The sequence below is a fragment of the Candidatus Methylacidiphilales bacterium genome, from assembly GCA_025056655.1.
Taxonomy (GTDB): domain Bacteria; phylum Verrucomicrobiota; class Verrucomicrobiia; order Methylacidiphilales; family JANWVL01; genus JANWVL01.
In genome coordinates this window covers 1-44,005 of sequence record JANWVL010000079.1, presented here as the reverse complement: position 1 = coordinate 44,005, position 44,005 = coordinate 1, and the positions used below count along the sequence as shown (strand labels likewise).

The 44,005-nt window shown below is 52.4% G+C and carries 29 protein-coding genes and 1 tRNA gene; 14 read left to right on the top strand and 16 right to left on the bottom strand.

Annotated elements, in window-relative coordinates; all coding sequences use genetic code 11:
* The 3 genes from NZM04_04885 to NZM04_04875 all read left to right on the top strand — a co-directional run.
* On the top strand, positions 1–576 hold a 576-nt coding region (locus tag NZM04_04885), incomplete at its 5' end, for a DUF2059 domain-containing protein (GenBank protein ID MCS7063370.1).
* A 10-nt stretch (positions 577–586) separates the two neighbouring features.
* Positions 587–1,603 carry an aspartate-semialdehyde dehydrogenase gene (locus tag NZM04_04880; protein ID MCS7063369.1) on the top strand — a complete coding sequence of 339 codons (1,017 nt, stop codon included), beginning with the start codon at positions 587–589 and terminating at the stop codon, positions 1,601–1,603.
* Between the two features lie 48 nt (positions 1,604–1,651).
* Entirely contained in the window at positions 1,652–3,043 is a 1,392-nt protein-coding gene (locus NZM04_04875) for a right-handed parallel beta-helix repeat-containing protein (protein MCS7063368.1), read from the top strand.
* A gap of 40 nt (positions 3,044–3,083) precedes the next feature.
* Here the strand turns inward: NZM04_04875 and coaD are convergent, their stop codons facing one another.
* From coaD to NZM04_04855, 4 genes are read right to left on the bottom strand one after another with little or no spacing between them, the layout of a single operon-like run.
* Complete coding sequence (gene coaD, locus NZM04_04870; GenBank protein ID MCS7063367.1) at positions 3,084–3,572, bottom strand: pantetheine-phosphate adenylyltransferase; 489 nt, start codon at positions 3,570–3,572, stop codon at positions 3,084–3,086.
* Positions 3,573–3,585: 13 nt separating this feature from the next.
* Complete coding sequence (gene murA / locus NZM04_04865) at positions 3,586–4,845, bottom strand: UDP-N-acetylglucosamine 1-carboxyvinyltransferase (GenBank protein ID MCS7063366.1); 1,260 nt, start codon at positions 4,843–4,845, stop codon at positions 3,586–3,588.
* Positions 4,838–5,713 carry a peptide chain release factor N(5)-glutamine methyltransferase gene (gene prmC, locus NZM04_04860; GenBank protein ID MCS7063365.1) on the bottom strand — a complete coding sequence of 292 codons (876 nt, stop codon included), beginning with the start codon at positions 5,711–5,713 and terminating at the stop codon, positions 4,838–4,840. Before prmC ends, murA begins: the two co-directional genes overlap by 8 nt.
* 45 nt (positions 5,714–5,758) lie before the next feature.
* Positions 5,759–9,277, bottom strand: coding sequence for a hypothetical protein (locus tag NZM04_04855; GenBank protein MCS7063364.1), 3,519 nt, complete (start codon positions 9,275–9,277; stop codon positions 5,759–5,761).
* Between the two features lie 185 nt (positions 9,278–9,462).
* Between NZM04_04855 and NZM04_04850 the strand changes: the two genes are divergently transcribed.
* The 6 genes from NZM04_04850 to hisF all read left to right on the top strand — a co-directional run bounded on the left by NZM04_04850 (position 9,463) and on the right by hisF (position 17,501).
* Positions 9,463–9,807 (top strand): DUF971 domain-containing protein, encoded by a 345-nt coding sequence (locus tag NZM04_04850; protein MCS7063363.1) that lies wholly within the window; start codon positions 9,463–9,465, stop codon positions 9,805–9,807.
* Entirely contained in the window at positions 9,804–11,030 is a 1,227-nt protein-coding gene (locus NZM04_04845; protein ID MCS7063362.1) for an MFS transporter, read from the top strand. Before NZM04_04850 ends, NZM04_04845 begins: the two co-directional genes overlap by 4 nt.
* 76 nt (positions 11,031–11,106) lie before the next feature.
* Positions 11,107–13,407 carry a protein translocase subunit SecD gene (gene secD, locus NZM04_04840; protein MCS7063361.1) on the top strand — a complete coding sequence of 767 codons (2,301 nt, stop codon included), beginning with the start codon at positions 11,107–11,109 and terminating at the stop codon, positions 13,405–13,407.
* A 30-nt stretch (positions 13,408–13,437) separates the two neighbouring features.
* Entirely contained in the window at positions 13,438–15,195 is a 1,758-nt protein-coding gene (gene recJ, locus NZM04_04835) for a single-stranded-DNA-specific exonuclease RecJ (GenBank protein MCS7063360.1), read from the top strand.
* Positions 15,183–16,721, top strand: a complete 1,539-nt coding sequence (gene purH, locus NZM04_04830; GenBank protein MCS7063359.1) for a bifunctional phosphoribosylaminoimidazolecarboxamide formyltransferase/IMP cyclohydrolase — start codon at positions 15,183–15,185, stop codon at positions 16,719–16,721. The genes recJ and purH overlap by 13 nt, the downstream gene beginning before the upstream one ends.
* Before the next feature lie 3 nt (positions 16,722–16,724).
* The gene (gene hisF / locus NZM04_04825; GenBank protein ID MCS7063358.1) at positions 16,725–17,501 is read left to right on the top strand and encodes an imidazole glycerol phosphate synthase subunit HisF; all 777 of its coding nucleotides are present in this window, start codon (positions 16,725–16,727) and stop codon (positions 17,499–17,501) included.
* A gap of 7 nt (positions 17,502–17,508) precedes the next feature.
* Here the strand turns inward: hisF and rpmI are convergent, their stop codons facing one another.
* Both rpmI and infC read right to left on the bottom strand, forming a co-directional pair.
* The gene (gene rpmI, locus NZM04_04820; GenBank protein MCS7063357.1) at positions 17,509–17,724 is read right to left on the bottom strand and encodes a 50S ribosomal protein L35; all 216 of its coding nucleotides are present in this window, start codon (positions 17,722–17,724) and stop codon (positions 17,509–17,511) included.
* Positions 17,717–18,394 carry a translation initiation factor IF-3 gene (infC, locus tag NZM04_04815; protein MCS7063356.1) on the bottom strand — a complete coding sequence of 226 codons (678 nt, stop codon included), beginning with the start codon at positions 18,392–18,394 and terminating at the stop codon, positions 17,717–17,719. Before infC ends, rpmI begins: the two co-directional genes overlap by 8 nt.
* Before the next feature lie 261 nt (positions 18,395–18,655).
* Between infC and NZM04_04810 the strand changes: the two genes are divergently transcribed.
* Positions 18,656–19,942 (top strand): N-acetylmuramoyl-L-alanine amidase, encoded by a 1,287-nt coding sequence (locus NZM04_04810; GenBank protein ID MCS7063355.1) that lies wholly within the window; start codon positions 18,656–18,658, stop codon positions 19,940–19,942.
* A 1-nt stretch (position 19,943) separates the two neighbouring features.
* Here the strand turns inward: NZM04_04810 and lpxB are convergent, their stop codons facing one another.
* From lpxB to NZM04_04790, 4 genes are read right to left on the bottom strand one after another with little or no spacing between them, the layout of a single operon-like run.
* Positions 19,944–21,107, bottom strand: a complete 1,164-nt coding sequence (gene lpxB / locus NZM04_04805) for a lipid-A-disaccharide synthase (GenBank protein MCS7063354.1) — start codon at positions 21,105–21,107, stop codon at positions 19,944–19,946.
* Positions 21,104–22,021 carry a Gfo/Idh/MocA family oxidoreductase gene (locus NZM04_04800; protein MCS7063353.1) on the bottom strand — a complete coding sequence of 306 codons (918 nt, stop codon included), beginning with the start codon at positions 22,019–22,021 and terminating at the stop codon, positions 21,104–21,106. Before NZM04_04800 ends, lpxB begins: the two co-directional genes overlap by 4 nt.
* A 16-nt stretch (positions 22,022–22,037) precedes the next feature.
* Positions 22,038–22,784 carry a hypothetical protein gene (locus NZM04_04795; protein ID MCS7063352.1) on the bottom strand — a complete coding sequence of 249 codons (747 nt, stop codon included), beginning with the start codon at positions 22,782–22,784 and terminating at the stop codon, positions 22,038–22,040.
* Between the two features lie 12 nt (positions 22,785–22,796).
* Complete coding sequence (locus NZM04_04790; protein ID MCS7063351.1) at positions 22,797–23,735, bottom strand: hypothetical protein; 939 nt, start codon at positions 23,733–23,735, stop codon at positions 22,797–22,799.
* 41 nt (positions 23,736–23,776) lie between these two features.
* On the opposite strand from NZM04_04790, the gene NZM04_04785 reads away from it, so the two are divergent.
* Both NZM04_04785 and ligA read left to right on the top strand, forming a co-directional pair.
* Complete coding sequence (locus NZM04_04785; protein MCS7063350.1) at positions 23,777–24,127, top strand: VanZ family protein; 351 nt, start codon at positions 23,777–23,779, stop codon at positions 24,125–24,127.
* Positions 24,099–26,126, top strand: a complete 2,028-nt coding sequence (gene ligA / locus NZM04_04780; protein ID MCS7063349.1) for an NAD-dependent DNA ligase LigA — start codon at positions 24,099–24,101, stop codon at positions 26,124–26,126. The genes NZM04_04785 and ligA overlap by 29 nt, the downstream gene beginning before the upstream one ends.
* An 84-nt stretch (positions 26,127–26,210) precedes the next feature.
* On the opposite strand, the gene NZM04_04775 is transcribed toward ligA, so the two are convergent.
* The 6 genes from NZM04_04775 to NZM04_04750 all read right to left on the bottom strand — a co-directional run bounded on the left by NZM04_04775 (position 26,211) and on the right by NZM04_04750 (position 40,921).
* A tRNA-Arg gene (locus tag NZM04_04775) sits at positions 26,211–26,284 on the bottom strand.
* Positions 26,285–26,337: 53 nt separating this feature from the next.
* A complete protein-coding gene (locus NZM04_04770; GenBank protein MCS7063348.1) occupies positions 26,338–27,555 on the bottom strand; it encodes a DUF1343 domain-containing protein in 1,218 nt (405 codons plus the stop codon).
* Positions 27,555–28,922, bottom strand: coding sequence for an aconitase family protein (locus NZM04_04765; protein MCS7063347.1), 1,368 nt, complete (start codon positions 28,920–28,922; stop codon positions 27,555–27,557). Before NZM04_04765 ends, NZM04_04770 begins: the two co-directional genes overlap by 1 nt.
* Before the next feature lie 45 nt (positions 28,923–28,967).
* Positions 28,968–29,801 (bottom strand): prolipoprotein diacylglyceryl transferase, encoded by an 834-nt coding sequence (gene lgt, locus NZM04_04760; GenBank protein ID MCS7063346.1) that lies wholly within the window; start codon positions 29,799–29,801, stop codon positions 28,968–28,970.
* 314 nt (positions 29,802–30,115) lie between these two features.
* Positions 30,116–33,439 carry a putative Ig domain-containing protein gene (locus NZM04_04755; protein ID MCS7063345.1) on the bottom strand — a complete coding sequence of 1,108 codons (3,324 nt, stop codon included), beginning with the start codon at positions 33,437–33,439 and terminating at the stop codon, positions 30,116–30,118.
* 627 nt (positions 33,440–34,066) lie between these two features.
* Positions 34,067–40,921, bottom strand: coding sequence for an Ig domain-containing protein (locus tag NZM04_04750; protein ID MCS7063344.1), 6,855 nt, complete (start codon positions 40,919–40,921; stop codon positions 34,067–34,069).
* A gap of 209 nt (positions 40,922–41,130) precedes the next feature.
* Here NZM04_04750 and NZM04_04745 point away from each other — a divergent pair, with 209 nt between their 5' ends.
* Positions 41,131–42,882, top strand: coding sequence for a PKD domain-containing protein (locus NZM04_04745; protein MCS7063343.1), 1,752 nt, complete (start codon positions 41,131–41,133; stop codon positions 42,880–42,882).
* Positions 42,872–44,005 (top strand): aminotransferase class V-fold PLP-dependent enzyme (locus NZM04_04740; protein ID MCS7063342.1); only part of this gene is annotated, 1,134 nt, incomplete at its 3' end. The genes NZM04_04745 and NZM04_04740, both read left to right, overlap by 11 nt.

Genomic DNA, 44,005 nt, shown 5'->3' with positions numbered 1-44,005 from the left:
GATGAAACCTCATCAAAACAGCAACTCATCCGCCAGCTCCTTTCCCTCACCAAAGCGAATGACCCACAAACCATCGCAGATCAATTCTCAGCATCTGCCTCTGCGCAACTCGCACTCCTCGCTCAACAATTTACTGACGGTCAAGCGACTCTTAAGAAATCACTCGCAGAAGCTGCACAAAAATTCTCCATTGCCATAATTCCACGGATCGAAAAAATTTACATGGACACTTTTTCATCCTTCTCCATCCAAGATCTCCAAACAATCGTAAACTTCTATTCGACCGAGGCAGGCCAAAAATTCAATAACACCCTACTCAGCATCTCTCCACAATTAATCTCCGCTTCCACCGATCCTTCCGTGATACAACCGCTCACACAAGAAATTATCCGGGCTTTTACACTTGCCTCTCCTTTTCCGAGCTCTCTGTCTCCTTCATCACAGGAAAACACCGCGATGACCCCTGAACCCCCCCCTGCACCCTCATCGCCTCCCACATCTACTCCTGAGGAAGAATCCGCCCCAGATAAAAAATCTAGTTCACCAGATAAAGATCCATCTCAGGCCAATCCCTGATCCTCATCTCATGCTTAAGCCGCCAATTCACCTAGCTATCTTAGGCGCAACGGGAGCCGTCGGCCAAGAAGTTATTCGCACTCTTGAACGACGCAATTTCCCAATCCGCCAACTCACACTCCTCGCCTCGGAGCGTTCTGCAGGAAAAACTCTGTCCTTTCGAGGCGAGTCCATTCCGGTTCAGCCTGTAAAGACCGAATCCTTTCGCGGCGTAGATATCGCCATCTTCAGCGCTGGCGCTTCGCGTTCACGCGAATTCGCCCCGCACGCACAAGCCGCGGGCGCCATCGTAATTGACAACTCCTCAGCTTTTCGGATGGATCCTGCGATCCCACTTGTTGTGCCTGAAGTCAACCCTCAAGACCTCTCCACCCATCGAGGGCTCATCGCGAATCCAAACTGCACTGCTGCAATCCTTGCAGTAGCCTTATGGCCGCTCCACCAGGCTGCTACCATCCAGCGCATAATCGTTTCCACCTATCAGTCCGTGAGTGGCGCGGGGGCACAAGCAATGGTTGAGCTTGAAAAGCAAGTTGCTCAATATCTGCGAAATGAACCTCTCACATGCAGCGTCTTCCCTCATCCGATCGCGTTCAACCTCTTTTCTCACAACACCCCCATCGCCGACAACGGCTACAACGACGAAGAAAACAAAGTCCGCCAAGAAATTCGTAAGATCTTTCATCTCCCCGATCTTCCCATATGCGCCACTTGCATTCGCGTCCCGGTTTTCCGCGCCCATTCTGAATCCGTCGTCATTGAGACAGCACGTAAACTCAGCCCTGCAGAAGCTCGTGAAATTCTCTCTCGCGCCCCAGGCATCCGCCTCGTAGATGATCCCGCTACGAATCATTTCCCAATGCCGATTGAAGCTTCAGGCCAACTTGAGATTCTTGTCGGACGCATTCGTGAAGATCTTTCTCACCCACGAGGGCTCGCCCTCTTTATCTCTGGCGATCAACTCCTCAAAGGAGCAGCCTGGAACGCCGTTCAAATCGCTGAACTGCTTCTTGATAAAGCGTCTTGACTCGTCTAGACTACAGATTGCCTTAAGGAGGAAGTAGCCAGTATTTGAATGGAACGCCCCGAAGCCTTCTCATCCCACGGCGAAGAACTACACTTCCCCTACAAGCATGCTCTAGTCGCTTTTATTTCCCTCACACTCCTAATTATCACCCTATATGGGATCTGGGTCTTAAAAACCACAGGAGACTATATCCTAAGCCCGATCAAAACTACCCACCATTTCACCTACCAAAAACCGGTCCAGAGCGGCCTTCAAACTGTCCCGTTTCTCGTCAACCTCTCGCGTCCAGCATTGCCAGTCGATGAGGATAATGTCTCACAAGATGACCCACCTAGCTCCATATCTACCACAGAAGCTCCTACCGAAATAATCCAAGAATACCCATGGGAACACGACAAAAGCCTCGAATGGCTTCGTCCAGAACGAAAACGCACCATTTTACGCGTTCCAGACCAATACCCTACCATCCAGCAAGCAATTGAAGCTGCAGTCCCTGGCAATCAAATCATCATTGCACCCGGCACCTACGAAGAAAGCTTCGTCATAGACAAAACGATTGAAATCGGAGCCACCGAGCCAGGCACCGTCACCCTTCGCACTGATGCAGACTCGCCTGTCATTCAAGTCCGCAACGGTGCTGTTCCGCGCATAAGCTTTCTCACATTCGAACACCTTCCTGATTACAAATCCGACGAGCCAGCCGCTCTCCTATTCATCGCTGATGCAAGCCCCACTATTGAACGCTGCATTTTCCAATTTTCACAAGGCTCCGGGATTGAAATTACCGGAGACACCACTACGCGAATCATTCAATCCCACATACAACGAAATCGAGGATTTGGAGTTCACGTTGTAGGCAAGAAAGCGCAAGTCGTCTTAATTGAAAACCAAATCCAAAGCAATGAGCTTACAGGTGTTGTTATCGCCGAAGGAGCGCGTGCCGCTATTCGCAAAAACATCATAATCGCAAACGGATGGGATGGCGTTGGCGTTTTCGACCCAGAAACCAACCCTCTCATTTACTCCAACACCATCTCAGATAACGGTCGCCGCGGTCTCGCCTTCAGCCGCGGAGCCAAAGGTCTGGCACAAAGCAACACGATCGAGTCCAACGCATGGGACGGCATCGTCGTCCTTGATCCCGACACCGCTCCAATCCTGAATTACAATATCATCCGTCGCAACAACGCCCGCGGAATCCATTTCATGGACGGAGCAAAAGGCGTGGCCAACGCCAACCTTGTCGAGAACAATTTCGAAACAGGCATCATGATCTCTGGAGCCGATACCCAACCAGAACTCAATTTCAACCGATCGAACAAAAACGGTCTCTGGGGATACGACTATGACCAAGGAGCCCAGATTGTCCGCGGCCGCGGAAACAGCGCCCACGGCAACTCCGCTGGACCTATTCGTAATCCGCCTCATCATGGCTTTTAAACTCCCCTCCCCCCACCTACACTTATAGTAAATAAGAGGCCTAACTGAACCGGCGCTTAAAAGCCTCCACCACGGGCATCGGGACAAACGACTCGACGTTGCCGCCCAATCGTGCGATTTCCTTCACTAGTGTTGAACTGATGAATGAATTTTTAGCCCGAGGCATGAGAAAGAGTGTCTCTATCTCTGGAGCCAACTCTCGGTTCATTAGCGCTAGTTGAAATTCATATTCAAAATCGGACACTGCTCGTAAGCCGCGCAATATCGCTACGGCTTGCTGTTTTCGTACGTAATCGATCAAGAGGCCTTCAAAAGCGGCGACTGTGATCGGGGTCGAGGTCTGAATCTCCTTTAAGCTGGCCGCGATCAAAGCGCATCGTTCTTCTGTATTGAAGAGCGTCGTCTTAGGCGTGTGGATTGCTACGGCGATGTGGACGTGATCGAAGAGTTGTGCCGCTCGCTCGATGACGTCGAGATGCCCGTAAGTAATCGGATCGAAGGTCCCTGGGTAGATGACAGTGCGTGGCATATGGTCTAGAAATTTATTGAGGGACACGCTTAATGACGGCTCCGACCGCTCGCAATTTTTCATCGATCCGTTCATAGCCTCGATCGATGTGATAGACCCGCAACACTTCTGTATTGCCTTTGGCTGCAAGCCCAGCGAGAACCAGTGCAGCCGAGGCACGCAGATCCGATGCCATCACTGGCGCTCCGGAAAGGTAGGGAACGCCTTTGATGATCACTGTGTTGCCTTGTAGATCGGCTTGTGCGCCCATGCGTTTGAGCTCGCTGATGTGCATGAAGCGGTTAGGGAAGATTTTGTCTGTGACGACGCTGATCCCTGAAGTGATCGAGAGAAGGGCACAAAACTGCGCTTGCATGTCGGTTGGGAAGCCTGGATAGGTGTCTGTAGCAATTTCGAGCGCATTAAGTTTCTCAGGGACGGAGAGGCTCAGAGTCTGTCCTTCCGCACTAAATCGGACTCCACAGGCTTCAAGTTGTGAGAGGATGGCTTGCATGTGACTGCGGCAGACGCCGCGGATTTGGATAGCGGAGCGCGTAATGGCGGCGGCTACCATAAATGTGCCAGCTTCGATTCGATCTGGGATGATGGTGTGTTCAAAGCCGTGTAGTTCGCGAGCGCCTTGGATTTCGATTCGGCGTGTGCCTGCTCCTTGTATGGATGCGCCCATTTTGCAGAGGACTTGTGCAAGATCGACTACTTCGGGTTCGCAAGCTGCGTTTTCGATGATCGTCGTCCCATCGGCTCGCGTGGCCGCCATCATGACGTTGTCCGTGCCGAGGACTGTGGAGCCAAACTTTCCTCCCATAAAGATTTCTTGCCCTACAAGCCGCGTAGCTGATGCATGGATATTGCCCGATTCTGTGGTGATTGTAGCGCCAAGCGCTCTCAGCCCATGAAGATGGATATCAATCGGTCGGTCTCCGATCACGCATCCGCCAGGAAGCGAGACTTGGGCGTATCCACAGCGCGCAAGAAGTGGGCCCAGAATACAAATCGAAGCGCGCATTTTTCGGACGAGATCGTAAGGTGCTTGTGCATGGATTGTCTCAGCGCGGACGATGACGGTGCCCTGTTCGTAATAGACTTCAGCGCCGAGATAACGAAGTAACTCGAGCATGTGGCGGGTGTCCGAGAGATTGGGCACGCGGTGGATCACGCAACGTTCTCGAGTCAGAAGTGTCGCGGCTAGGATTGGTAGAGCAGAGTTTTTCGATCCACTTACGGTGAGAGAACCTTGAAGTCTGTGGCCACCTTCGATGATAAATTTATCCATGGATAGAAATTGAGGAGCTGTGGGCTGCCGTAATTACGCGAGTCGGACCGACGAGGAAACTGAGTCTGTGGATTGGTTGATAGTTGTGGGTCTGCATGAGTGCCAACACGGGCTCATCCTGCCCGTCACCAATTTCTAATGCAAGCACGGGAATGGCTACTGTAGAGGCTTGTGATATGAAGCGGCGGATGATCTCTAGGCCATCGTGTCCTCCGTCGAGTGCCAGTCGGGGTTCTCGCTGCACATGTGGGGCGAGGCGCGATAAATCTTCACTTGGAAGGTAAGGAAGATTGGCGGTAACAAGATAAGGTTTCCACTCGGTGAGGGGAAGGCCTTGGAGTAAATCAGCCTGAAAAAAGGTGATCTGTGGGTAGTTGCAGGCGTTGCGATGAGCGACGGAAAGTGCTGCTGCAGAGATGTCTGTGGCATAGATTTTAGCATTTGGGAAACGGTCTGCCGCGGCTATGGCAATGGCACCTGAGCCCGTGCCTACATCTAGCCATGAGCCTTGATTTGGATCGAAGAGTGATGCGGCTGTCTCAAAGAGTAACTCTGTGTCCGGCCGAGGAATCAGAACGGCTGGATCGACGTAAAGTGTGTGATGGAGAAACTGAGCTTGCTGTGTGATGTAAGCGATCGGTTCTCCTGCGGCGCGCTTCTCGATGAATTGAAGAAAACGTTCTTGGTCTGAATCGGAAATTGCAAGATGACAGAGCTGCGCAAGCAGAGTCATGCGTGATATGCCGAGGATATGGGCTGCGAGGGTCTCTGCTTCGAGTCGTGGGTTTTCTATGCCCTGGACAGAGCTTAATCTTTCAGCTCCTTCTTGAATAAGACTCGCAAGAGTCGGCTTATGGGGCACGCTCATGCAAGCGCAGTTTTTTTGAAGCGGCAAGGGTGTTGCTGTGAAGGCTTATGGGTTGAGGCGTATGCGGTAGAAGCTTCGTTGATGGTTGTTGACGGCAGCGGTGTGGGTGAAGGTTTTTGTGATTTCTCCGGGGCCTGCTGTGATGGGGGTGCCTATGTCGGTCCAGGTTGTTAGATTTAGGGAGTGTTGGACTTGGTAGGTGCGACCGGGGAATGTGTTGAAGGTGAGCTGGAGGTTTCCGGATGCGGTGATCGTGTGTTGGATCACGAAATCGCGCTCTGGATCGAGGCGATCAAAGATGAAATCTGCATTTTCGTCGCGTAAGGCTACTGTGGGCATGTGGAGCCATTCGTTTGGCTCGAGGTTGTTGTTGCCGTTTCCTGCTGGGACTTGGGCTGCGATGCCGGCACCGTCGGGGTTGCCGTATGCAACGGCTGCAAAGTAAAGGTTTTGCGGGACTTGACCGAAGGCCTCCACCAGATCGATGACTCCCTCTAGAGCTTGTGGGCCAGTGCCTTCAGCGCTTTGGTGTGTGGTGCCAGCATTGAACCATGCACGGTAGTTGTTCGTGCCCTCGCCGGCGAGGTAAGGCTTGTTGGGTGGAATGGCAATTTGTCCTGCTTTAGCCCAGACTGCGGGTGTGGTGGCTGAAGAGAGTAGGGAGTCGGAGATATAGATGAAGTGATCGTTTGAGCTTGGAGAGGCTCCTGTGGCCCAAGTGGCGACGTAAAGTTTGGTGCCACGGACGGCGGCATAGAGGCGCATGCCGTTATCGGCGATGAGGTAGTTTGGGTGTTCGAATTGGCCATCCATGTTGAAGTTGATGGGGGCTGAGGGAGTTGTGACGGTGACGGGAGCCGTTTGAGCAGAGTTGCCGTAGATGTTGTGTGCTTGGAGGGTGTATGAGTAGGTTGTGAGGGGTGAGAGACCGGTGTCGGTGAAGGTTGTGTTTGTGAGGTTGCTGGCGATGATGTTGCCGTTGCGGCGTAGGGTGTAGTGAGCGGCGCCTGGAGTGGCTGTCCATGTGATGATGACAGTTGTGTGATTTTGTGCTGTAGCCGTGAGACCCGTGGGCGTGGGGGGTGGAACGGCTGCGGGTGTGGTGACGCAGTGTGGTGCAGAGTCGGGGGAGGTGCCGGCCGTATTTTTTGCGGCGACGGTGTAGCAGTATTGGGTTTGTGGGATGAGGTTGGTGTCGTTGTAGCTGTTGGTTGTGACTGTGGCGACGAGGACGTTGTTGCGTTTGACTTCGTATTGTGTGGCGCCGGGGACAGCGTTCCAGGTGAGATTGACTTGTGTGGCAGAGGGGGTTGTGGATTGGAGGTTGGTGGGTGTGGCGGGGATTGTGGGGGTGTTGCCATCGTCTTCGACGAAGACGTGTTGGATGTCGGTGCGGGCTATGTTGCCTTTGGTGTCGGTGGCTTCGATGTAGTAGTCGAAGAGTTTGCCTCGGAAGTTGGGGACGTTTCCGTCGTGGATTTTGGCGTAGTAGTAGTCGGCGAGTTTGCCGGGGGGGAGTTCGATGAAGTAGTTGATTTGTGCGTTGTTGGCGGCAGCGTTGAGCTCAGCTCGTGTGCGAGGCAGTGTGCGTTTGGTCATGGGGATGGTTATCCAGGGGCCGACGTCAGGGCCGCCGGCATAGGTCTCGTTTTGGTTGTTGGCGAGGGTGTTGACGCCATCATTGTCCATGCGGATTTTGAGGTTGACGGATTGGACTCCGGAGACGTCGTAAACATGCGTCCAGATGTAGAACTCGGAGTTCATTTTTTTGAGGTAGTTGCTGTTGCCGGGAACGGGGTTAAACCATCCAAAAGTCCAGCCACCGGGATTCCATGGGAATCGTTGAGGGTAGAAGACGGTGGGGGGGGTCTGGTCTTTGTGGAGGTTGGCGTTGATGTAGGGCTCGAGTTTTTGTATGGCGCGGAGGGTGGCGAGGGAGGGTTTGACTTCGTCGTCATTGCCGAGTCCGCCGTAGTAGTTGAAGCCGGAGTCAAGCCCTTTGAGGTAGATGTGCCAGGCTAATTCGACTATGTTGGGATTTGTGTAGGGGCCGTGCCAGTCGTATGGGGCTTGTATTTTCCAGGCTTCGACGGTGCCGCCGTCGCCTTTCCAGATTTGCTCGGCGGTTTCAACCCAGTTGGCGCCAGTGACGACAGCCGCCCAGCTCCAGAATTTGAGGGCGAAGCCAGGTGTCTCAAGATCAACGATAGTGTTCGGGTAAGCCGTGGGCGACCCGGACTTAAGAGGTGGCTCGATCCACTTGAGAAAATAGGGTGAGCCGTAACACATTTCGGGGAATATCCAAGAGCCGGCTTCGATGTGAACGAATTGGCCTGGGGGGGGTGGTTTTTGGTTCACCATGTCTTGGATAGTGGTGATCTTGTAACCTGCGGATTGGGAGTTGGAGAAGAGTTGTGGGGTGGCGACCATCCAGGAGTCGTATCCACCGCCCCAGGCGTTGTCGCCGTCGGTGGCAGGAAGGACGATGGCGGGGCGGTTGGGGTCGGTGGCGAAGGGGGCGATGTGGTTTTGGATTTTGGAGATGCCTTCGTTGGCATAGCCATAGCGGTAGGAGAGGACGTCGTCTGAGGGGACGAGGATGATGGATTTTTCTTGGCCGGTGGCGGGGTTGACGTATTTGGCGCGGTGGAGTTGATAGGCGAAGGGGGAGACGTTCCATGCGGCTTGGCCGGGGTTGGGCTCGCCGAACCACCAGCCTGTGGTGGGGGAGGGGCCGAGGAGGTCGGCTTTGTTGGGGGGTGAGTATTTGATGTCGAATTTGCTGGGTGGGTTGATTCTTGATGGGTCAAAGTAGGTAGGACAGGTGCGGGAGAGATGGTGACTGGCTACGATGACCCATTGGTAGCCTTCGTCGACAAGAACGTCGATCATGGGTATGGTGAAGGCCATTTCGGTGGGGAAGAAGCCCTTTGAGTGGTCGGAGAGGTCCATGTTGCCGTTCCAGGCTTTCCACCAGGCTTGTTTGAAGAGTTGGATTTCTTTTCGGAATACGGATTTGGGGAGGACGGCTCCGAGGGAGTGGTGGTAGGTGAATCCGACGAGGTCGAGGCGCGGGGAGCCTGAGGGGGTGGACCAGCCGCGGGCTTGGCGGTTGCCGTCCCACCAGCCTGGGCCGTAGCCGAGTTGGTTGTGGGCGGCGAGTTGGCGGACGTTGTCGATGAGGGAGCCGGAGTAGCTCATGGCGAAGCCGCCTGCGGAGTTGATGTTTTGGAGGGCATCGCGGGGGCGGCCTTGGTAGGCGGCGACGCGGTCGGCGTTGCTGAAGATTTCGACGAGGTTGTTTTCGGGATGTTGGGCGGTGCTGTTGGGGTAGGTTTGGGTGGGCTTGAGGACGATGGAGTCCCAGGCGTATTGGACGCGGTTGGTTTGGGAGCCATTGGTGTTCCATTCTGGCCAGTAGATGGGTTGGTGGTTGTGCCAGAAGCGGGAGACCCAGACGGTTTGGGTTGGGGCAAGAGTTGGGGATAGGATGGTGAGGGTGAGGAGGGTGAGTATTGGGTTGAGGAGGGTTTTGAGGGGATGGTGTGGGGTTGGCGGAGTCATAGGAGTTAGAAGGCTTACTGTAGGGGGGTTAGAATTTTTTTTGATTTGTGTTGGGATGATTTATTTTTTGGGGTTTGGTGACATAGTTGGGGTATTCGTTAAAATCTCATAGGATTGTCAGTTTCGCAAATTATTTTTGTGATTTTGTTGAACTTTTTTTGGCGGGGCGGCAGTTTGTGGGGGGTATGAGTGCGGGTGTGGATGTTGTTGCTGTGGCTGAGTGTGCTGGGGGGGTGGCGGTTGCGTGGTCTGATGGCTGGGAGAGTTATTTTGAGGGGGAATTTTTGCGGAGGCATTGTCCTTGTGCGGTGTGTAGGGGTGAGCCGGATGTGAGGGGGCAGGGGCTTTTGGTTTCGCGACGGGAGGTGGGCGCTGAAGGTTTTGTGTTGAGGGGGTGGCGGAGGGTGGGAAATTATGCGTTGCAGTTGATGTGGGGGGATGGGCACGAGACGGGGTTGTATAGTTTTAGTTATTTGCGTGAGCTGGCGAAGCGTGTGGAGGGGGCTCAGAGGGACGAGGTGGGGGGATGAAAGCAGAGGCTGGAATGGTGCGGCGGCGGGAGGTGGTGGCGTGGGCTTTTTTTGATTTTGCGAATTCGTCGTTTACGACGGTGATGGTGACGGTGTTGTTTCCGGTGTATTTTGTGAATGCGTTGGCTCCGAGTGTTGAGGTGGGGCAGCGGTTGTGGGGGTGGGGAGGGGCGGTGGCGAATGGATTGGTGGTGGTGCTGGGGCCGTGGTTGGGTTTGTGGGCGGATCGTGCGGGGTGTAAGAAGGCGTTTTTGTTGGGAAGCACGGTGGTGTGTGTGGGTGGGACGGTGGCGCTGGGGTGGATTTCGGCGGAGGCGTGGTTGTGGGGGTTGGGGTTGTTTGTGTTGGCGAATGTGGCTTTTTTGATCGGGGAGAATTTTGTGGCGAGTTTTTTGCCGGAGATTTCGACGCGGGAGAATGTGGGGCGGATTTCGTCTTACGGGTGGGGGATTGGTTATGTGGGGGGATTGTTGAGCTTGATACTTGCGCGGCAGTGTGAGGATGAGGTGTGGGCGTTTGTGTTGACGGGGATTTTTTTTGCGTTGGCGAGTCTGCCGACGTTTTTGATTTTGAGGGAGCGCGGAGTGAGGCGAGCGGAGAGGGGGGGAGGTCTGAATGTGAGGGCGCGGTGGGATGAGTTGATCCGACCGCTGAAGGAGTCGGGGGAGATTCGTTGGATGTTGGTTGTTTTTTTTATGATCAGTGGTGGGTTGGCGACGGTGGTTTATTTTTCTAGCATTTTTGCCGAGGCTGAGCTTGGGATGGGGCGGGGGGAGTTGACGGTGATGTTTATGGCTTTGCAATTTGCGGCGATCTTAGGGGCGCTGGTGACGGGGTGGATGCAGGATCGGTGGGGGTGGAGGGTGACGTTGATCGGCACGCTGGTGTTGTGGTGCGGGACAGTGGTGGGGTGTTATGGGGTGAGGAGTGTGGAGATGTTTTATGGGGTGGCGGCTTGCGCTGGGTATGGAATTGGTGGCGTGCAGACGGGGGTGCGCGCGGCGTTGAGTCGTTTTACGAGGGGGGACGAGGCGGGGAGGGTTTTTGGATTTTGGGGATGCGCGGGGAAGTTGGCGCCTGTTGTTTTTCTGCCGCTTTTTAGCGAAGTGGCTAGCCTGTGGAGCTTGCGAGGGGCTTTGATTGTGCCTTTAGCTGGGTTTGGGCTGGGGTTATGCTTGTTAATTATATGGCAACCTGGAAAGGCAAAACAGGAGAAGGGGTGAAGTGCTTAAATTTTCGCTGATGACTTTTTTGTGGAGCTTACCTATTTTTCTTGCTTTAACGAACTCCATAACTTCCATGCACACAGCTTTACTTTTTTTAACGGCGATAGGTTTCTTAGTTTTTTTGATTTGGTATCTTGCTACAGATGAAATGGAGACTCGCTTGCGAGTGGGGCTGGCTTGTATTTTGAGCATCGCGGCATGTTGTGGGCTATCGTTATTTCCCATCGATAAAAATATAAGATTGGGTTTGGATCTGAAGGGCGGAACAGCGTTTTTAATTGGCCTCGATGGCACACCGTCTGAGGCGGCACTGAATCAAGCTGTGGAAGTGATTCGTAAGCGCGTGGATAATTTTGGGCTGACGGAGCCGATTATTCAACCTGTCGGGACGAATCGGATTAGCGTTCAAATCCCCGGCTTGTCTGAGGAAAACAAAGCTGCTGCTCGTCAACAGCTCTCGCGGGTAGCGAAGCTTGAGTTTCGGTTGGTGCACCCCGAAAATGAAGAGTTAATCAGAGAATTTAAGGAGAACGGCACGCGTCCGCCACTGGACTATGAGATATTGGACTTTGTGGAACGCGATCGACAGGGGAACGAAGTGCGAGAGAAAATCGTGGTGAAACGTAAACCTGACTTAACCGGTAAAGCTGTTGCGCAAGCCTACCGCACCTTTGATGAAATAGGCCGAGCAAATGTAGCAATTGAATTCACAGAAGAGGGCAAAGCAGCTTTCGGTAAACTCACATCCGAAAATATCGGCAATCGCCTAGCCATCGTGCTAGACGGAGAGGTGCGCAGCGCACCGGTTATCAATCAAGCAATCTTTGGACAAGCCGTGATTTCAGGCGGCGGCATGACTCCCCAGGAGGCTGAAGAGGTGGCCAGCGTGTTGGAAAACCCCCTGGAGACACCCGTAAAAATTCTCGAAGAACGTGCAATTGATGCCACATTAGGCACAGACTCGATTGAGGGGGGAATACGTGCTGGAATAATCGCTTCTGTCTCAGTCGTGGGGTTCATGGTTCTGTATTATCATCTTCTTGGCATAATTTCCGTGATAGCTCTAGCGATAAACATCTTTCTGCTGTTGGGGTTTCTCGCCCAATTCCAATTCACCCTCACGCTACCGGGGATCGCGGGTATCATCTTGACTATTGGCATGGCAGTGGATGCCAACGTCCTGATTTACGAGCGCATTCGAGATGAACTCAAACGCGGCACTCCGATTCCGATCGCCTATCGCGCAGGCTTCGAGCGAGCTTTCAATGCTATTTTTGATTCTAACGTCACTACGTTGATTCCCGCCGTAATCCTCATCTTTTTGGGAACTGGCCCCCTTCAAGGCTTCGCTGTAACTTTGACTCTGGGGCTTATAGCTAATCTTTTCTCCGCTCTCATCGTTACACGCAATGCCATGGAATGGCTCATCACGAAATTTCAGCCCAAACATCTCACAATGTTCCAGATTATCGATAATCCAAAACTCAACTTCCTCTCCCTTCGCCTATTTTCGGCAGGTTTTCTTGCCGTCGTGTTTCTAGCAACCTTCATCATCTATCAACAAAAAGGCTCTTCCGTCTACGGAGTAGATTTCCTCGGTGGCGATGCGGTCACCATCCGTTACCAACAACCCATCCCCATCCAAGACATCCGCAAGACCCTTCAAGATAAAAAAGAAGTCACTGGAAACATCTCTACCTTCCCTGAAGAAAACCTTTTTATCATTCAGACACGCTACGAAAACGGCGATGCAGTTTTCCAGATCTTACAAAATCAATTTCCAGAAGCAGGGTTACAGAAAGTAGCTCTCGACCGAGTGGGTCCAGTAGTAGGCTCTGAGCTTCGAGACCGCGCCATCCTATCCATAAGCTTCGGGCTGATCGGGATTCTCATATTCGCGATGATTCGCTACAATTGGACATTTGCCTTTGCCGCCACAATCGGACAAATTGTCGATGTAACCTTGACCTTTTTAATCATCGCAAGCCTCGGAGTAGAAATCAACATGCCTCTCATTGCCGCTTTCCTCACGATCGCCGGTTACTCCATAAACGACAAAATCGTCATTTTTGATCGCATCCGCGAAGGTCTGAAATTAAGGCAAAATGAATCGTTGATAGATATCATAAACGAAAGCCTCAATTTCACACTCGCCCGCACCCTTATCACAGGAGGCACGTTAGTCCTTGCAATCCTCGCTCTTCTCTTCTTCGGCGGTAGCATAATTCATAATTTCGCCCTCACAATGCTCGTCGGTGTTCTCACTGGCATGTTCACATCTCATCTTTTTGCTCCAGCACTGATTTATTGGCTCCGGCCGTCAAAAAGAATTCCAATTCCCTCCAATCCAACTCCATCCCCTATTTCCTCCTAAAATCTAAGCTTTCTAAAACCGCCCCAATCCATGCCCACACCCATTCGGCAAGCTCGCTGGAGCCTAGCCAAAACACATCCCGACACTCTACCCTTAGCAAGGCAACTAAACATCTCCCCCACCCTTGCACAACTCCTTCTTCAGCTCGGCCACCATACCCCTGCGTCCGCCTCTCGTTTCCTCAATCCACGCCTTCAAGATCTTTCTGATCCTTTTCTAATCACCGATCTCGAGCGTGCAGTCCGCCGCATCACCCAAGCCCTTGCCAAGAACGAACGCATCACTCTCTACGGCGATTACGACGTCGATGGCATCACCTCTACCACCATCCTCACTCGCTGCTTGCGCGCACAAGGAGGCAACCCCCGATACTTCCTCCCCCACCGTATAAACGAAGGCTACGGGCTAAGCCAGTCCGCGCTTGAGCGCTGCATTCAAGAACATCGCCCCAATCTCCTTATCGCGCTAGATTGCGGCACCACCTCACACAAAGAAGTCTCCTGGCTCGCCCAAAAAGGCATCGACGTCATCATCATCGACCACCACGAGCTCCCCCCCCAACTCCCCTCCCCATCAATCCTTGTCAATCCACACCGCGACGGCCGACTCGAGTATCTTTGCACGGCCGGACTCACTTTCAAAGTCTGTCATGGCCTCCTCAAGCTCTCACCCAGACATCGGGAAAACTTAGATCTTAAATCTTTCCTCGATCTCGCCGCCACAGGCACCATCGCCGACATCGTCCCCCTAATAGGCGAAAATCGCATCATCGTCCACCGTGGCCTCCAACAACTCGCCCAAACCCGCAACCTCGGCCTCCGCGCCCTCATGGACATCTGCCGCATCGATGATGCCCCCGAGCCCGATGACATCGGCTTCCGCATTGGTCCACGCCTCAATGCAAGCGGCCGCATGGCCGATGCCATCCTCTCCCTCGAGCTCTTACTCACAGAGGATTATCACCGCGCCGAAAAAATTGCTCAAGAGCTCGACCTCCACAACCGCCAACGACAATCCGCTGAAGCGACCATCATCGAAGAAGCCTTACAAAAACTCGAAGCCGAATTCGATCCCGACCGCGACTACAGCATCGTGCTAGGTTCTCGCGGCTGGCACATCGGCATCATCGGTATCGTCGCCGCTCGCATACAACGCCTCTACTACCGCCCCACCTTCGTAATCGGCTTTGACGAAGAAGGCATGGGCAAAGGCAGTGGCCGTGGCATTAAAGGTTGCAGCTTAGTCGAGGGACTACGCGCTTGCTCTAGCTACCTCACAGGATTTGGAGGCCACGAATACGCCGCAGGACTCACCTTACACGAAAGCAATCTCCACGCCTTCAAAGAAGCCTTTGAAGCTTGGACCCGCTCACAACTATCACCCGAGCACCTACAAGAAGAAATTAAAATCTCAGCTGAACTCCGACCCGACGAAGTCACAGAGGAATTATACCACGAAATCGCTACCCTCCGCCCATTCGGGCGCGACAATCCCGAGCCTATCTTCCTCCTCCGTAACATCCACCAATCTCGCCCCCCACAGACCTTCGGCCGCAACCACCTCAAACTCTTCATCAAAACCCACCATGGCGAGCTCCATGCCCTTGCCTTCGGCCAAGCTCATCGCCCAGCGCCACCCGAAAATTTCTCCCTCATTGGCACACTAAGCTGGGACACCTACCACGACGCCCCTTGCATCCACATCACCGATTGGCAAAACACTCCCACGCCCAAAATTTACACCACTGACGCCTCCCTCCAGCCCTTAGCTCCAGCATGTCGTCGATGAAACCATTTGCCCTTCTCTCCGTATCCGACAAACAAGGGCTCATAGATTTCGCGCGAGGTCTCCATGCCATAGGTTTTCGCCTACTCTCGACCGGCGGGACGGCACAAGCCCTCCGTGAATCCTCTATCCCAGCCATCGATATCGCAGCCTACACAGGCAGCCCAGAAATGTTTGAAGGCCGGGTAAAAACGCTCCATCCCAAAATCCACGGCGGAATCCTCTACAAACGCGAGCATCCCCTTCATCAATCCCAAGCCACTATCCAAGGGATAGAGCCAATCGATCTAGTCGTAGTAAATCTCTATCCCTTCCACAAGACCATCTCTCGACCATCTTGCACTTACCAACAAGCCATCGAGCAAATAGACATCGGAGGCCCAGCCTTGATTCGCAGCGCAGCTAAAAATCATGCTACCGTGACAGTAATCGTCGATCCCGAAGATTACCCCGCGATCCTCGATGAACTCAACCGTTACCAAGGAACAACCCTTCCCGAGACACGTCTGCGCCTTGCTGCAAAAGCCTTCGCCCACACCGCAGCCTATGACAGCCACATCGCAAACTATCTCCTGACGCAATCCTCGACCACTCAGCGTTTCCCCGAAAAACTCATCTTAAGCTTTTCAAAAGCACAAGAGCTTCGCTACGGCGAAAACCCCCACCAAACCGCAGCCCTCTACGGTGATTTTTTCCAACACTTCCAGCAACTCCAAGGTAAAGAGCTTTCGTATAATAACCTGCTCGATCTTTCTGCCGCCGTCCAACTCATCTCCGAATTCCCAGAACAACCAACACTAGCCATTCTCAAGCACAACAACCCCTGCGGCGTAGGCTCTGGAAGCACTCTTCACGAGGCATGGGAGCTTGCCTACGCAACCGACCGTCAAGCTCCATTCGGAGGTGTGATCATCGTCAACCGCGAGCTCGATGGCTCCACAGCACAAGCGATCGCTGAAATTTTCAGCGAAATCATCATCGCACCTGCTTTCAGCGCGGAAGCCTTGCACATCCTACAAAAGAAAAAGAATCTTCGCCTGGTCGTCAATAAGCTTCAAAAACTGACTCATACAGAATTTCGCACGATCGTCGGTGACAGTCTTCTCGCACAAGAAGCCGATTTTGGATCGACCGAATCCTGGCGCACCGTCACTCAAAGGCAACCTACGGCCGATGAACGCGCCGCCTTGCAGTTTAGCTGGCGAGTGGTGAAACATGTTCGCTCCAACGCCATCGTCTTCGCACAAAAAAACCGCACACTAGGAATCGGTGCTGGCCAAATGTCCCGTGTAGATGCCTCAAAAATAGCGGTTTGGAAAGCTAGTGAAGCCGGACTTTCCCTTAAAGGTAGCGTAGTCGCCTCTGATGCGTTTTTCCCTTTCCCCGATGGATTGATAGCAGCCGCTGAAGCTGGCGCCACCGCAGCCATTCAACCCGGCGGAAGTGTCCGTGATTCAGAAGTAATTGCAGCCGCTGATCGCCTTGGCCTCGCCATGATTTTCACGGGTCAACGCCATTTCAAACATTAGGTCATGTTCACACACAGAATTATCCCCTGCCTAGATGTGCATGATGGCCGCGTCACGCGCGGTCAACAATTCGGACGTGCAGAAGAAGGAGGATTGCGGAACGTAGGAGATCCAGTCGAATTAGCCGTGCGCTACAACGAAGACGGCGCCGATGAGCTGGTCTTCTACGATATTACTGCCTCTGCTCAAGGACGCAAATACATGCTCGAGGTGATCGAGCGCACCGCTGAAAAATGCTTCATGCCTTTGACAGTAGGCGGCGGCATTCGCACAGTTGAAGACATGCGTCAGCTTTTACGAGCTGGCGCCGACAAAGTGAGCATTAATTCCTCAGCAGTCTTGAACCCACGCCTGATCAACGAAGGCGCAGAAATTTTCGGCAGCCAATGCATCGTCTTATCAGTAGATGTGAAGAAAAACGCCAGAGGGATATACACCGTCTACGTCCAAGGCGGAAGAAAGGAGACAGGCCTTGAAGCGCTGGCTTGGATTGAAGAAGGAGTAAAGCGCGGCGCAGGTGAGATTGTTCTCAATAGTATCGAACGTGATGGGATGAAAACGGGATATGATATTGAGTTAACTCGAGAAGTTTCCACTCGAGTATCAGTGCCCGTTGTCGCCAGTGGAGGAGCCGGAAAAATGGAAGACTTTTTAGCAGTATTGACGGAAGGTAAGGCCGACGCTGCCCTCGCTGCGGGAGTCTTTCACTCCGGGGAGATTCGGATCCCGGAATTAAAAGCTTTTCTGCGTCGCCAAGGAGTGAATGTGAGAATGCCCTAATCTCGTCTCAACGACCACCAAAGGGCAGGTTCTCAACTATGCGGGAGTAATCAGACGGATCGAGTGGTTTGGGTTTCCCGAGGGAACGCATTTTCTTTCGATTCTTAGTGCTGGCGAGGTGACGCCGACCAGCGCGCGAGGTTATGATTTTTCCAGTCGCTGTCACTTTGAATCGCTTGGCAACTGCTTTTTTTGTTTTTCTGCGTGCGATGGGTTTAGGCATAATTTGTATTACTTGAATTTATGGGGTTGGCAGGAGTAGAAGGCGTTGGAGTATTGGAGTGATTCACATTGCTTTCGTTTTCTTCAGTTTCTTCTGCAACGTCGCTCGTAGTGTATTTTCTGGAGCGCTTTTGCAAGGGCAATGGGTTTAGCAGCATAGTGATACTTTTGCCAACAAGTTTTGGCTCAGCTTCTGTAACGCCGATGTGCGCCATATCCTCACGCACCCTTTGCATCAGTTCTTCAGCTAAGTCTTTATGGATCAACTCTCGCCCTCGCATGGGGAGATTGAATTTGACTTTCATTCCCTTCCACAAGAAACGCTCAGCGGCACGAAGTTTGATCTCATAGTCGTGCGGCTCGATATTCATATGAATGTAAAGCTCTTTGAGTTTGGCTGCAGTGTTATGTTTTTTACTTTCTTTTTCTTTCTTGGACTGCTCGTAACGATATTTTCCGTAGTCTAAAATTTTGCAAACAGGAGGATTGGCGTTGGCGGATATTTCAATCAGATCAAGGCCGGCAGCCTGCGCTTTTTGCAAGGCGGCTTGTATAGGCATTACGCCTAGAGAGTGGCCATCCTGACTGATGACAAGCACTTCTCGAGCACGGATGGCTTGGTTGACGCGGACTGCGTGCTTAGAATTGGAAGATTTTTTCGCTTGAGACACAGTGAGAAGATTGGTTAGCAGAGATACCTTTGACGATGATGCAAGATAATTGCTGCAAGACGCGGGAAGTTTTCCATGGACAGATCTTATTTTGAAGAAACAACTTGAGGAACTAGCAAGCACAAAATTGATCGAGCGGAATTTTGAATTGCAGCATGCAACATGTCTAAACTACTAGCACGAAGGATGCCTCAAGCAAGCGTTTTTTAATAAAATCAAGACTTGTCTAATGTTGAAATGGCCAGATTGTAAGCGCGCGCTATGAAATTAACCAGCGAAAGATTTTCAGTATTTTTTCTGCTCTGCTGGTTTTTCATCAGACCAGACCAGGATACCCTCGTCGCCGGCCAAAATTTGAGTCCTCTCGCTTCTCCACCTGATTGGTCGTTGCTCGATCCATATCAACGCACCATGACGCAAGAAGAATTCAAGCATCTTTTAGATACAATTTTTGCCCCCAACCGCGCCTCGATCGAAACTATAAGCGTGAATCCAGAAGACGCCAGAATTCTAGTCTCGTGGCCGAACGTTGAAAATCACTACCGTCTTCAATTCAAAACTGCAGATCAAGAAAACAGATCAAATGTTAAAAAATATTGGCGACATCGGCACGAGTTGCCTCGGGCACCAGCGGATAAGCCCTTGAAGGGACTACATATTGCAATTGATCCTGGTCACATCGGTGGAAGGTGGGCACGTATGGAGGAACGTTGGTTCCGCATAGGAGAAGCTGAGCCTATCTGTGAGGGGGAACTCACGCTGAAAGTAGCTAAACTTATCTACCCCCAGCTAGTCGCTCTTGGTGCTCGAGTCTCACTCGTGCGAGAGAAAAACGAGCCCGTCACAAAGGTAAACATTTTTGACTTATATCCGGCCGCAAGAGACTTGCTCTTGCGATCAGGAGTAAAAACGCCAAGACAAAACTATTTCGGTATAAACGACCCTAAACGATTTTCCACAGTCCGATGGCAAGCCGAAAGGCTTTATTATCGAGCTAGCGAGATTCGCGAGCGTGCACGTCTCGTAAATGAAATTTTAAAGCCCGATGTCGTCGTTTGTCTCCATTTCAATGCAGAGGCTTGGGGAGATCCTTCAGCACCACGACTACGGGACGACAATCATTTACATTTAATTGTAAACGGTTGTTACATGGCAGATGAGCTGCGGCTAGACGATGTGCGCTTCGGAATGCTAAAAAAATTGCTGAATCGGTCCTGGATGACTGAAATTGAGGCCAGCGAAGTCGTCGCCGAATATTTAGCAGAAGCGACTGGGCTACCGCGTTATGTTTACAAAGGGAAAAACGCGATTACAGTAGGAAAAAGCGGGTGGGTATGGGCCAGAAATCTACTAGCCAATCGATTATACGAATGCCCTGTAATTTTTTTGGAGCCTTATGTGATGAATAACAAAGAAGTTTATGCCCGTATCCAAGCAGGCGATTACGCCGGGGAATTAGAAATCGCAGGGAAGAAACGAAAAAGCATTTTTCGCGAATATGCTGACGCTGTTGTCGCAGGCCTCAAAGCTTATTACGGAGCGCGTTAAATCAACCTGCCTCATCTACCAGCTCCAATATCAGCTTTGCAGCTCGATCTGCCACACCCGGAGTGCCCAGTTTTGCAACGACCTCCTGCACACGATCCATCATCGCCTTTTGTTTGACCGGATGTTGAAGCAAGCTCAAAGCCGCGTTGGCTAACTCACGTGAATCAATTCTGTCTCCGACGAACTCTGTGATTATCGGCATATTGGCTAATACATTCACCATACTCACGTATCTGATTTTAACGAATTTCTTCGCAGCCCAGTAAGTAATCGGGTTGACTTGATAAAAAACTATCTGCGGCACCCCCACGCATGCACATTCCAACGATGCCGTGCCAGACGCAACAAGTGCAATTTCACAACGACTCAGTTGCGTCAACGAATAACCTGCGATCGTCGTCAATGGCAGATTCCCGCGCAAAGGGCTGATAATTTCAAGACCGTATTGATGGCGCTCCTCGTCAGGAGCAACCCAAATAAAACGCAAGGATGGGTCTCGAACATACATCTGATTCGCAACGTCAATCAGCAACGGAAGATGATTTTCGAGTTCTTTCTTTCGGCTTCCTGGAAGTAAGCCGACAAGCTTCACACAAATATCTCTTCGATACTGAATCGTTAGACGATCTAAAATAGGATGTCCAACCCACTCCACTCGAAGTCCGGGAGCGTGCCGCTCATACCATTCTTTTTCAAAAGGCAAAATGCTGATCAATAAATCTACTGTCCTAGCCAACACTTGTGCCCGAGAGGCATGCCATGCCCACACCTGTGGACTCACATAAAAAACAATTTTTGCACGTGGCCACTTTTTACGTATCGCCTGAGCCAGACGAATATTGAATCCGGGATAATCTATTAACACAATAACATCCGGCCGATTCTTTCGGATATAGTTCAAAGTCGCTGAAAAATACGAACGCAGGCGAGGATAATGTTTTATAACCTCCACAAGACCGACAACAGCACATTTGACTAAGTCTATAAGCTGTTGCTGTCCAGCCGCACGCATGTGAGGACCACCACAGCCAGTGATCTGCATATTTTCATGAGCAGAGAGCAAAGCTCGAATCAACTCAGCTCCAATAATATCTCCACTAGTCTCCCCAGCTACGATAAAAACATTCACCCCACCAGAATTTATCTCTTCGTTTATCCCCATCATAAGGTTTGTTGTATTCGACGTGTTATCTCTATCGCCAATTCTAATGCATTCATACCCTCTACGCCGCTGACGACCGGCTTCCTTCCAAAGCGAACGCATTCAATAAACGACTCTAGTTCCAATTTCAGCGGCTCATCCCGATGCACCTCGATCTTTTCACGGATAATCTTCCCTTCCTTTTTACGGTATATTTCTCCTTCTTGATTTTGATAATCTAACGACAAATAAGCATCGCTCTGAAACACCCTGATCTTTCTGAGTTTTTCCCGACTTATGCGACTCGTCGTCACATTGGCAACACACCCATTTGCAAATCTCAACCTCACATTCGCAATATCCTCATCACGACTCAAAACAGGCACCCCAACCGCATCAATTAAAGTGATTGGTGACCTCACAATGTGAAGAATAATATCCAAATCATGAATCATTAAATCCAACACCACACCAATCTCCGTGCTCCGCTCTGGATATGGCGAAAGCCGATGAGCCTCAATAAACCGTGGTTGAGTCAGATATTGAAGAAAATTTTTAAATGCAGGGTTATACCGCTCAACGTGTCCCACTTGCAAGACAAGCCCTCGCTCAGAGGCCAATTCGACCAGCTCCCGCGCGTGCCCAGGATTATCCGTAATGGGTTTTTCAACTAACACATGCTTACCTGCTTGCAACGCCTCTTTGCCTATCGGATAATGCGATGACGTCACACTAGCTATACTCACGGCATCCACATTCGACCACATCTCGGCACAGTCAGAGAATACTTTAACCCGATATCGTGCCCCCACTCGCTCTGCCCGTTCTCTATCGAGATCATATATCCCAACTAATTCCGCACCCGGAAGCCCAGCATAAATCCTGACATGCTCTTTACCGATATGCCCGACCCCTATGACTCCTACTCGCACTTTCATAAACAACTCCCTGCATTCAATACAAATAATCAAAAGCCGGCAACTTCACCCCCTGGATCAAATAGCTCGCCGCACGCCGACACACAGTCCGCAAATTTGTTACCCCTTCCACCCTTCTTGGCGGCTGTCGATTCGTAAAACCCAAAATCTCATTCGAATTAACACTAAAAACTAAGACCCCATTCCTTCTTACATCATACAACAAAGCCACCACTTCCCAACGGCTCGGTGTCTCCTTTCTAAAAGCAGCCCCGATTTCGATAATCATATCTCCAAGCTCCCTCCACCTGTTCCCTTCCCCATAGCGCGGATAGAGTAAATCCCTCGACGGCCAACTCCGCCCTGTTGATTGAATTTTGCTGAAGCTCACAAAAACGATCTCTACCCCAGCATTTTTAAAAACCAACTCAAACGCCTCTTCAATCACCCGTATTTGCTCTTCTGTCAAGCGTCCGCCGTCTAATCCAACCCCATCCTCTTGGGCATCGGCCTTAAAATACACTTCCCTCTCCTCACCCTCACCTATAAACTTTCCGCCCCACAGTTCATCATAATACGGCACCACAAGCCCGACTATCTTTGGTCTTCCAGCCTGCTCATATCGAGCCCTAAAACTCCCCAAGTTCGACAACGTTTCAGCACCATTTACCGAAGGCTCAGGCCCTGCCACTCGTCGACTCTCACTCCCTTGTGCATGACACAACCCCGCACACAATGCCACAAGTAAAATACAACACCTCACCACTGCCCCTCTCACACTCATTCCCTCCACACCTCAAGCATTCATCTCCAAAGGAATATGGCTCGATAACATCCGCACCGCACCAATCTCCCCAGGCGTCTCACACACAAAAATTCTGTCCACTTGCGGAAGCAACTTCAAAACCTCCTCCTTAAACATCTCAACATACATCGGATTATGTTCAAACATACCCCCAATCAACCCCACCTTAGGTTCCGTCAACCCCAGCCGCCTTGCGACAGCCCATACTCTCTTCCCCAAAGCATGTGCCCCGTCCTTGAGCACAACTAAAGCCATAGGCTCTCCCTCCGCAGCCGCAGCCAACACACAACGCGCCAATCCCGCAACCTCTGTCTTGCTCGAATGCTCAAGCATCCACGGAACCAAATCTGCTAGATCCCTCTGCCCCGTCTCCACCAGAAACCGTCTCCCAAGTTCACTTACCGCACGCGTCATATCATAATGCTCATACACCGCTTGCAACCCCCTCCGAGCAGTATCATATGCACTCCCCAAGTCCGCAAACAAATGCCCCCATCCCCCTGCCTTAGCAAAATAAGGCCCCCTACGGCCAAACGTATTCGAGCCAGTCCCAGCAATCACACAGATCCCATCGCCATCACCATATGCCCCCGCAAGCGCCGAATGTGTATCCTCGCCGACGACTATCCTCTCCGCATCCGGAAACTTCCTCTTCAAAGCCCCCCTCAGCCGCTCCCGCTCCCGTTCCAAATGACAGCCCGCAAACGCCGCGCCAATCCCTCTCACCCGATTCACACTCACCACTCCCTCGACCCCACACACAATCCCCTCTAACAGTCTCTCCAGCTCCTCATCCCCCATCACCTGCAGATTCCCTTGTGAAGTCTTTCCTCTCGCCAAGACCCTCTCATCTTCCGCTGCCACCAAAGCCCAAGTCGTCTTCGTGCCGCCCCCCTCGATTCCCAAAATCACATTGTCAACATCTATCATCTCGGCACTATCCTAAATCCACACCCCCCATAATGACAATCGTGAAACGCAGCCTCCCTGCCCTTCTCTACGCCCTTCTCATCCTCACCCTCTCAAGCATCCCCGGCCAAAAACTCAGCGCCGATCTCTTCTCTCTCCACGATAAACCCCTCCACATCCTCCTTTACTTCGGAGCTTTCTACGCCTTTTATTCCTCCATCCGCCGCCCACATCTCACCCTAGCTACCGTCTATCTCTACGCAGCATTCGATGAGATTTATCAAAACTTCATACCCGGTCGCCACAGCAGCCCATACGATTGGATCGCCGATGCCCTAGGTGCCACCCTAGCCTACCTTCTTCTCTTCGCCTTCCGCCACCTCTATGCCCCACGAAAACCCTCCTCTCTCTGAGACCCAAGCCCGCCAACGCATCCACACCCTTACCGACCGCCTCACCCGTTACGACATCGCCTACTACAACGAAGGCCGCCCCCTCATCTCCGACACAGAATACGACAACCTCTACGCCGAACTCGTTCAGCTCGAAAAATCCTTTCCCCACCTCCGCCTTCCTCATTCCCCCACACTCCGTGTAGGAGCTCCACCACAAGAAAGTTTTCGCACAATACCCCACACCTACCCAATGTTAAGCCTCGACAACACCTACTCCGAAGCCGAGCTACGAGCCTTCATCCACCGCACCCTTACAAGCTTAGAAACCTCTCACTGCACCTTCACCCTCGAACCCAAAATTGACGGCGTCGCCATCTCCCTTCGCTACGAACGCGGCATCCTCACCCTCGCCCTCACCCGTGGTGACGGCCTCCGCGGCGACGACGTCACAGCAAACATCCGCACCATCCGCACCCTCCCCCTCACCATCCCCACAGACGCCCCACTCCTCGAAATCAGAGGTGAAATCTACTTCACCCGAGAAGCTTTCATGCGAATCAACGAAGAACGCCTCGCCTCCGACGAACCCCCATTCGCCAACGCACGCAACGCCGCCGCCGGCACCCTCAAGCTCCTCGACAGCCGCGAAGTCGCCCGCCGCCGCCTCTCCATCCTCTGCTACGGCATCGCAATCCCCTCCCCACACATCCCTGCCCAATCCCAACTCGAATGGCTACACCTTCTCCAATCCTGGCACATCCCCACTCCCTCACCTGTCCTCCACGCAGCCGACCCCGACACCCTCATCCGTCACCTCCACTACCTCGACAAAATCCGCCCCACCCTCCCCTACGACACCGACGGCGCCGTCATCAAAGTCAACGAATGGCCTCTCCAGACCACCCTCGGCCACACTGCAAAATCTCCGCGCTGGGCTATCGCCTACAAATTCGCACCCAAACAAGCACACACCCGCCTCCGCACTGTCACATTCCAAGTCGGCCGCACCGGCACAATCACACCAGTTGCCGAATTAGAGCCCGTCGAGCTATCCGGCACCCGCGTCACCCGCGCCACCCTCCACAACTTCGACGAAATCCGCCGCAAAGACATCCGCATCCACGATCTCGTCACCGTCGAAAAAGCAGGCGAAATCATCCCCGCCGTTGTAGGCGTTCAAATCGACCTCCGCCAAGGCAACGAAATCCCCATCACCCCACCCACTCACTGTCCAAGCTGCTCGACGAGCCTTCAATGGGACGGCATCGCGCTCAAGTGCCCCAACACCCACCACTGCCCTGCACAAATCATCCGCCGCATCGTTCACTTCGCCTCCCGCCAAGCAATGAATATCGAAGGCCTCGGAGAAGCCGTCGTCGAACTCCTCGTCCACCACAAACTCACCCGCAGCCCCGCCGACCTCTACACCCTCACCACCCAACAACTTCTCACCCTCCCTCGCTTTGCCGAAAAATCCGCCCAAAACCTCCTCCAAGCCATCGAAAAAAGCAAACACCGCCCCCTCCCCAACCTTATCTTCGCCCTAGGCATTCCCCACGTCGGCCTCACCGCCGCACACACTCTCGCTCAACACTTCCCATCACTCCAAGCCCTAAGCCACGCCACCCGCGACCGCCTCCTTGCCATACACGAAATTGGAGACACCATGGCACAATCCATCCTCGACTACTTCGCCGACCCCCACCACCAAAATCTCATCGCACAACTCCACCAAGCCGGCATTACCCCCAAAACAACCCCACACACCTATCCCCCCCTTCTCAACGGCCAGACCTGGGTCATCACCGGCACCCTCCGCCACTCCCGCGACCACACCGCAGATCTCCTCCGCGCCCTCGGCGCCACCGTCGCCAACTCCGTCACTAAAAAAACCACTCACCTCCTTGTCGGCCAAAACCCAGGCTCCAAGCTCGCCCAAGCCCAAAAACTCGGCCTCACCATCATCGATGAAACCTCATGGACCGCACTCCTCTCACAACACCAAATTCCCTGGTAATAACCTCGCCATCCCAAAAATCGTGAGCAGTCGCATAACTCCACCACACAACATATCCCACCCCGACATTCCCCACATACAAATTGGGCCCTGTAGGATTCGAACCTACGACCCTCTGATCCGAAGTCAGATGCTCTGATCCACTGAGCTAAGGGCCCTTTCCACTCAATCAACCGCTCCCTCTTAACGGATCCCCTCTCTCAAGACAAGCTCAGTATAGCAAAAAAGCTTCACGCTCCCTCAACCATGCCTGCACCCCTGGCTCCCATTGCCTTTCAAAATCGATCGCACGCTGCCCGCGAATCCAACGAATCCTCCACAATGAGCAACCGTTGAGTTTATCAAACATCGAGAGATTATTCGCAGAGACTCGCGCAAAAAGGTTACGCCCCGTCATCTCCCGGATGGTATCCATAGCGTGAAAAGCAAAAGCCGTAAAATTTGCCTGCGCATAAGGATCGATCCTCAACCTCGCTCCGTAATAATGCGAACCCTTAAAACGTCCAGTCTCCACTCGATAATGATACGGCCAAGCTCGGATACCATGAAAATTTCGCCTCATCAAACGCGCTGTGAAGCGCTCCGGATCAAGATAGCTAGTAGTGATCACTTGAAATGGAAACGCATCACCCGTGATCGTCGTAATTCCTATATTACCCAAAATTCCCGTCACCGTGTAGCCCCTGGCCGCCGCAATATTAGGAATATTCGGAGATGTCGGTATCCAGCGCAAACCCGTAGCCTCCCACACCATCTCACGTCTCCATCCCCGCATGGGGATCACGCGCAACCGACAAGGAATAGACAAATGACGACGATTAATCCACAGAGCAAGCTCACCCACAGTCATCCCATGCACGTATGGAATATCGTATTGTCCAACAAAAGACCGCCACTGTGGATTGAGCCGCGGCCCCTCAACACGCAGTCCTCCAAGAGGATTCGGACGATCAAGCACCAACACTTCAATTCCAGCATCCGCAGCCGCCTCCATCACGAGCCCAAGCGTGCTGATATATGTGTAGCTTCGGTTACCGATATCTTGCAGATCAAACACAATCGCATCCAGTCCACGCAACATCTCCGATGTCGGTTTTCGCGTTTTCCCATAAAGCGAGTGCACCCATAGTCCCGTAGCCGTATCGCGATGACTCTCAACGTATTCCCCAGCAGGCACTTTTCCATAGACTCCATGCTCAGGCCCAAAAAGCGCGACAAGACGCACCCCCGGTGCATGATACAATATGTCTATTGTGCTCCGCCCTTGATGGTCCACCCCAGAAGGATTGGTGACGAGCCCAATGCGCTTACCGCGAATCGGCTCAAAATCAAGCTCTACTAGACGATCTATCCCAAGCCTGACTTCCTGAGCCCTCAAAATACCCAGGCTCCACAAAAGTATCCATACCACCCTTAAAATTCCGCTCATCACAAAAACTCGCGCGGATCCGTAATGCGTCCAGTAATGGCAGAAGCCGCAACCGTATAAGGAGACGCCAGAAAAACCCTCGATTCCTTATGCCCCATACGTCCAGGAAAATTACGGTTCGTAGCAGAGATGCAGTTCATCGGTTTATTTAATCGTCCAAACGTATCGACTGGACCGCCTAGACAAGCAGCGCATGAGGCGTTTTCAGTCATCTGCACGCCGGCATCTTCAAGGATATTCCAGACAGAGACCCCGTCCCAATATGTATTCTTCAGCTCTTCGACAACGGTCGGCGTCGCAGGCACGCCAAAGGTATCAATCGCGACTCGGCGTCCCTTGATCACTCGCGCAAAGGCAAGAAAGTCCGAGGTCTTACCGCCTGTGCAAGAGCCGATATAAGCACGATCAAGTCGAATGTGCCCGAGTTCTTTAGCCAATGCACGATTGCCTGGATTGGGATGCTGCGCCACAGTAGGCTCAAGCCGGCTCATGTCGATGCGCAAAGTGTAGACGAACTTTTGATCCGCATCGAGTTCTACAGGCTCATATTCGGAGCGCGTGCCGTTGGCACGGATGCGATCCTCGACATATTCGATGGTCTTTTCATCACAAGGAAAGATCCCGTTTTTAGCCCCAGCCTCGATCGCCATGTTAGCTACCGTCATACGATCATCCATACTCAGAGAAGCGACACCCGGACCCTCATATTGCATAGCCCGATAGGTGGCACCATCAAAACCAATCTCCCCAATGATGTGCAGGATCAAGTCTTTTGCCATCACCCCGTGTGGCAATGCCCCCTCGAGGTAAAACTGCATCGTCTCCGGCACCTTCAGCAGTAGCTTCCCCGTGCCGAGCACAAAACCTGCGTCCGTGTTGCCAATCCCCGTCGCAAACATATTAAACGCCCCAGCCATACACGTGTGACTATCCGTCCCCAAAAGCACCTCCCCAGGCCGCACATGACCCTTTTCAGGCAACGCCGTATGGCAGACCCCTGCATACCTCGAGCCATATTGCCGCTTAAGCTGGCCCTTAGACGGATCAAAAACCCACCGCCCGTTAGGATCATCAATCACATCGTAGAAGTAGGGCAACCCTTGCTCACGCACAAACTCTCGTAAAATATCCACGTTGCGGTTCGACATCGAGTCCGCAGTAAAAATATAATGATCCGGGATAATCACTACCCGTGTCCGATCCCAGACCTTAGCATGCGGACCGAATTCTCGCTTGAAAACACCGATCGTTCCCGGGCCGCAGACATCGTGAGTAAGCAGCGTATCTACATTCACCCAGATGTTGTCACCGGGCCTAACGGAGGCCTTCCCCGCGGCTCGCGCCATGAGTTTTTCAGTGAGAGTCATATTAGATACCAATCTATCCGCATGGCTCTCCCCGTCAATGTGCCATTAAGGTTTTTCTTTTGCACGCGCCGAGTGAGAGAGCAAGTGGACAACCCCTAGTCCGATCATCAAGCCGAGCAACAAAAGGCCCGTAAGGAGCTGCCCCATCGTAATGCCCGAAAAAACAAAGTGCCCCTCGTCAGGCTCACGAAAAAACTCACAACCGATCCGCGCCACACTATATCCCACAATAAAGAGAACAGAAAGAGTGCCCGGGCGAATCTCGCTCTTTGCAAGCCGCACCCAAGCCAAGATTCCAAAAAGCAAAAATCCTTCAAATAAAGCTTCATAAAGTTGCGAGGGATGCCGAGGCACCATCATACCGTCCACAAGCGGAGCTTGCGGGAAAATAACCGCCCAAGGCACTTGCGAAGGGCGCCCCCAAAGCTCACCATTAATGAAATTAGCAACACGGCCCAAACCAATAGCCAGCGGCGCCGCCCATGCGACCGCATCCGCCAAAGACCAAAACGAGATTGCCCGCCATCGAGCATAGATGAGCAGCACCACAATAACCCCCAGAATCCCCCCGTGACTCGCCATTCCCCCTTCCCAAACCCGAAAAATACTGAGTGGATCACGCACTGTCTTCCCCCAATCGTAGATTATGGCGTAGCCAAGCCTTCCTCCCACAATCACACCCAGCATAGCAACGTAAAATAGAAGCTCATCGCGATTCCCCCGCCCCAAGCTCAACCACCCTCTTCTTTGAAAAAAACCTAGCACCCAATACAGCCACACAAACCCAAGCACATAAGCCAATCCGTAATATCGAATGCCGACCCCCTCGCTGAATTCAATCAAAAATGGCCTGAGATCGTGAACGTAATAGCCCGACATCTCCCATCTGATTTAACCTCAAAAAAAACAATGCAGCAAGCTTTCCCCTCTGAAGTGCGGCGCGAAGCAAAACGCCACGGCGCTTTCTCTGGACCGTGAGATGAAACAAAGCGCCGTGTTGCTTTTCTTTGGAGTGCGGCGGGAAGCGAAGTGCCCCACTGCTTTCCCCCCTCCGCAGAGTTCCCCTCCTTAACCCCCTCCCCTCCCCGCGGAGGGGCTCCTCCTTTAATCTTCCTCTCTCCTATCTTGGCCTCTCATTGCCAAACACTCTTTTATCCTCCCCTCCTCCTCATCCTCTCCCCCTTCACTCCCTCCTACGGCGCCACGTACGCCCCGTTGTTACTCACCACCTGCGTCACATCCAAGCTCGTAATACTCCCATCCGCATTCACATCAGACCGAAACGTCGCATTCGTTATCGCCTGGCCTATATGCGCCGTCGCCTGCGCACTATCCACCGCACTCACCGTCCCATTCCCATTTACATCTCCACGTATGATCCGCCAATTCACTTTGTTGACGCCCATTAATGTTTGTCCATTCACGGTGTTAATTTTTACTTGATATTTTACGTTGTTTTTTAGTCCACTTAATGGGATTCGCACCGTGTTCCCTGAAAAGATAGGCGATCCGAACGTGATGGTCGGACCGAGTTCTTGCTCCAGATTAATACTTGTCACTGCTTGATTGAACGTCAACACCAACTCCCTCGCCACTGTGTGCCTCCGTGGATCCACGCTTGAAATCGACCCCGTTAGCGTCAGCGCTACGTCCCCCTGAAAACTCCCATGCATCGCTCGCAGCCGAGCTTGGGTCAGGAGGATCGTCGCGGGCGTATGCGTTACTGTGATCGTGATCGTCTGGTTTACTGTCCCGCAGCTATTTGTCGCTGTTGCTTGATACGTGAATGTCCCCGTAGCTGATAGAGTGCCGAGGACGGTATTACCGCTGATATCTAATCCAGGTGCGGGGGAGATCGCGCTTACCGTCACGCTCGGCGTTGGTGTCCCTGTCGCTGTCACCACATGGGTAAACGTCTGCCCCAGCGTCGCCGAAAGCGACCCCGCTGAGGTGATAGAAGGCTGGCTGTTCACCGTTAAGTTCACCGTAAACGGCGCGCTCGTCCCCCCTGCATTACTCGCCGTCACCGTAAAGCTATACACCCCCACAGCCACATTCCCAGAAATCACACCCGTCCCCGTATTCAAGCTCAAGCCCGTAGGCAAGCTCCCCACCACAGCCCAACTCGTCGGCGAATTCGTAGCCGTCATCGTAATGCTCACCGCTCCAGGATTGCAGTGAGTGACGGATGCTGGACCTGTGATAGTAGGCGCAGACGGACATGCGGGGACGGCAATGTGCCCTATGGTAATCCAGGCGGCAGGGTTGGGAGCTGTGTTTTGACCGAAAACGGTTTGTATTTGGACCTCGTAAGTTGTGGATGGGGAGAGGCCCGTTAGGGTTGTGCTGAGTGTGGGAACCGATGGGCGAGAGGCGTTGGGAACGTCTATCCAAGGATTAGTGCCGATGCGGTAGCGAATGGCGACGAAATCTCCCGTGCCACAGAAGGCGTTGGGTGCCCAATTTATTTGAATGCTGGAGCAGTTAGGCGCAGTGGCCGTAGCTGAGAGGTTGATGGCTGAGCAACTCTGATAAGGGACAACTTGTAGAGGGAGGATGCTGGTGGCGGTGTGTCCACAAGAGTCGGTGATGGTGACGGTGTAGTTAGTGAGCGGGGAAGTATTACTAGGAGAGCCTGTGATAAAGCCTGTCGAGGGATTAAGAGTAAGGGCCGAGGGGAGCGGAGGCGAGATGGAATATGAGGCTGGTGTAAAGAATGGGTGGACAGTCCCTGAAGCATTGAAATTCATGGCAAAACCGACCATTCCATATACGGTAGGATAATTAGGCAAGGTGGGAGGGGTGCCGACGTGTATTATTTTAGAATAGGTGGTCGTAGAGCTGCAGGAATCAGTGCCAGTGATGGAGAGCGTGTGGACGCCCGTAGCACTGAGCGTGCCCGAGACTGTGCCAGAGTTGGGGATGGCGTTAAATGTGAGACCGCTGGGTAATGTCGCAGCAGATAGAGTGATCGGTAGACAACCTGCCGCTGTCTGAGCTGTGACAGTGGCATTAATGGTTTGGCCGACGATGCCACAACTTGGAACATTGCTTAGGTTGATGAACACCTCGGAAAATTTGGCAATGAAGGCATCGAAGAGACCGCCGTTAAAGGCAGTTTGATGGGTGCCGGGAGTGGCTATGCCTGAGGTTGATGAGGTCCAGCCACCAATATAAGCAGCGTTGGTCGTCGGATCGTTGGTTAGGGAGTGTATCCATTCACTTTGAGGCCCACCGTAGTATGTGCCCCAGATCCGTTGGCCGTTGGTGGGATTAAATTTTGCTAGGAAGGCATCCCAAGTGCCCCCGCCATAGGAGGGCTGATAAGCTCCTGTTGAAGCAATGATGGGACTGGTGGAGTTTGTATAGCCGCCAAAGTAAACGCTGTTGTCGAGCCCGACGAAAATAGATTCTCCAAATACAGATCCGACAGTTCCCCCATAGTAGGTCCCCCAAATCCTTTGGCCATTGGTAGGGTTTATGCGTGCCACAAAGCCGTTATAGGATGAACTGAGCATATTAGGTTGAAATGTGCCCGTAGTGCCAATTGAAGAAGAGGGCCAGTTAGATAGAGTCGTGCCGGCTATGTAGAGGCTGCTATCATTACCCACAGCTGCTGCGAAAACACGGTCGTCTTGGTTTCCTCCGTAGTATGTGCCCCAGATTCGTATGCCATTAAGAGGGTTGAACTTAGCGATAAATCCATCCCCTCCGCCATTGAAGGTAGTTTGATGAGCGCCGGTTGTTGCAATTCCCGATGCGGAATTTGTCGCCCCTGCGAGGTAGACAGATCCGTCGTTTGGATCAACCGCAACAGCATATCCGATATCGCCGGCGGATTGTCCATAGTAGGTGCCCCACACTAGCTGTCCGTTGGTGGGATTGAACCGAGCCAAAAACGCATCGGTGTTGCCCCCAAAAGTTGGCTGTTGGGTCCCAGTAGTGGCTATTCCTGTAGCCGATTGTGTAAAACCTGCCAGATAGACATGGCCGTTGGTCATATCGATTTCCACGGCGTAGGCACGCTCAACGCTGGGACCGCCGTAGTAGGTGCCCCAAATCCTTTGGCCATTGCTCGGGTTAAATTTAGCTAAAAAAGCATCGATTCCTCCACTGTAGACGGTCTGATGAGTGCCACTAGTCGCTATGCCTGAAGAAGAGCCAGTATATCCCGTAAGATAGACTCCTGAGTCAGGGCCGACAGCGACATAACCAGCCTCGTAGTTGTAAAAATTCTCCTCTCCGTTTCCACCGAAATACGTTCCCCATATTCTCTGGCCATTTACTGGATTAATTTTTACTAAGAAAACATCGGCTCCTCCGCCGCCGAATGTAGTCTGATGTGTTCCTGGCGTAGCAATAGCCCCTGTAGGCGATGTGCTAACCGTAAAACCGCATAGATAGACACTCCCATTTTGCGGATCCACGGCGATAGCATGAGCATAATCATCCTGGCTACCTCCATAATAAGTCCCCCACACTCGGTAAGGCTGCGCTTCAGCCCCATAAGGAGACATAGAGAAGATAGCTATTAACAAAACGATTCTTCTGTATCTTTCCAATATGTTTTTTTTAATGGCCCGGTAGGTGTTGAAAATACTATCTAAGCTAGATTTCATAACTATCATCTTTCTTTCAATGCCCATTGCTGCACAAAATATGCCAAAGTTAACGAAGAGTTAACAAACCATAGCCCCACCTTGCCTACAGACAAAAATCAGCGTAATTTAGTAACTTATAAGACAAAACTGGGTGACTGCCTTGAGTGAATTTGAAACAGTGAGCGTTGGGTTTCAATCAAGAGAAAAAATCCTACTCAATTTACGCATTCAAACGCTTCACATTTTTCACAATCATGACCTTGTAAATAAATATCAGAGGCTTTCCCAGCTACCTTAAAAGAAGCGGTGTCGCACCGCGCTTGCCCCCGCACTCCATACCTTTGGAGGCTTGCTAGCTCACTTCATTAATAGTAGCGCTGCCACTGCTGTCCATGTTCAAAGTTGAAGGGGATAAGAGGGGGAAGATTGCGCCCTGTGCCCTGGCCTTTGGCTTGGTGTGGTTAGCTCTCAGGGTGGCGGCGCTTAGCTCTTGTTGCAGTGTGTGGGAGTTATGGTTTGGGTTGGGCAGACGATGGGACGACCTTAGGGTTGAATATTAAGCCGGATGGCGGTGAGAGCAGATCCGGCGGAATTTGAAAGGGTGAGGGCAATGAGAGGTCGCCCTGATTGAGTAGGCGTGCCGAGGAGATACCAGCGGCCGTTCTCTTGAGCTAGGCGGAGGCCACTAGGTAAGGTCCCCGAGTGCAAACTCACGCGCTCAACCGGACCGCAGTTGATCCCCACAGGTTGCGTCGCAGCTATGTCCAGCCGATATGGCACACCTACGCGAGCATCTGGCACTATAGGATCATAATGACAAGGTGGGATGAAGATTGTGGAGGAAGATGGGGTTGTCTGAGGTCGTAAAGTGGTATGGGTAACTCCTGGGGAGACGATGGTGTTTGGGGTATTGGTTGAACCAGTGGGTATTGAGGGGGATACGACGATGGTCGGCGTTGTGGAGAGGGCGTTGTATGGGCTGAGGATGTTGAGATTTAGGACGAGGGTTGTGGTTGATCCTGAGATGTGGAAGAGGCTAAGAATAAACGATCGTTTGCCGGATTCAATAGGTGTGCCCGAGAGGATCCAGCGGCCCGATTCGTTTTGTAAACGGAGGCCATTGTGCAGGACTCCGTTTTGTATGGTGATTAGTCGGATCGGTCCACAGGAAGCGGGGAGTGCGGCTGTGAGATCGTAGCGGTAGAAGTTGTTTACGTTGCCGCTAGGCGCGATGAGTTCATTTGGACAGACTGGACTCCCGGAGGATACGGGAGGAGGCTGGACAGATCCCGTTGTGTTAGCCGGCTTGACTACTAACCGCAGTCTTAGGGTGCCTGTGCCTGCGTCATTCGTGCCTATTAAGACGCATCTGAACTCTCCAGCTTCCGTCGGTGTGCCTTCAATGACCCAAGTGCCGTTGGAGCTAGCTAGGTTGATTCCGTTCGGCAAGCGCCCTTCGGTTAGGGTGACCCTTTGAGCAGCTCCACAGCCTCGGGTGGGGCTATAGAAGAGATCACCGATGGCATAACGGAAGGGCTGCCCGAGGGTTGCTATGTCGCGTAGGTCAAAATCTACGTTACATGGAGCTCCCAGCGGTGGGTTTTTGACGGTCAACCGCAGGCGGACAATGCTGGATCCATACTGGTTGCGGAGGCTAAAGACGAGTTCACGGGTTCCAGACTCTCTTGGGTAACCTTCGATACGCCATAAGCCTGGGGGTTGGTTAATGATTGCTAGTCCATTGTGAAGAGTGCCTGAGGTAAGTTGAACCTCTGTCGGTTTACCACACACACCTCCGCCTCGATAGGCATTGATGTCAAAACGATAGATTCTATCTATGAGAGCCTCTTCCTGAGCCTCAGCATTGCATGGCGGGGCGGTATCAGGATCAGGCCTGACGTTGAGGGTGAGTTCGAGGTTTACAGAACCACCGTTATTTGTAGCGATGATAACGAAGTTACGAACGCCGGCCTCAGTTGGGGTGCCGACAATGACCCAACCTTGACTATGCCTCTCAAGTCTCAACCCCGAATGGAGAGAGCCGGAACTAAGAACGGCTGATTCTATCGGACCGCAATGCTTACTTTGAGTTTCTGCCAACCTAAAGAGGTAAGGCTGGTTGACGACACCTTCTGGGATCGAGACCTTCGCAGTGCAAGGAGGAATAACGAAAGATGATGGTCGTATTGTGAGGGTAAGTAGAGCGTTAGCTCTGCCTGCTGCATTCGTAAGAGTGAGGGTGAAATTGCGTGTGCCGTGTTCTGTAGGAGTGCCGACGATCGCCCAGCCGTTAGGCCCGTTTTCGAGGCGAAGCCCGGCATGGAGAGAGCCGGAAGCAAGCGTAACCTGATCGGCGGAACCACACCCGTTGAGGGTCAGGATGGGGGCGAGTTCAAAGCGGTAAGGAATTTGAATCTCTCCTTGGGTGAGTTCCCTTTGAACAGTGCAGGGAGGCCGTAATGCCGGTGTCGATTGTCCAGCTCCCTCCACGCGGATGATGAGCCTGATAGTGGCCTGACCTGAGGCATTAGCAACTGCTAGAGTAAAAGGATAAGTTCCGCTTTGGTTGGGAGTGCCTTCGATGTAGACACCATCGGCCCTGGGGATGATTTGGAGGCCTGGAGGGAGATTGCCTTGAATCAATCGGGCCTGTGTGGGCTGACCACATTGAGACGATACTTGAGTATTGATGAGATTAAATCTGTAAGGTTGATTGATCGTGCGAATAATAGGAGCGGTTGTGTCCGCATCGCATGGTGGGGCATCGACTACTTGAATGGAATAGGTGTGATTGGCTTGACCGGTGGTGTTGCGAACTTGCAGCACAAATCGATATTGCCCTATCTGGCTAGGGACCCCTTCGATTTCCCATCGTCCGTCCTCAAAGTTTAAATTTAAACCTGGGGGAAGCGCTCCGAAGCCTAAAGAAATCTCCTGGATGGGACCACATGAACTCGGATCGCCCGGAGAAACCACGTAGTTGTAATCGCGACGGATAGTGGCCGCGGGAAGTTGTTGTTCTGGTCTATTACACGGTGGAAGGAGGGAGGGATTGGATTCACCTCTGATTCTGAAGTTGAAAGTGACGTTAGCAGCGCCCTCGGAGTTAGTGACTCGGATTACTACTGTGGAATCGCCACTTTGCAATGGAACACCTTGAATATACCAGCCGTCAACGGTATTCCTTAGCTCGAGCCCACGAGGAAGCTGGCCTTGTTGGACATTCGCTTGGGTAATCTCGGCACACTTCGTCACCACTCGAGTCACAGGATCGGTGATAAATTGAGAGTCATCAATCCGATACCGAGCAGGAACACCCACGCGGAAGTGCTCGATAGTGATATTATTGGGACAGGGTTTACTGCTGACAACTTCTAAAGCAATCTGTTGCGTGAGCCGTTCACTTCCAGTTGTGGGGATCAGATTGAATTCGGATTGGAAGCGACCACTCGCTGCCGGAGTGCCTTCAAATAGGATTCCTTCTGGGACTCGCCGCCAGGCGATCCCTGGAGGAAATTGGCCTGAGAGGAGTGTGATCTCTTGTATCGGGATACAATCTAGTGTGGATAGACGTAGGGTGTGAGAGTAGGGCTTATACAACTCAGCTTTAGGGATGTTTTGTATGGCTATCGAATCGAAAGAGCAAGGCCTTCGGCTGGAATCTTCCCCAACGATAATCGTTACGGGAAGATTATAAGGGGAGAGATTATTCTGCCGTCGAATCCTAAATTCAGCTGTGAAGGAACCGACTTCTGTGGGGGCGCCATTAATGTAAATCTGGTTATCGACAAAGTTTACACTAAAGGTTAATCCCGGCGGAAGAGGACGAAGAAGTTGGGGAATTTCCCTCAAGATGCAATTTTGGAAAGAGGGAAGAGGGATTGAGGCAGTGTAAGATTTTCCTCGGGTAGCTTGAGGTAGCCGAACGGGGGAAAGAGTATCAGGGCAGGTCTCAGTGCTCATGGTGCGAGGGGATTGTGAGGGGGTTTCGGCTACGCTTATCGAGATGAAGATTGGACGTGTATCGACTTCATTTCCGGCTTTAACTACATAACGGACAGGCGTCTTAGTGGCTCGTATAGCTTGACCACTTATCACCCCGTCTCGGAACGTGATGCCATCGACGAGCCTGTTCCCTGGCCCTGGCTCTGGGGGATCAAAGGTCCACCATCGAATTCGGCCACAGCCAGAGCGATGGCTAAAGAAGCTGCGCAAGTCAAAATATTCGGGTTTCCCAACATGGGTATTTATTTCGAGGTAGTATTGGTTGACGCAGAGGGGTTCATCACTGCTTTTCACAGAGAGCCTAAGGTTGACTGGATAAGAACCTGTGGAGTTGCTTACATATAGAGAATACGAGCGGCCAGTCCATATAACGCTTGGGGTGCCTGTAAGCTGGCCGTCTGCTGTAAGAGTTAATCCTTCTGGGAGAGGAGGGTTAGCCGGTGAGAGCCCCCATTTAGCCTGGTGAGCGCATGATGAGTTGCCGTTTAAGAAGAGGCTATTAAGATCAACTAAGGCATGTTTGTCTTTTTCCAGCTCAAGGAAATACTCTCTGGTTTTCAGGCAGATGGGGGGATCGCGATGCTCGATGCGCCAAACAATTTGGAAACGAATGGGCTCAGTGTGGAGGGTTAAGTTATCCCCTATAAGTTCAGTGATCAGGGAGGATCCTGGATGCGTAGGCTCTGTGGGGGTGGCAGTGATAACGGACTCTTTAAGTTCTTGCCCTTGAGTAAATTGGGGGAATCCATTAGGTAGTGCACCGAAGATTCTCCATCGTGTTACGGGTGCACAATCCGGATTTTGACGGATGAGATCATTAAGGTTGAGGCTGATCGGCATCCCTACACGGCCAGTGAGAGTAACCAAGGTAGCTTCTCTGGGGCAGTGACGCCGTTGAGAGACGATGATGCTTAATCGGGCATGCACCGAGGCAACAGGGTGTTGACCAAAAAGATGAAGCTCTCTGGAGGTCTCTTCAAGTGGGATACCGGTTAAAATACGACCTTGTTCGATCTGGAGACCTTGGGGAAGCGGGACACCCAGGACCTGCCAGCGCTCGGGTATGGCGCACGATATTCCGCCGTTACGGTCTAGTAGAAGGTCATTTAAATTCACGTTAGTGCGATCTCCTACTACTAAGCGCAGCTCCGCTGGCTTAATCCTACAGGGTATGTGAGGGGCACTTATGTTGACCTTAAAAGGCAAAAGAGGCCCAGGACGACCAGCTAGAACACTGGCGTTTATGGGACGAAGGGTCACGACTGCATTTGATGTTTCTCGCGGTGTGCCCATAATGCGGTGCGTGTTTTGATCTATTGTTAGGCCTTCGGGAAGCTTTCCGTTAACGACTTCCCAACGCCTGATCACACCACACACGCCACCAGTTAGGGAATAAGGCTCGAGGGAAAATTCTAGCGGGACACCAACCGTGCCTGTTATTAGGGGTGCTGGAAGATTAAAGGTGCGAATACACGGTGGGTTGCTTTCATCGCCAAGACCACTTGGGCTAGAGACGTTGAAGACAAGTGCAAACTCTGCAGGCTGGTTGGAATAGTTGTGAGCCAAAAACCGCACGCGGTAATTGAGTAAAGCTTGGGTGAAGCGGCCAGTTAGACGACCTCGATTCGGATCGAGCTCGATGCCGTTGGGCAATGCGTCGAGCGCCTCCCAGCTTCGCCCAGGACCACAGCTGGAAGATGATGAAAGATATGTATTAAGATCGAGTGTGAAAGGAGATTCAGTGTTGAATTGGATTGTATCGCTAGGTCGAATAAAGCAAGGCCTAGAGTCGTCACTTACAACCTTAATTTTTAAAGTAAGAACAATGTGTTGAGAATGAGGTGATAAAGCCAGAGCCTGAATTGACATATTTTCTTGTCCTAACTGTGTGGGGACGCCAGTGATAAGGCCTTTTTCAACGTCAAACTGTAAACCAACTGGCAATCGACCATCTAAAACTCTCCATATCTCTGGTAATACACAGTCGTCATTTTCAAAGAAATAGTCGCGTAATCGGATCGGGGTCATCGGTTTCCCCGCTGTGAGTTGTATCTCGAGAGGAGCTCCTGACTTAATACAGATCCCAGAAGCCTTTTCTGAGATATCAAACTTAATTATTAGATTTACACCCCCTTGTGTATTGAGCGCTTCAAATGTGACTTCCCTACCTCGGATAGCCTGCGTAGGTATGCCCGTGATGAGCCCAGTTTGAGGATTCAAAACGAGCCCAGGCGGCAGAGCACCATACTGGCGCCAGAGTCGCGCAGAACCACATGCTCCAGTAGGTGGACGCAAGAAGCTGTTTAGATCTAAATTTATTGCCTCACCTACTCTTCCTCCTTGAAGTATATTGTTAATCCTCACGCAGGGTGGCCCTTCCTGTAGGGAAATCTTTATCCGCACCTCCATTGGAATATCTCGTCCTCTTATCCCCTTGACTCGGATATAAAACGTATCGTAAGGTTTACCAACTTCAGTATGACGCTGAGGTGTTCCCTCCAGAATACCCCTCGCCCGATCTAAACTTAACCCAGGAGGAATTTCACCAGACTGAAGAGTCCATTCTACGCCCCTCCCACATTCGCCTCTGAGATCCAACTCATCGTTTAGATCATATCGGAATGAACGTCCAACAGTTGCCTGAAGAATTTCCGTTATTCCCACTGCATTGATGCTCCTTTTTGGACACACATACCCCGGGCCGCGTAAACCATACTGAACCTCCAGATTGAGGGTGTAAAATACACTCCCCTGCCCGTTTCGACCTATAATTTGAAACGAAGTCTTCGTCGCGACAGAGACCGACCCGGAAATCACTGCTCGGACTGGATCAAACTGTAGCCCCTGTGGAAGCGAGCCTGAATGCAAAGCCCATGATTGAGGCTCACCGCAAGTTCCCCCTAAGAAAAGCTTCGAGCGAAGATCAATATTTATCGGTTGACCTTCAACAACGGTCAAATTCTCAGTCAGAGTAACGCCCCCTGCTCGCCAACAAGGAGCTGCCACAGATCCGCCGGGGGGAGATGTAATGTTCAACCGTAGCTCAAGTGTGGTGCCTCCGTGGCGATTCTCAGCCCGTATTCGGATCCGAGGTAGGGCCAACGAAGAAGTGGGAGTCATCGGAATGCCTCGGATAAAAGGTAAATCAAATTCGATACCAGCAGGGATGTTTCCTTGTGTCTCCAGAATCCGGAAACTATCGACCTTTCCGCAGGAAGGACCATTCTCGACAAATTGATTTAAGTTGACGTTTAACTCTCTTCCCACATGACCATTAATGGTGTAAATCCCTACCCCAATCGCACACGGAGGATTTCCATAAAATTCAGAATGCTGTGCTATGATGCATACGTAAGCCAAAAACTTTACAATTTTTTTGATATTATTTTTCATAGTCTGGCACTTTTTGCTTGCGCCGATTTCTTTATTTATACTCTGTAGATTTGTCAATAATTTTTTTGAAGATTTTTTCCGTGCAATTTGCACAGCACATGAAAGCTTGATATGAACTACCCGGAATGACTATCTACACGCAAAAGAATACTTGTATGCAATAAACGAATAAGTAAGATTTCCAGCCTTACACAATCTCAAACGATCGGATGCTAACAAGAAGGATCGCTTTAGCCATTGCTAGTTTGATAAGCTACCTCACTATCCTCATCGATCACTCCGCCGCCTCCAATGTAATTTTTTTGCTTGACACACCAGCCATTTATCACCTCCTTTCCAAATCCTCAAAAACGACCAATCCCCCCCAGACACCGCGCCCCCTTGAAATTAGCCTTGCAAAATACATCCAATCCCTCCCCAAAAACACACGCCTGAGAATCATAGGTCACGACGACAAAATCTTTCACGACGAAGAATTCATATTTTCAGAACCGAAGGCCGCATCAGCTGCCCAGCGCACCATTCGAAACATTCTCAACCGCAAACCTTCCTCCCGCCAAGGAAATCTAACCTCTACCTTAGCAAAGTCCCTCCAACACGCGACAAACTACTCCCTCTCCACACCCAACGAAATAACCCACATCTACATCTACACCGCCAACCCTGAGCCCACAGAGCCTTTTCCAGACCTAGACACAACCCTCAAACAATATCCACTACTCAACGGCAAAAACATCTGCGCACACATTTTCTTCATCGGTCCATCTAAATTTTCCCTCCCCATCCACGAAGGCCTTGAAAGCTCACAACACCCCGACATGAAAGACCTAACCCCCCCCCTAATCACCTGGAAGCCCACCACACCTACTACCGGAGCAAACATCACCTTCACTGAGGCCACCCAACATCCCTTCCGATCCTACCGATGGCTCATAAACGACCTCCCCGCCGGAGATCAACGCACCATCCAGCGCCTCTTCAACCAACCCGGCCTCTACACAGCCACTCTCATCGTCGACACAGAATCCGGCCAAGAAATCCTCACAAAAGAAAACATCCAAGTCGCCATAGGCACACTCGAAGTCTCCTTCACACACTCCCCACCCCGCATTCAGCGAGGCCAACCCGTCACCTTCACCCCACAATCCAACTCCCCACTAAAAGAAATCACCTGGCTCATCAACAACACCCCCATCAGCAACGCAAACGAACTCCGCACCAAATTTGACACCCTAGGCGAGCACCAAATCACAATCCAAGCCAAAGACGAACACGGCAACACCACCACCCACACCCAAACCATCACCGTCGAAGAACACTACATCCAACCCCAAGCCCAACTCCACATCCCCACCACCACAGGCACCGCCCCCCTCACCCTCACATTCGGCGCCACCATCACGGGCGATTTCAGCAAACTCACCTGGGACCTCGGCGACGGCCGCACCTCCACCGAAACCTTCACCGAACACACCTACCGCCACCCAGGCACCTACCACTACAAACTCACCATCATCCCCGAAGACCCCACCCACCAAAAAGTCGAGCTCACCGGCACCATCACAGTCAAGCGCGACTGGTCATGGCTCCTCATCCCCTTTCCCATCCTACTCACCCTACTCATCCCCCTCTTCCTCACACTCGGATTCTCCCCCCCCATCGACGGAATCCTCAGCGGTAAAAAAACCATCGACCTCGCCAAATACAAGCGAAAAAGCAAACTCACCATCCCACTCTCCGCCGTCGAATCCGAAGCCGACGGCTATATCACCTTCCACTTCAAAGGAAAAAAATACGCCCCACGCGCCACAGCCACCCTAACTCACGTCCTATGCAACGTCAACGGCCGCCGCTTCCTCCCCGGCGAGCCATTCCCCCTCCGCCGTCGCACCACCATCCAACTCGCCAACCGCGAAACCCTCATCTACAGCAACTCCCGACTCGACTACGATGTCGCCTAACCCCTACACCATCCGCGACATCCTTCACAACCCCTCCCTCCGTCACACCCTCTTCCCCATCACCGCCCACTCCAACTTCCTAGCACACGCAGCCGTAGCCCCCCTCTGCGCCCCAGCTGCGGAAGCCATGCGACGCCACATACAAAAATCCACCACCCAACAACAAGAAGACCACGACCTCCCCCACACCCTCCACAACCTCCGCCAGACCATCGCCCACCTCCTCCACACCCACCCCAACCACATCTCCCTCCTAGGCCCCACCTCCCTCACACTCAACCTCATCGCCCTCGGCCTCGACTGGCGCCCCGGAGACGAAGTCATCTACTACCCCCACGACTACCCATCCAACGTCTACCCCTGGCTCAACCTCTCCCGCCGCGGCGTCCGTCCCATCCCCCTCCACCCCACAAAACTCGGCCAAATCACCCCCGACCTCGTCCTCTCCGCCATCACCCCCCGCACCCGCCTCATCGCCCTCTCCACCTGCCACTACCTCAGTGGCTACCTCATCGACTACCAGACCATCAGCAAAGCCCTCCGCCAACACCACCCCCACGTCCTCCTCTCCCTCGACGCCATCCAATCCCTAGGCATCGCCCCCCTCGACGCCTCCTACGTCGACTTCATCTCCGCCGACTCCCACAAATGGCTCCTCGGCCCACTCTCCGCAGGCCTATTCTACACCAGCCCCCGAGCCGCCCCACTCTGCCAACCCCCACTCCTCGGCTCCTGGAACGTCCACTCTCCCCACCTCCTCGCCCAACCCACCATCCACCCCCACACCGACGGCCGCCGCTACGAACCCGGCACCCTCAACCTCTGCGGCTCCCTCGGCATGGCCGCCGCCATAGACCTCCTCACCCACCTCCACATCCCCACCATCCGCCAGACCATCCACAACCTACTCCTCCCCCTCGCCCAATCCCTCGCCGAAAAAGGCTGGCACGTCCCCTGGCTCGACTACCCCCCCCACGCACGCTCCGGCATCCTCACCATCACCCACCCACGACGCAACCTCCCAGCCCTACCCCACCACCTACACACCCGCCACAGCATCCCCTCCCTCCGCCACCGCCCCCACCACCCCCCCCGCCGCCGCCGCGCCCCCCCCCCGGGCCGG

Bases quoted from the DNA above. Each gene is read 5' to 3' on its own strand.
- NZM04_04880 (MCS7063369.1), top strand. From the start codon at position 587: ATGCTTAAGCCGCCAATTCACCTAGCTATCTTAGGCGCAACGGGAGCC.
- NZM04_04875 (MCS7063368.1), top strand. From the start codon at position 1,652: ATGGAACGCCCCGAAGCCTTCTCATCCCACGGCGAAGAACTACACTTC.
- coaD (MCS7063367.1), bottom strand. From the start codon at position 3,572: ATGCCACGCACTGTCATCTACCCAGGGACCTTCGATCCGATTACTTAC.
- murA (MCS7063366.1), bottom strand. From the start codon at position 4,845: ATGGATAAATTTATCATCGAAGGTGGCCACAGACTTCAAGGTTCTCTC.
- prmC (MCS7063365.1), bottom strand. From the start codon at position 5,713: ATGAGCGTGCCCCATAAGCCGACTCTTGCGAGTCTTATTCAAGAAGGA.
- NZM04_04855 (MCS7063364.1), bottom strand. From the start codon at position 9,277: ATGACTCCGCCAACCCCACACCATCCCCTCAAAACCCTCCTCAACCCA.
- NZM04_04850 (MCS7063363.1), top strand. From the start codon at position 9,463: ATGAGTGCGGGTGTGGATGTTGTTGCTGTGGCTGAGTGTGCTGGGGGG.
- NZM04_04845 (MCS7063362.1), top strand. From the start codon at position 9,804: ATGAAAGCAGAGGCTGGAATGGTGCGGCGGCGGGAGGTGGTGGCGTGG.
- secD (MCS7063361.1), top strand. From the start codon at position 11,107: ATGCACACAGCTTTACTTTTTTTAACGGCGATAGGTTTCTTAGTTTTT.
- recJ (MCS7063360.1), top strand. From the start codon at position 13,438: ATGCCCACACCCATTCGGCAAGCTCGCTGGAGCCTAGCCAAAACACAT.
- purH (MCS7063359.1), top strand. From the start codon at position 15,183: ATGTCGTCGATGAAACCATTTGCCCTTCTCTCCGTATCCGACAAACAA.
- hisF (MCS7063358.1), top strand. From the start codon at position 16,725: ATGTTCACACACAGAATTATCCCCTGCCTAGATGTGCATGATGGCCGC.
- rpmI (MCS7063357.1), bottom strand. From the start codon at position 17,724: ATGCCTAAACCCATCGCACGCAGAAAAACAAAAAAAGCAGTTGCCAAG.
- NZM04_04810 (MCS7063355.1), top strand. From the start codon at position 18,656: ATGAAATTAACCAGCGAAAGATTTTCAGTATTTTTTCTGCTCTGCTGG.
- lpxB (MCS7063354.1), bottom strand. From the start codon at position 21,107: ATGATGGGGATAAACGAAGAGATAAATTCTGGTGGGGTGAATGTTTTT.
- NZM04_04800 (MCS7063353.1), bottom strand. From the start codon at position 22,021: ATGAAAGTGCGAGTAGGAGTCATAGGGGTCGGGCATATCGGTAAAGAG.
- NZM04_04795 (MCS7063352.1), bottom strand. From the start codon at position 22,784: ATGAGTGTGAGAGGGGCAGTGGTGAGGTGTTGTATTTTACTTGTGGCA.
- NZM04_04790 (MCS7063351.1), bottom strand. From the start codon at position 23,735: ATGATAGATGTTGACAATGTGATTTTGGGAATCGAGGGGGGCGGCACG.
- ligA (MCS7063349.1), top strand. From the start codon at position 24,099: ATGCCCCACGAAAACCCTCCTCTCTCTGAGACCCAAGCCCGCCAACGC.
- NZM04_04770 (MCS7063348.1), bottom strand. From the start codon at position 27,555: ATGAGCGGAATTTTAAGGGTGGTATGGATACTTTTGTGGAGCCTGGGT.
- NZM04_04765 (MCS7063347.1), bottom strand. From the start codon at position 28,922: ATGACTCTCACTGAAAAACTCATGGCGCGAGCCGCGGGGAAGGCCTCC.
- lgt (MCS7063346.1), bottom strand. From the start codon at position 29,801: ATGTCGGGCTATTACGTTCACGATCTCAGGCCATTTTTGATTGAATTC.
- NZM04_04755 (MCS7063345.1), bottom strand. From the start codon at position 33,439: ATGTCTCCTTATGGGGCTGAAGCGCAGCCTTACCGAGTGTGGGGGACT.
- NZM04_04750 (MCS7063344.1), bottom strand. From the start codon at position 40,921: ATGAAAAATAATATCAAAAAAATTGTAAAGTTTTTGGCTTACGTATGC.
- NZM04_04745 (MCS7063343.1), top strand. From the start codon at position 41,131: ATGCTAACAAGAAGGATCGCTTTAGCCATTGCTAGTTTGATAAGCTAC.